Here is a 55043-nt window from a genome sequence, read left to right as displayed (position 1 = left end):
CGGTGTCTTGTCGGGCATGTGCTCTCTGCTTCTTCCCTGCTCCGTGCGGTCGGCTGGTGAGGCTGCGCCTCTAGTTGAGGGCCTTCTCCAGGGCCGCGAGGTTGGCCTCCATGACGCTGAAGTAGTCGTCTCCCGCGTCGAGGTCCTCGGCGGTGAGGGACTCGAGGGGGTTGAGGGTGGCGGTCTCTGCGCCCGACTCGCGGGCGACTGTCTCGGCGACGGCGGGGCTGGCGACGGTCTCGAAGAAGACGGTCGTGACGCCCTCTTCCTTGATGTAGTCGGAGATCTCGGCCATGCGCGCCGGGGCGGGCTCCTGGTCGGGGCTCAGTCCGGCGATGGCGATCTGGTCGAGGTCGTAGCGGTCGGCCAGGTAGCCGAAGGCCGCGTGGGAGGTGACGATGTCGTCGCGCTCGGAGCCTTCGACGGACTCGGTGAACTTCGCGTCGAGCTCGGCGAGGTCGTCGCCGAAGGCCTCGGCGTTGGCGCGGTAGTCGTCGGCGTTGTCCGCGTCGATCTCGGCGAGGCGGTCGGCGATGGCGTCGCCGAGTTTCGCGTAGCGGGTCGGGTCGAGCCAGAGGTGCGGGTCGACCGAGCCGTGATCGTGGTCGTGGCCTTCCTCGGCCTCGTGTCCCTCCTCTTCGCCGTGGTCGTCGTGGCCCTCCTCGCCCTCGTGGCCGTGGTCGTCGTGGCCCTCTTCTCCCCCGTGGTCGTCGTGGGAGTCGATCTCGCCGTCGAAGGTGAGGAGGTCCTGGCCCTCGGCGGCGTCGAGGGCGTTGTCGGAGGCGTACTCCTCCACGGCCTTGTCGAGCGAGGGGATGAAGTCGTCGAGGTGCACGACCAGGTCGGCGTCGACGACCTCGGCCATCTGGTCGGGTTTGAGCTCCAGTTCGTGGGCCTCTTCCCCGGGCGGGGTGAGGTCGGTGACGGCGACGTGGTCGCCGCCCACCTGTTCGGCGGCGAAGGCCAGCGGGTAGAAGCCGGCGACGACGGACAGCTTGCCGTCGTCGGCGCCGGAGCCCTCGTTGCCGCAGGCGGCGAGGCTTCCGGCGGCCAGGGCGAGGGCCGGGACGGTGAGGAAGAGATTCTTGCGCATGTCCCCAGGGTGGCCGAAATCGGAAATCATTGTCAACAACTTATGCTTCCGAACTATTGGCGAATCCCCAGGTCGTCCTGGAGTCCTGTACGAAGCCCGCCGCCGTGTCGGTAATGGATTTCACTAGCGATTCAGGCCTTGCCGTAGCGGCGCTCCCGCGTCACGAACTCCTCCACGGCGCGCCACAGGTGGCGGCGGTCGAAGTCCGGCCAGAGCACGTCCTGGAAGACGAACTCGGCGTAGGCCGCCTGCCAGACCAGGTAGTTCGAGGTGCGCTGCTCGCCCGAGGAGCGCAGGAGGAGGTCCACGTCCGGCAGGTCGGGGTTGTAGAGGTAGCGCTGGAAGGTGCGCTCGGTGATCCGGTCGGGGTTGACCTTCCCGTCGCGCGCGTCCCTGGCCAGGGCCGCCGCCGCGTCGGCTATCTCGGCGCGCCCGCCGTAGTTGACGCAGAACTGCAGGGTGAGCTTGTCGTTGCGCTTGCTCATCTCCTCGGCCACCTGGAGCTCGTCGATGACGCTCTTCCACAGCTTCGGGCGCCGCCCGGCCCAGCGGATGCGCACCCCCATGGCGTTGAGCTCGTCGCGGCGGCGGTGGATGACGTCGCGGTTGAAGCCCATCAGCCAGCGGACCTCGTCGGGGCTGCGGCGCCAGTTCTCCGTGGAGAAGGCGTAGGCCGACAGGGTGGTGACCCCCATCTCGATGGCGCCCTCGATGACGTCGAACAGGGAGGACTCCCCCGCCGCGTGCCCCTCGGTGCGCTTGAGGCCGCGCTGCTTCGCCCAGCGGCCGTTGCCGTCCATCACCAGGGCCACGTGCCGGGGGATCTTGTTGGCCGGCAGTTCGGGGGGCCGGGCTCCGGAAGGGTGGGGTTTCGGCGGTTCGTAGGTGCGCGCCACAGGTCCGTCCTTGTCGGTTCGATGGTTCGGGTCGGCCGGGACGCCGCCCCGGCAACCAGATCATGGTAGTCGACGGTTCTCCGCCGTCCTCGACAGCGGGCCGCGCGGTGGCCTCCGGCGCGGTTCCGGGCTAATCGACTTCGACGGTGACGGTGTGCCACCCCGTTGCGCCGTCGGGGATCACGCCGCGTTCTTCTCCCGTCTGCACCTCCCCGTCGGTGTCGGTGGCCCTGACCGTCAGCGTGTGCGACCCCGGTTCGGCGTTCCAGGCCCACTTCCAGAGGCGCCAGGTGTCGCCGGACGGGGTCTCGGCCAGCTCGGCGGTGTTCCATTCTCCGCCGTCGACCCGCACTTCGACCTTCGCTATGCCGCGCCGCTGCGCCCAGGCCACTCCCGCGACGGCGACCGTCCCGGACTTCGCGGTCCGGCGCGGGGTGTCGATGCGCGAGGAGGTCTTGACCGGCGCGGGCAGGCCCCAGTCCCTCTCGATCCAGTAGGCGTCGAACTTCGCGAACGTGGTCAGTTCGATCTCGGTGAGCCACTTGGTCGCCGATACGTAGCCGTACAGGCCCGGGACCACAATGCGCACCGGCCAGCCGTGCTCCAACGGGAGCGGTTCGCCGTTCATCCCCACCGCCAGCATGGCGTCGCGGCCGTCCATGACGGCCTCGGTCGGGGTTCCGGCCGTCCAGCCGTCCTTCGATCGCGAGACCATCTGGTCGGCGCCGGGCCGCACGCCGGCCTCGTCGAGGATCTCCGACAGGGGGACGCCGAGCCAGCGGGCGTTGCCGACCAGGTCGCCGCCCACCTCGTTGGAGACGCAGCACAGGGTGATGTCCCGTTCGATGAGTTTGCGGGACAGGAGGTCCTCGAAGTCCAAGGTCAGTTCCCGGTCGACCATGCCGCGGACGGTCAGAGTCCAGTCGGAGGCCTCGATGACCGGTACCCGTATGGCCGTGTCGATCCGGTAGAAGTCGTCGTTCGGCGTCCTATAGGAAGAGAGGCCGGGGACGTCGCCGAAGTCCGTTCCCTCCACGGCCGGGGCCGGATCGGACGGTGCGGGTAGGTCGAGTTCCTCCCTGGCCGCGTCGACCTGTCTCTTGCCTGCCTCGCCCCGTGCCCACAGCGCGCCGCCCGCCGAGGCGAGCCCCACGGCGATGGCGGCGAACAGGAAGGTGCGTCGGTCGTCGCCGAGGCGTTTCGCTTCCGCGTCCTTCACCGCCGACCGGATCAGGAAGGCCAGGAAGAGAACGGTGGCGGCTCCTCCGGCCAGTGAGGGGACGGCGTAGAGCGCGGTGGCGCCGGACTGCGACAGGGCGGCCGCCGCCGCGATCGCCGTGAAGGCCGCGACCACGGTCGCCCCCTGCCAGGGACGGCGGCGCCAGGCCAGGCCGGCGAGAGTTCCCGCCGCCAAGAGCACCACGACGATCGCTACTTGCAGGATCGTCTTGTTCGCCGTTCCGAAGGCGTCTATGGCCCAGCGGGTGAGGCCGCCGGGGCTCAGGCGCACGACGGCGTCCGCCGTCGCCGTGAGCGGCGCGCCCTCGGGGACGGCGAGCGCGGCCAGCTCGCTCACGGCGAATCCGGCCAGGGCGGCCGCGGTTCCGGCGACGGCGTTCACGACGGGTGACGGGCGACGGTCTTCCATACAGTGCAGTGTCCCAGATCGAGACGGACGACGCCGTCAGGTCGCCGCGCGCGCATCGGCCGCCTGCCGCGTTTTCGGCGCTTCCTCCGGATCCCTCTGTTCCGGCGGGCGATTCCGCTGTTTCAAGGGCACCGGATCCCCGTGTTCTGTCGCGGAATTCCGCCGCCTCAGGGGCACGGGCACTTGGGCCACGCGCTCTCCCTCGTCAGCCACCAGGGGCGGGGCTTTCCCGGGGCCTGCCAGAGTAGGACGGGGTCCTTGCGGCGCATGAGCAGCTGGAAGAGGAACTCGTCGAAGTCCCCTCCGCGCTCGAACACCCACCAGAGAGCGTGTCCGTAGACCCGTCCCGACGCTCCCATCAGGACCAGTTCCAGTCCGTCGACCGAGCCCAGGGGGAATACGGGCTCCTCGACCAGTTTCTCGACGTAGTCGCGGACGTTCTCGTACTGCCCGTCGGCACGGCAGGGGCGGAACTCCATTCTGCTGGCGCCCTGCCGGCAGCCCGGCACGGACCTTCTTCCCTTTATCTCCAGTCCCAGGAAGGACTTCAGTACATCGACGGCTGCGGGCTGGGGGAGGTAACCCTGTTTCGCCAGTGCGTCGACCTGCGGGGTCGTCTCGACGCGTCGGTCTGGGCTCCAGCCGCACGCCCGGAGGGCGTCTGCGGCGGGCGGCGAATCCAAGGTGCGTTCTAGATACAACACCATGGGTACACCGTAGAAGGTGGATACAACATCCGTCTACGCCCGGACCCGTGTCGTTCACATCCGAAATCGCCTGTTCGCCAGGAAAACGCCCAAGCTGCGGCACTCGGCGGTCGTCACCTTTGCCGCCGTCTCGACGCTCTCCCCCCACCCGAGACGGCTCTGTCACCGTCGCGACGCACTCCCGGACTTGAGAATCCTCTACGATTCGGCGTCGGAGACCTCCTGCGGGCATACTCTTCCCGAGGGCGGCGCATCCCCTGTGCGGAAAAGGGATTCCCTCCTTCGCCGCTGCCCGGCGCCCGTCGCCCTCCTTCCGACGAGCGTTCCGGACCGCCTTGCCGCGCGGGGAACCGCCGTCCCGGCACCGGGGACGGCGGTCTGTCGCTCAGCCTGTCCCTCAGGTCAACACGCTCCCAGGCCGTCCCAGACGCCCCACTCTCCGGTGGATCCGGGCTCTTCGCCGCGGGTCCACCACTTGGCGGCGTAGAGGTTTCCGCCGTGGACTACTTCGTCGCCGCCGAGGTAGGCGGTGTCGGGGCTCCAGTCGGCGACGCCGTCGCAGGCCCCCGGATCACCCGGGTCGCCGGGGTCCCCCGGGTCTCCGGGATCGCCGTTGCCGTCGAAGTCGATGTCGATGCAGGCGTAGAAGGCGTTGCCGGTGTCGGCGATCTCCCAGTAGGCGAGGATCATCTGCCGGCCGCTCATGGCGGGGATGTCGACGTTGTGCGTCTCGATCTTGGAGGGCATGCCTCCGCCGAAGTCCTCGTTGTAGATCGGGTCGAGGTTCAGCTCCGACCGTTTGAGCGGCGTGGTCGGGTCGTAGGAGCCGTTGGTGATCCAGTAGGTGTACTTGGTCGTGGCGTGGGTGACCTTGTGGTCCCACGTGAAGGTCCGGGTGCCGGCCTGGACGTTGGACGCGGGCCAGTTCCCCCCGCGCGGGTCGTCCAGTTCGGAGAACCGGCCGACGCCCCCGGAGCAGATCTGGCCGTCCGGGGCCCCGGCGCTGGGGAAGCCCTTGGGGCCTTCGACGCTGTAGGGCTCCCATTTGATCTGGCCGCAGTCGGGGAGGGTCCCCGTGCTCGCGGAGCAGAACTCCTGCCGGCTGGGCAGGTCGGTGACGTGTGCGTGGGACTGTGCGGGTGACGCGGTGAGCGCGAGGCTGAGCACCAGGACGGCGATGCCCGTCAGCGCCTGCAGCGCCCTCTTGACGGAACACATGACTCCTCCATTGATAGATATGAATATCTACTTTAAAGGATAGTTTATTAAAGAGGAAGAGTCAACGTCCGGCCCCGAGCGACGGTACTGCCTCCTGAATGACTCCCCCCCAGGCGAGGACGGGGGTCGGTCATCGGGCAGGCCCGTTGCCGCGTGTTCAGGGGCACCGCGCGTGCGAGGAAGACGGATGGTATCCGCCCGCGCCTCACAGGGCCTGTTCGAACTCGATGGCGCTGATGAAGCAGTCCCGCGGCTGCCCTACGGCGAAGAACACCGTCTCCAGCACCGACTGCGTCGTGAGATTCCGGTGCGGGTGCCGCTCCGTCGAGTCCCACTCCCCGCCGTCGATGTCCACGGCGTCGAAGTCCGGCGGGTACAGGCCGATCACCCGGATCCCCTCGCCGCGCAGACGATGCGAGAGCGTTCGACTGAACCCGCCCTGCCCCGCCTTCGCCGCGTAGAAGGCCTCGTGCGCCCCGCTGCGGAAGTGCCCGGGCGTCCCCGCCGTCGACACGAGGTTGACTATGTCCGGCCGGTCGGACCGGCGCAGCATCGGCAGGAAGGCCTTGGCCGTCAGGACGGTCCCGGTCACGGCCGCGCCGACCGTCGCGGCGACGTCCTCGTCGGAGGCCGCCAGGAAGTCCCCCGCCTCCAGGTACATGGCGCCGGTGTTGCACAGGACGTCAACCCGGTCGGTCCGCTCCCCGACGGCAGCGGCGAACGCGCGGACGCTCGCGGGGTCGGTGAGGTCGCAGCGGTGGGCGAAGGCCCTGCCCGAGCCCTGACGGCGTTGGATCGCGTCGGCCGTCGCGCGGGCCTTGGCCTCGTCCCGAGCGGCGAGGTGCACGACGGCGCCCTCGTCGGCGAAGGCGATGGCGGCGGTCCGCCCGAAGCCCCGTCCGGCGGCGTTGACGACTACGTGGAGATCTTGGAAACGCATGGCGCCATGCTAAAGAGACCGCACGGCCCCGGCCCGTACAGCTCGGAGACCGTACTGGGAGCTGGGAACCGCGCGCCCAGAAGGTGGTATCCGCGGCTAACCCGGCGCGGGCTGCACGTACCGGAGTGTGCTCAGCTGCCTCTGCGAGTGCCACTGGAAGTGCGCCGCCACCAGTCCGGCCACCTCGCGCCGTTCGGAGGGGGTCGAGCGGTGGGCCGTGCGCCAGTCGCCGTCGTCGAGCGAGCGCATGAGCACATGCGCGCCGGGCGTGGGGATGACGGCCTGGCCGGGGCGGCAGTCGTCGCAGACCGAACCGCCGGCGGCGACCGCGAAGGCCCGGTGGTCGCCCTCCAGGCCGCAGACGGCGCACTCGCCGAGCGACGGCGCCCAGCCGGCCGCGCGCATGCCGCGCAGCAGGTAGGAGTCGCGGATCAGGGGCGGGTGGATGTCCGTCTCCGACAGGGCCCGCACCGCCCCGACGGCGAGCTGGAAGACGTCCAGGTCGGCCTGGCCGTCCTCGGGGACGAGCCGCTCGGTCGCCTCGGAGACCACGCAGGCGACGGTGTAGCCCTCCCAGCGCTCGCTGATGGCACCGCTGTTGAGCCGCACCCCGACGGCCTGGCTGACGGTGTGGAGGTCGCCGCGGCCCTCGATGAGCTGGAGGTCCACGTGGTTGAAGGGCGCCAGCCGCGAGCCGAACTTGGAGCTGGTCCGGCGCAGGCCCTTGGCCACGGCCCGGAACCGGCCCATCTCGCGGCCGAAGAACGACACGATCATGTCGGCCTCGCCCAGTTTGTAGGAGCGGAGCACGAGAGCGTCGTCGCGGAGCAGTCGGCGGGAACCCAGGGCCATGCCTCCAGTCTAATGCGCGCTCGGACATGTGTCCGCGCCGAGCGCGACGACCGCGGCCCGGTCCGCTCGAAAGCCGGACCGAGCGGTCCCTGAGTCCGGCCCGCGCCATAGCCCGGTCCCAGACGCGCTCCGGGCTGCGGGCGCTCCGGCGCCCGCGGCCCGGAGGTCGCTTGGAGAGAGGGCTCAGCCCGTGTTCTTCAGGCCCGCCGCGATGCCGTTGACGGTGATGAGCAGGGCCCGCTTGAGCTGCGGGTCGGCCCCGTCGTCGCCGCCCTCCGCACGGTAGCGGCTGAGCAGGGAGATCTGCAGGTAGTGCAGCGGCGCCAGATAGAGGTCGCGGACTTCGAGGGTCCGCGCGAGCCCCGGCTGGGAGGCGAGGATCCTCTCCTCGCCGGTGATCTCGAGGACCTCGTGCACGGTCTTGGCGTGCTCGCGCTTGATCTGGTCGAAGATGCCGTGCAGGTTCTCCGGCACCAGCTCGTCGACGTAGTCCGAGGCGATGGTGAGGTCGGTCTTCGCCAGGGTCATCTCGACGTTGGAGATGAAGTTGGAGAAGAAGTGCCAGTTGCGGTGCATCTCGCGCAGCTCGTCGCCCAGGCCGGCCTTGCGGGCGGCCTCGAGCCCGGAGCCGACGCCGAACCAGCCGGGGACGATCTGGCGGGACTGGGTCCAGCCGAAGACCCACGGGATCGCGCGCAGGCCGTCGAGTCCGGCCTCCTGGTTGGGACGCTTGGACGGGCGCGACCCGATGTTGAGCGCGCCGAGCAGCTCGGTGGGGCTGACGGCCCAGAAGTAGTCGGACAGTCCGGGCGTGCCGGTGAGCTTGCGGTAGGTCTCCTTGGCGGCGCCCGAGACGGAGTCCATGTGCCCGAAGTAGCGCTCCAGCACGTCGGCCTCGTGCCGCGGCTCGGTGTGCAGGAGGGTCGCCTTGAGGGAGGCGGCTACGGACAGTTCGAGGTTCTCCCGCGCCAGGGTCGGCAGGGTGTACTTGTCGGACAGGACCTCACCCTGCTCGGTGATCTTGATCTCGCCGTCCAGAGTTCCGGAGGGCTGGGCGAGGATCGCCTCGTGGCTGGGGCCGCCGCCCCGGCCGACGGTGCCGCCGCGTCCGTGGAAGAGCCGCAGGTGGATGCCGTGCTTGTGCGCGACGTCGCGGAGGCGGCGCTGGGCGACCTGGATGCTCCACTGGGAGGCGGCGATGCCGGACTCCTTGTTGGAGTCGGAGTAGCCGAGCATGACCTCCTGGACGCCGCCGCGGGCGTCCACGATGGCGCGGTAGGCCGGCAGGGAGAGCAGCTCGTCCAGCAGCGTGTCGGCTCCGGAGAGCTCCTCGACGCCTTCCAGGAGCGGCACGAAGCCGATGGCGGCCTTGCCGCGGTCGATGTCCACCAGGCCGGCCTCGCGGGCCAGGATGACCGGGGCGAGGATGTCGGCGGCCGTGTGGGTCATGGAGACGATGTAGGACTCGATGATCTGCGGGCCGTACTTGGCCTGGGTCTCGGCGATGGTCGAGAAGACGCCGAAGGTCTTCTTGTTGCGGGCCGTCAGCTCGACGTTGCGGGGCGCGAGCGGCCGGTGCCCGGAGAGCTCCTCGGCCAGCCGGGCGCCGCGCTCGGCGTCGTCCAGCTCGGCGTAGGGCCGCTCCAGTTCACCGGTGGTGTCGTAGAGCTCGGCGAGCACGTCGTGGTGCGCCGCGGAGTGCTCGCGGATGTCCATCTTGGCCAGTTCGAGGCCGAAGGCCTCGACGGTGCGGATGGTGCGGTCGACGGCGCCCTTGGCGGCCAGCTGGCCGCGCTGGCGGGCCAGGGAGTCGCGGATGAGCTTCAGGTCGGCGACCAGCTCTCCGGCGTGGGAGTAGTCCCAGCCGGGCCGGTGGGCCAGGTCGCCGGCGAGGCGCTCCCGGGTGTTCTGCAGCTTGGCCTCGATGGCGCGCAGCTTGAGCCGGTAGGGCTCCTCCGAGTGGACGCGGCGGAAGCGCTGGGGGATCGCGACGGTCTCGAGGTCCTTCTCGGCGGAGGCGACCAGGTCGCGCGAGGCGGGGCGGACGGTCTCGGACACCGAGACCTCGCGGACCAGCTCGGAGACGGCGCCCTCGGCGGCGGCGATGCCGTGCTCGTGCTGGATGAGCAGGACCTGTTCGGTGACCTCGGGGGTCACGAACGGGTTGCCGTCGCGGTCGCCGCCGATCCAGGTGCCGAACTTCATCGGCGAGCCGTTCGACCGGGGGTGCGCCCCCAGGGCCGTCAGGGTCGCCGACAGGTCGGTGAGGACCCGGGAGGCGGCCTCGCGGTAGAGGTCGGTGAGGTAGTAGACGGCGTTGCGGGCCTCGTCGGTCGGCTCGGGCTTCTCCACGCGCAGTTCGTCGGTCTGCCAGAGCATGTCGATGATCTCGGCGAGGCGGTCGTTGACGGCGTCGACGTCGGCCGAGCCGATGACGGCCTTCTCCGCGGTCTCCTCTTCGAGGAGGTCGGCCACGTTGCGCAGCTTGGTGAGGATGGAGCGGCGGGAGGCCTCGGTGGGGTGGGCGGTGAAGACGGGGCGGACCTCGAGACGGTCGGCTCCGGAGGAGATGGCCTTGGAGGAGAGGCCGGCGGACTCGATGTCGGCGCGGGCCTGGGCGAGCCACCCGCCGGTGTCGGCGCGCCGACGGCGCATGTCGCGGGCGCGGTGGACCTGCTCGGTGATGTTCGCCAGCTGGAAGTACATGGAGAAGGCCCGGGCGAGGTCCACCTCCTCGGTCGCGTCGAGGCGGGAGAGGCGGCCCTGGACGGCGTCGGGGTCGGCGCGCACGAGAGTGCGGACCTCCTCGACCAGTTCCAGGAGCTGCGGGCCCTCCTGGCGGACCAGGGTCTGGCCCAGGAGGTTGCCCAGGCGGCGGATGTCAGCCCTCATCTGCTTGTCGTCTTCGGCCGATTGATTTTCGTAGAATTCCATGGCTTACTCCGGTAGAGGACGTTGGGCCTGTACTGCTTGGTGTCCGTCCATGGGTTCAGCCCGGCTGGGGCCACCGTGGAACGCGGAACACGGGGGAACACTCGCCGACGACGTTGTGGGCTGGTTATACGTTGTTTCCGAACACACTGTAACGCATGCCTCGGACTCCGGGCGGCCAACCTGTTCCGCATGCTGGAACCACGGGCCCCGGACGGTCCGCGCGCCCAGGGCACGGGCGCGAAGATCCGTCTCGTTCCCGCCGGTCAGCTGCGGTGACGTCTTTGTGCCGTTTGCCCTATCCTGTAGACAGCACACCACTAGACGCCCCGCCAGAAAGGGACCCAGATGCCAGAGTGGCCCGACAGCGCCGAGGACTACGCCGACGCTCCCGCCCATACCCCGGGCGCGGACGAGCTGGCCGACATAGAGCTCCTCCTGACCGGTGCCTACGCCCCGTTGACCGGGTTCATGACCGCGGCGGAGGCCGAGGAGGTCACGAGGACCGGATTCCTTCCCGCCTCGCGCGCCTCCGGCTCCGAGGCCGTCTCCTGGCCCGTCCCCATCGTGCTGGACGTGCCCGGCGAGGTCGCCGACGAGCTGGAGGAGCAGCCCGAGGAGGCACGTTTCCTGCAGCTGGCCGACTCCGAGGGCGCGCCGGTGGCCGTCATGCGGGTCGAGGACGCCACTCCCGTCGCCGTCCCCGAGGGGGCCGCGGCCAAGGTGCGCCTGGGCGGGAGCCTGAGGCGCTTCGGCGACGGCGCCCACGGTGTGTTCATCGGCCTGCGCTCCACCCCCGAGCAGGCGAAGGAGACCTACACGTCCTCGCGCGTCCTGGCCGCCATCGCCGAGAAGCCGCTGCACCGGCCGGAACTGGCCCAGCTCTCGCGCGCCGCGCGCCAGCTCGGCGCCCACCTGCTGGTCATGATCCCCACCGCGTCGGAGACCTCCGGCAGCGGCGACATGTCCCTGCCGACCCCGTCCCTGGTGCGCAGCGTCCTGGCCGCCCGCGACCGCCTCCCTGCCGCCACGATCCTGTCGATCCCCCTCGCCCGGCGCGGCCACACCGTCCAGGACGGCCTCCTCGCCGCGCGCGTCGCACGCGCCTACGGCGCCACGCACATCATGACCGGGCCGGAGTTCGTCGGCGGGGGCGAGGGTATCCGCGCCGTCCTGCCGCGCGAGCTGGCCTACGACCAGCGCGACGGCCAGTGGCGGGCCGTCGAGGACATCGACCCGCCCTTCCGCAAGAAGGGACTGTCCGACGCCGAGGTCGCCGACACGCTCGCGCGCGGATTCGAGCTGCCGGAGTGGTTCACTCCCCCGGCCGTCGCCGCCGAGCTGCGCCGCGCCAAGCCGCCCCGGGCCGAGCGCGGCCTCGTCGTCATGTTCACCGGCCTGTCCGGCTCGGGCAAGTCGACGATCTCACGCGGCGTCCACGAGGTCCTCAGCGAGGACGGCGAACGCACCGTGACCCTGCTGGACGGCGACATAGTCCGCCGCCACCTCTCGGCCGGGCTGGGCTTCTCCAAGGCCGACCGGTCGATGAACATCCGCCGGATCGGGTTCGTGGCCTCCGAGATCGGGCGCCACGGCGGGATCGCGCTCGCGGCCCCGATCGCGCCCTACGAGGAGGACCGCGAGGCGGTGCGGGCGATGGCCGGCTCGGCCGGGGCGGACTTCCTCCTCGTCCACGTGAACACGCCGCTGGAGGTGTGCGAGGCGCGGGACCGCAAGGGGCTGTACGCGAAGGCGCGCGCCGGGAAGATCCGGGAGTTCACCGGGGTCTCCGACCCCTACGAGGTGCCGGGCAACGCCGACCTGCGGATCGACACGAGCGACATCACCATTGGCGAGGCCATCGAGCAGGTGCTGGAGTACCTCACCGACCGCGGTTGGATGGAGTCCTCCGGGTTCGCCCTGGAATGACGGTGAAAAGGACCGCCGGGCCGCGTCGCGTGACGCGGCCCGGCGGTCCTTTTCGAACGGTCGGGAGTTCGGGATTGAGGGCGCCGGTCGGGCGGCGCCGCCTAGAACTTGTCGGAGAAGGTCGCGAAGACCAGCACCGCCGGGATCAGGTAGAGGATCACCAGGCCGATCCAGTGGGCCTTGAGGAGGTCGTCCACGGCGCCGCGCCAGCCCTCTCCGATCGGGATCGCGCCCGAGCGGAGGCTGTGGACCGTGGAGAACCAGAAGACGGGGATGACGCCCGCCCAGACGACCATGCAGTAGGGGCAGAGGATGCCGATGTTGAAGGTGGTCTGGTAGATGAGCCAGCCGATGAAGACCAGGCCGCCGAGGGTGCCGAGGTTGAACAGGAGCACCACGAAGCGGGGGAGCCTCACCCTCGCGGCGAGCAGGACGCCCATGAGGACGACCATCGGGAAGGCCGCCATCCCGATGAACGGGTTGGGGAAGCCGAAGAGCGCCGCCTGCGGGGTCTCCATGACCGAGCCGCAGGAGATCCACGGGTTGATGTCGCAGCTGATGGTGTGGTTCGGGTCGCTGAGCTTGGCGAACTTCTCGTAGAGGAGGCTGAAGGAGCCGAAGAGCCCGAGGAGGCCGCCGAACAGGATCACCCAGCCGGCGGTGGCCTGGCCCTTGACGGGCCAGCGCATGCCGCGCCTGCCCGCGGTGTCCTTCGCGGTCATCGTCGTCCGGGGCGTTCGGTCGTCCTGGGGCGCGATGCGGTCGTGCTCGCCCTCGCTCTGCGTCACGGCGGTCATCCCTTCGCTGTCCATGGCCGACTCCCAGTGAGTCGGCGCCCGGCGGTCTCCCGGCATGCCGCGGTCGCCTGTCTGCGTGTCCATAACCGGAGAACGATCGGTTCGCGGCCCCGGTTATGGGCGCCCGCCGACGCGAGCGGCCGTCGGATCGACCCGCCGCCCCTTGGACTGGTCACGGGGCCGGGCGGTTTCCGCCTGTTGCGAACGTCACTGTAGCAAAGGAATCGGGGCGCTCAGCCGCGGACGGAGTTGCCGCCGTCGACCACGAGCGTCTGCCCGGTGACGTACGAGGCCCCGGGGCTGCAGAAGAACCCCACGGCCGCCGCGACTTCCTCAGGGGATCCGGGCCGCCCCATCGGCGAGTCCACGCTGCGACGCAGTTCCGGAACGGTGGACGAGCCGGTGCGCACCAGCCCCGGCGCGACGGCGTTGACCGTCACCCCGTCGGCCACGACCTCCGTCGCGAGCGCGCGGGTGAGCCCGGCCACTCCGGCCTTCGCCGCCGCGTAGGCGGCCTCGGCGGGTATGGCGCTGACGTTTCCGGCCGTGGCGGCGATGTTGACGATGCGCCCCCATCCGGCCTCGGTCATCGCTCCAGTGAAGAAGCGGCTCACCAGGAAGGCCGAGTGCAGATTCCGCGCGATCTCGCGCTCCCAGTCCTCGAAGGACAGCTGTGCCACCGGCCGGGTGACGGCCGGGGAGGTCTTGGAGGTCATGCCGGCGTTGTTGACGACGATGTCCACGTCGCCGAAGGTCTCGACGACCGCGTCGCCCAGGCCCTCCACCTCGGCCTCGTCGGTCAGGTCGGCGACGAATCCGACGGCGTCGATCTCGTCGGCGCGCTCGTGGATGCGCTTGGTGGTGGAGACGATCGCGATGCGCGCGCCGGCCAGGCGCAGGCGGGTGGCGACGGCCATGCCGATGCCGTCCTCGGCTCCAGCTCCCGTCACCAAGGCGGTCTTGCCTATCAGCGAGTCCAGCTCCAGCAGCCTCGCTCCGGCCTGGACGCCCTCGTCCGGCCCCCGATCGGCCGCGGCTCCTCCGACCGGGAGCGTGATGACCCCCGGAACCTCGCCGCCCTCGTTCCGTGACTGTGCCCGTGGACTGCTCATGCGCATCAGTCTGTCACACGCGGACGACAAACTAAACCACCGAGGGGGTGAATCGGGGCGGTTTCTGCGAAGATCGAAGTATGGGACGTGATTTCGGATTTCTGGTGGTTCGTCTGGCCCGCAGGGCGGTGGAGACGGGCTTCGACCCCCATCCCGCTCCCCCGGCGGAGCTGATCGCCTCGTGCGTGGACGAAGAGGACTACGGCGCGCTGACCGAACCGGGCGCGGTGTTCGTGACGGTGAAGGACCGCGACGGGAAGCTGCGGGGCTGCATCGGCTCGCTGTGGCCGCGGCGCCCGCTGGCGAACGACGTCGTGCACAACGCCCGCTCCGCCGCGCGCGACCCGCGCCTGCCGCCGGTAGAGGCCGGCGAGCTGGGCGACCTGAGGATCAGCGTCTCCGTGCTGTCGCCGCTCAAGCCCTCCGGGGCCGAGTCGTTCGGCGAGCTGGTGCCGATGCTGCGGCCCGGGGTGGACGGCGTGCTGCTGAGTTCCGACGGAAGGCGCTCCACGTTCCTGCCGTCGGTGTGGGGGAACCTGCCGGACCCGGCGCATTTCGTCCGTGCGCTGCTGGAGAAGGGCGGCTGGGAGCGGCCCGAGGGCATGGTCCCGGAGCGCTGGCCGTGGCCGGAGGGTCTGGTCGCCGAGCTGTACACCGCCGAGTCCTTCGCAGAGCCCGCGTAGCGGAGGCGTCGGTGCCCGCCATGCCCGCGGCCGGACGCGTCAACGTCTCGGGGCGGCGAGCCGGGCGGTACGGAACCGCGGTGTCCCGCCCCGCGCGCCGCCGCTGAACGCGCAATGCGCTCTGCCGGGACCCGCACGCCGCCCCGGACCGCGAACAGGCGGCGGGCCCCGCCTATTCCGCCGGTGAGGAGACGTCACTCCCGAATTCTCACAGCGGCCGCGTCGCGGTCCTGCGAGTTAGGATGGGAATCATGTCAGATACCGCCGATGTTATTGCTGCGATCCGCGCCGAGCTGGCGACGGTCGACGACCCCGAGATCCGCCGTCCTATCACTGAGCTGGGGATGGTGGAGTCCATCGACGTGGCCGGCTCCCAAGCCACCGTCAAGATCCTCCTGACCGTGGCCGCCTGTCCCCTGCGCGACACCCTGACGAAGGACGTGCGGGAGGCCGCCATGCGCGTCGGCGGTATCGAAGAGGCGACGGTCGAGTTCGGCGTCATGACCGACGAGCAGCGCCGCGAGCTGCAGCAGAACCTGCGCGGACCGGCCGCCCCCGAGCCGGTCATCCCGTTCAACGAGCCGACCAACCGGACCAAGGTCTTCGCGGTCGCCTCCGGCAAGGGCGGCGTCGGCAAGTCCTCCCTGACGGTCAACCTGGCCGCCGCGCTGTCGGCCAAGGGCCTGACCGTGGGCGTCGCCGACTGCGACATCTACGGCCACTCCATCCCCCGCATGATGGGCGCCGACCAGGCCCCCACGCAGGTCGAGGACATGATCATGCCCCCGACCGCGCACGGCATGAAGGTCATCTCCATCGGCATGTTCACGCCCGGCAACACCGCCGTGGTCTGGCGCGGACCCATGCTGCACCGCGCGCTGCAGCAGTTCCTCGCCGACGTCTACTGGGGCGAGCTGGACGTTCTCCTGCTGGACCTGCCCCCGGGGACCGGCGACATCGCCATCTCCGTCGCGCAGCTGCTGCCGAGCGCCGAGCTGGTCCTCGCGACCACGCCGCAGCAGGCCGCCGCCGAGGTGGCCGAGCGCGCCGGCGCGATCGTCTCGCAGACCCACCAGAAGATCGCCGGCGTCATCGAGAACATGTCCTGGATGCGCCTGCCCGACGGATCGACCATGGAGCCCTTCGGCTCCGGCGGCGGCGAGCAGGTCTCCAAGACCCTGACGCGCGACCTCGGCGCCGAGGTGCCCGTGCTCGGACAGATTCCGCTGGACCCGGCCGTCCGCGAGGGCGGCGACGCGGGCGTCCCGCTGGTCGTCAGCGACCCCGACTGCGAGACCTCCCAGGCCATCATGGCCGTGGCCGACCAGCTGGCGGTGAAGAAGGTGTCCCTGGCGGGCAAGCAGCTCGGCCTGACGCCGACCGGCGGCTGAGACAACTTACGGCCGGCGCCTCGGGCGCACCGGACCGAACACGACGAGAGGGGCGGGTGAGAACCCGCCCCTCTCGTCGTCATGACTGCTTTCGCTGTGGCTACTTCGGCGTGGCGCTCACCGCCGTCCCGTAGGCGCAGACCTCGGTGCCGATGTCGCGCGCGTCGGTGACGTCGAAACGCATCATGACCACGGCGTTGGCACCCAGGTCCCGGGCCTTGTCGATCATGCGCTCGGTGGCCTGCTCGCGCGAGGCCACCAGGGCCTTGGTCAGGCCCTTCAGCTCGCCGCCGAAGATGGACTTCACCCCCGCGCCGAAGTCGGAGACGAAGTTCCTGGAACGGACCGTCACCCCGAAGACCTCGCCGTACACCCGGTCTATCGAGTGGCCGGGGACGTTCTCGGTGGTCGTCACGATGATGTCCTGGGCGGGCATCGCGCCGCCCTGGTCGTCGATGATCGTCATACCGAGAAGTCTAGGACGGATCGGCCCGCGGCGCATCGTACCCGGGAAGGCACTCCCCTCGTCCGGGCTCCTACCCGGGTACCACGAGGGCCGTCACGCCGCGGTGCTACTGCCCGACGTGGAGCATCTCGTTGAGCTCTCCCCAGCTGCCGCTGCGCGGGCGCACTTCCAGGCGCCCGGTCTGCGTGTTCGTCCAGAACTGCAGGTTGTCCTTGCCCGAGAGGGCGGCGGCCTTGACGACCTCGCCGTCGGGCAGGGTCACCTTGGAGCCGGCGGTCACGTAGCAGCCGGCGGCCACGACGCAGTTGTCGCCCAGGGAGATGCCGATGCCGGCGTTGGCGCCCAGCAGGCAGCGCTCGCCGATCGAGACGACCTCCTTGCCGCCGCCGGAGAGGGTGCCCATGATGGAGGCGCCGCCGCCGATGTCCGAGCCGTCCCCGACGACGACGCCCGCGGAGATGCGGCCCTCGACCATCGAGTTGCCCAGGGTGCCGGCGTTGAAGTTCACGAAGCCCTCGTGCATGACCGTCGTGCCGCTCGACAGGTGCGCTCCCAGCCGCACGCGGGAGGTGTCCGCGATGCGGACCCCCGCGGGCATGACGTAGTCCGCCAGCTGCGGGAACTTGTCGATCGACTTGACCTCCAGCAGAAGGCCCTCGCCGCGCAGCCGCAGGCGGGCGTCGTCGATCATGTCGCCGGGGACCGGGCCGAAGTTGGTCCAGGCGTTGTTCGGCAGGAGCCCGAAGATCCCCGCCAGGTTGATCGAGTGCGGAATCGCGTGCCGGTGGCTGATCAGGTGCAGGCGCAGGTAGACGTCCTCGGTGGTCTCCGGCTCCTCGGCCAGGGACTCGATGGACACGAGCACGCCCTTGGAGACCGTGCCGGTCGGGTTCTCGGCGGCCACGTTCGGCGCCTTCGCGTCGGCGGGTACGGGCCCGAGCCCGAGGTCCTTGTACCACACGTCGAGGACGGTGCCGTCGCTCGCGATGGTCGCCACCCCGGCACCCCAGGCGGCTTCAGTTCGGTATTCACTCACCCCCAAAGCCTAACCACCGGCGCGCTAGAGTCTTTAGTCGTGGAGAAAATTAGTGAAGCCGTCCTCGCCGACCCCGTCGAACTCACGCGTGCGCTGTGCGATGTGGAGTCGGTCTCGGGCGATGAGAAGCACCTGTGCGACCTCGTCGAGCGGGCCCTGCGCGAGCGGGACCACCTGACCGTCCACCGCCACGGGAACACCCTCGTGGCCCGCACCCAGAGCTCGGGCGGACGCGACGCGGCCTCCCAACGCGTCATGCTCGCCGGACACCTGGACACGGTGCCGGTCAACCAGAACTTCCCCACCCGCACCGAGAACGGCGTCATGCACGGCCTGGGCACCTCCGACATGAAGTCGGGGACCGCCCTGGCCCTGTGGATCGCCACCCAGGTGAAGGAACCGGCCTTCGACCTGTCCTTCGCCTTCTACGAGTGCGAGGAGGTCGAGTCGGAGCGCAACGGCCTCAACGTCGTCTCCCGGGCCCACCCCGAATGGCTGGAGGCGCACTTCGCGATCCTCCTGGAGCCCTCTTACGGGAAGATCGAGGCCGGCTGCCAGGGCACCATGCGCGCCCTCGTCAAGACCGAGGGGAAGCGCTCGCACTCGGCGCGTTCCTGGTTGGGGGACAACGCGCTCCACAAGCTCGCCGACGTGCTCGGCCGGTTGAACTCGTACACCGCCCGCGAGGTGCCCATCGACGGGATGCTCTACCGGGAGGGCCTCAACGCCGTGCGCATCGGCGGCGGCGTGGCGGGGAACGTCATCCCCGACGAGGGCTGGGTCGAGGTCAACTACCGCTTCGCCCCCGACCGCGACGAGGAGGCCGCCGCCGACCACGTCCGCGAGGTCTTCGAGGGCTACGCCGTCGAGGTCACCGACTCCGCCCCCTCGTGCCCGCCCGGGCTGGACCGCCCGTCCGCCGCCGCATTCCTCGCCGCCGCCGGCGGTGAGGCCCAAGCGAAGCTCGGCTGGACCGACGTGGCGCGGTTCGCCGCGCTCGGTGTGCCGGCGGTGAACTTCGGTCCCGGGGACCCGAATCTCGCCCATACTCGGGAAGAACATGTTGAGATCGAGCGCATCGAGAACTGCGCCGCCGTTTTGAGGTCCTTTGTGACCGGGAAAGAGTGAGCATGAGCCGACGTGTGACCGCCGACGAGCGTCTGCTGTCGTCCGTTCTGGACGAGCAGTGGAAGAGGGACGCCGCGTGGCGGGTCCTCAAGATCCAGTCGGAGTTCGTCGAGGGCTTCGAGACTCTGGAGAGCCGCAAGATCGGCCAGGCGATCGGCGTGTACGGGTCGGCCCGCACGCCGGAGGGTTCGCGGGAGTACGGGCAGGGTGTCACCTTGGGGCGCAAACTGGTCGAGGCCGGGTACGGCGTCGTGACCGGCGGCGGCCCGGGCACCATGGAGGCCGCCAACAGGGGCGCCTTCGACGCCGGGGGCTGCTCGGTGGGGCTCGGCATCGAGCTGCCGTTCGAGCAGGGCACCAATCCGTATGTGAACGTGGAGTTGAACTTCCACTACTTCTTCGCGCGCAAGGTCATGTTCCTGAAGTACTCGCAGGGTTTCTGCGCCCTGCCGGGCGGTTACGGGACCATGGACGAGCTGTTCGAGTCGCTGACGCTGGTGCAGACCGAGAAGGTCGGCCACTTCCCCATCGCGCTGATCGGGTCGGCCTACTGGGGCGGGCTCGTCGACTGGCTGCGCGACACGATGGCCGCCGACGGGAAGATCGACCAGAAGGACGTCGACCTGCTGCTGGTGACCGACGACCTCGACGAGGCCGTGGCGCACATGAAGGCCGGCCAGGAGTAGGCCGGACGCGGTTTCGGGCAGGGCCGGAGTCTTCCGGCCCTGCCTCACCAGGGGGATGTCAGGCTCAATTCATGGCGACAGGTTCACAGTCGTCGAATTCCAATTCGGTCCAGGCCACAAGTACTCTCGCGTATCTGAGCGAGTCACTTTCCGAGGTCCGATGGATTTCGATAACCAGGTTCATTTCCTCACCGCCTGAACGATCTTCCGGGCGAACGCTGATTCCCACGGAAGGTTTATCGCTGTTGTCCGACCCATTGTCTTCCAAATCCGATAGATCTGTGATGGTGTCGGGCGAGCCGAACCAGTTCGAACAGTATTCACCAGGGGCGGTGACCGCGATTTTTGCCGAGACCCCCAGTTCGTTCAGTTCCTTCTCAAGGTCTTTGGCAGCATCGACATCGTAGAGCGCAATATTTATCACGCCGTCTTCCACCAGTTCCACAGCGTACGCCGGTTCGCTTTCGACCAGGGGCGGTACGACCGCGACGCCGACGCCCACCACAGCGGCCGCTAGTGCGCCCGCCAGTGAGTACCTTCGGAATCCGGTGAAACGTCGCGCCGGGGTCCGGTTGTTCTCCCGGACGGTGTTCTTCAGTTCGCGCAGCAGTCGGTCTTCGAAACCGCGCTTGTTCATTTCAGTCATCAGAGTGCCTCCGATGGTGCGGTTACTAGTGCGGGGGACGGCGGAGCCAGGTCGCTCCGCATTTTTGTCCTGGCCCGGTGCAGGCGAACGCGCGCCGCCGCGGGCTTGATACGCAGGACGGCCGCCGCGTCGGCGACGGCGAGCCCGTCGAGGGCGACGAGCTCAAGAACGGCCCGTTCGGACGCCGAGAGCCGGTCCATGGCCTCGTACAGGCGGCGGGACCGCGCCTCGGCGTCGATGCGGTCCTCCAGCAGGGCCAGGTCGTCCGGTTCGGCGAGCGCCCGGCCGGAGATCCGCCGCCCGGCCTTGGCCGCCCGCCACCGGCGCCTTCCGTCGTTCGCGACGACGTTCCGGGCTATGCCGTAGATCCAGCCGAGCGGCGTTCCACGGCCGGGCCGGTACTTGTGGGCCGAGTCGATGGCCGCGAGGAAGACATCGGCGGTCAGGTCGGCGGCCCGGTGGGGGTCGGCGACGCGGCGCGCCACGAAGTCCTGGACGGCCTCGACGTGCTCCCGGTAGAAGTCCTCCAGGGCGTCGGGATCGGTTCCTATGAGCGGCACCGTCTCCGAGGTCATCGGCTCACCTCCTTTTCCTTGTCGGGGTTCACGAGTACTTGGCTCGGGAGCCCCGAGGCGTTACATCGCCTGGAATCGGTTGGTGTCCCGGTGGTGTCAGAGGCTGCGGTGCGGAGCTTTCGGCTCCTTGTCCCCCTTGATCGCCGCGACCATGTCGAGGACCTCCCTGGTCGCCCGCACGTCGTGGGCGCGGAAGACGCGGGCGCCCTTCCATGCCGAGACGGCCGTGGCGGCCAGGGTCCCGTTGAGCCGCTCGTCGGTGGGGAGGTTCAGCGTCTCGCCCACAAAGTCCTTGCGGGACAGGGCGACCAGGACGGGCCATTCGCTCTCGGTGAGCACGTCGAGGTGGCGGGTGAGGTCGAGGGAGTGGTAGGTGGTCTTGCCGAAGTCGTGGGTGGGGTCGATGAGGATACCGTCGCGGCGGACTCCCTGGGCGACGGCGTTCTCGGCCTGGGAGACCAGGTCGTCGTGGACCTCCTTGACCACGTCCTCGTAGACGGCCTTCTTCGCGACCGTGCGCGGTTCGAGACCTCCGGTGTGGCTGATGACGAGGCCGGCGCCGGTGTCGCGGGCGACGGCGGTGACCTCTTGGTCCCAGCCGGCCCAGGTGTCGTTGATCAGGTCCGCCCCGGCCGCGACGGCCTCGCGGGCGACCTCGGCTCGGTAGGTGTCCACCGAGATCACCAGCTCGGGGTGGCGCCGTGAGACCTCGTCGATGAAGGGCACCACCCGGTCGATCTCCTCCGCGACGGGCACCTCCGGGCCTTCGCCGGCCTTAACGCCCCCGACGTCGAGGATGTCCGCCCCTTCCCGGACGGCCTTCTCGACAGCGGCCAGCGCCGCGTCGTAGGCGAAAGTGGCACCCGCGTCGTAGAAGGAGTCGGGGGTGCGGTTGACGATCGCCATGACGGCGTATTGTCCGTCGCTAAAATCGCGACGCCCTAGTCTGAGCTCCGGCATGCTCTCTATCCTGACAGGTGGGAAACGCCAGTACTAGACGAACCGGAGGGCATTGTGGCCGTATTCGATGTCGCACACACCAAGGACCTGGCGGAGTTCATCCACGCTTCGCCTTCTCCCTACCACGCCTGCGCCAACGCCGCCGATCGGCTCGAGGCCGCCGGTTACCGCGAGCTCGACGAGGCCGCCGCCTGGCCGCACGAGCCGGGCGCGTACTACGTGGTCAAGGACGGGTCCATCATCGCCTGGCGCGTCGACGACCCCGCCCAGTTCCAGAACGGCTTCCGCATCTTCGGCGCCCACACCGACTCGCCGATTCTGAAGGTCAAGCCGCAGCCCGACACGGGCGTGGCGGGGTGGAAGCAGGTGGCGGTCGAGACCTACGGCGGGATTCCCTACGACACTTGGCTCGACGTCGACCTCGGCGTCGCCGGGCGCCTGGCGCTGCGCGACGGCTCGATCAAGCTGGTGCACGTGGACCGGCCGCTGCTGCGGGTCCCCCGCCTGGCCATCCACTTGGACCGCGAGGTGAACAAGGGCATGAAGCTCAACGCCCAGCAGCACCTGACGCCGGTCTGGGGCCTGGGACCGGTCGAGCAGGGCGAGTTCCTGGAGTTCGTCGCCAAGGAGGCGGGCGTGACCGCCGGCGACGTGCTCGGTTTCGACCTGGTGCTGCCGGGTACGCAGAAGCCGAGCTTCCTGGGGCGCGAGAACGAGTTCCTGGCCGCGCCGCGCCTGGACAACCTCATGTCCACCCACGCCGGACTCTCCGCCCTGCTCAAGGTGGAGTCCAGCGAGAAGATCCCGGTGTTCGTGTCGTTCAACCACGAGGAGAGCGGGTCGATGACCTCCTCCGGGGCCCAGTCGCCGTTCCTCGAGCGGACGCTGCGGCGCATCCTCGCTGCCGACGAGGAGACCGTGGCGCAGCGCTTCGCCGCCTCCACCGTCATGTCCTCCGACACCGGGCAGGCCGTGCACCCCAACTTCTCCGAGCGGCACGAGCCGGGCCACCACCCGCTTCCCAACGGCGGTCCGATGCTCAAGACCAGCGCCAACGAGCGCTACGCGACCGGTGCCGAGGAGCAGGCCCTGTTCGTGCGCGCCTGTGAGGCGGCGGATATCCCGTGGCAGTTCTACGTCAACCGCAACGACATTCCCGGCGGGACGACGATCGGGCCGCTCTCGGCGACCCAGCTGTCCATGCTGACCGTCGACGTCGGCCCGGGAATCCTGTCGATGCACTCCTCGCGGGAGCTGTGCGGCACGGCGGACGCGCACCACCTGGCGGACTTGGCGCTGAGCTACTTCCAGCTGTAGGAGTCCTGTTTCCGGCCGCCGCGTCCTTCGGGGCGCGGCGGCTTTACTGTCCGAGGCGGAGGACCACCGGTCGCCCGTCGAGGTCGAGCGTCCCGACGCCCTGTTCGGACGAGATCTCCCGGTATTCGCCGTTCTCCAGCCGGGACACGGAGATCCACGGATTTCCCGTTTCGTCGCGCCAGACCCTCACGTACCACTCGATCCCGCCCATGGCGTAGACGCCCGGTTTGATGTTCCGGTCCACATCGGCCGTGGCGGGGGACTCGACTTCAACGACGACCGTGACGTCCTCGGCTTTGAAGTCCGCGATGTTCAGGTCTTCGTACTCTGGTCGATCGCGGATCACCAGTAGGTCGGGCTCTGGTCGATTGCGCTTATTGACCGTCGCCGTCATCTCGGCCTCGACGATGAAGCCCGCGCCTGTCTGCCTTTCGAGTTGGTGCAGCAGTTCGTGTATATAGAGGCGGTGATAGCGACGTTGGGGCAGCAATGCCGCAAAGAGACGCCCTCTCAAGACCTCGGTGTGCGGAGGCACGTTGATGACGTCCAGATCGGCGGATTCCCAACCCGTTTCGCGCGGGGGCCTCACCACCTCCCACGACGGATCCATCACAACGCTCGCTTTCTGAATGGCCGTCCATCGCACCGTGAGCCATTCTACTCAGGAGCCTCGGCCGCGAAACCCTCTCCGTCGAGAAAGCCCGTCCCCAAAGCTTCCCGATCTAACATCAGTTTCCCTGCCGCACTTGGAATGTGGGGTTGTGCCCTCTTCGGCCATGGCATACATTGCGGACTCCGTAAGTGATTATCCCTCACGATTGGAGCTTCGATGACAAACTCTCTTCGCCGCATGTCCGCAGGGCTCTCCGCCGTAGTCGGTGCCACGGCGTTCGCCGCCATGGCCGTCCCGACACCCGCGATGGCGGCCGACACCTGCGACCCCGGGGAGTACTGCGTCTACCAGGGCAGCACCGTCGTCTACAGCAGCACGACCGCCGACGGGGCCGATCTCGGGCACTTCGACTCGAACGGGTACGTCAAGAACCGCGGTTCCGACAACCTGGAGTTCACCGTCGAGCTGTCGGGAGGAGCCGACTACACGGCTTGCCTCCAGGCCGCGGGCCAAGGCCAGACCACCTGGGGTTTCCCGGCCGGATCCGAACTGAAGAACGTCCGGTGGGCCGGCGGCTGTTAACCGCCTCTGAGCGACCGCGCCGGCATGGTGGCGGGATCGCCAGAGAACGTTTGCCCGGAACCTCGACGCCCGTCCCGCCGCGACGGGTGGACCCGGCGAACGCGGAGAGCCCGGCCGAACGAGGCCGGGCTCTCCGACGGCCGACTCAGCTCTTCGCCGCCCGCCCCGTCCGGACCGCTCCCGCGCTCGCCACGATGACCAGGCCGATCGCCAGGCACTGCAGCAGTGTCAAGGTCTGGCCGAGGACGAGGAAGCCCGCGAGCGCCGCGATCGCCGGGGCCAGGCTCATCAGGATGGAGAACGTCGACTTCGGCAACCGGCGCAGGGCCAGCAGCTCCAGCGCGTAGGGCAGGCCGGACGACAGTATCGCCACGGCCGCGCCGAGGCCGAGGACGACCGGGTCGAGCAGGGCCGTGCCGGCCGAACCGATGCCCAGCGGAAGACTCACCAGCATGGACACCACCATCGCCAGGGCCAGTCCGTCGAGTCGGGGGAAGCGCTCGCCGGCCTTGGAGCTGAGGACGATATAGGCAGCCCACATGGAGGCGGCGCAGAGGGCGAACGCCGCGCCGGCCAGGTTGATCTCCTCCAGGCCTCCCCGGCCCAGCAGGAACACTCCCGCGAGGGCCAGCCCGGCCCACAGCAGGCTCAGCGCCCGTCGGGCGATGACCACCGACAGCACGAGCGGGCCGAGGACTTCCAGCGTCACCGCCAGGCCCATGGGTATGCGTTCGATCGCCAGGTAGAAGAAGACGTTCATACCGCCGAGGGCGAGGCCGAAGGCCGCCGCCACGCCGAGGTCGGCTCTGCTGTAGTCGCGCAGGCGGGGACGGCAGACGGCCAACAGCAGCACGGCGGCGATGGAGATGCGCAGCGCCACCACGCCGAGGGCTCCGGCTAGGGGGAAGGCCAGTGCGGCGACGGCGGAGCCGAACTGCACGGAGAAGGCGCCGCCGAGGACCAGGGCGATGCCGGCGACTCCGCCGGAGGCGGGTCGGTTCGGGCTGTCGAGTGTCGGATCCGGTGCGGCGGAGGCGGATCCTGCGGCCGGGGTCTTGGTCAACGGGTCTGTCACGTCCTCCACATTAAGAAGCCTCCCCGATAATGTGAAATGCCGATCTCACGGTGGTTATGCTTGAGGAGCATGACCATCGAGCTTCGTCACCTGCGCGCGTTCCTCGCCATCGCCGAGGAGGGCGCCATCACCCGTGCCGCGACCAGGCTGCGCGTCGGCCAGCCGGCCCTGTCGCGAACGCTGCGTCAGCTCGAGGACCACTTCGACGTGCGCCTGGTCGACCGGTCGACGCACCATCTCGAGCTCACGGCCGCCGGGCGGCGGTTCCGGGATCAGGCCTCTGCGGCGGTGGCCGCAGTGGACACGGCGCTCGACCCCGGCTCGCTGGAGTCGCTGCCGCTGCGCCTCGGGCATTCGTGGGCGGCGTTCGGGGACCGCACGATCCCGCTGCTGCGGCGCTGGGACGAGGCGCATCCCGAAGTGCCGCTGGAGATCCGCCGCCTCGACGACCGGACGGGAGGGCTCACCACGGGGAAGGCCGACGTCGCGTTTCTGCGGGGGGATGTCGTGGCGACGGGCCTTGTCACCGAGCTTTTGGTGGAGGAGGACCGGCTTGCCGTGGTGCCGGCGGGCAGCGACCTGGCCGAGTCCGACGAGCTGTCGCTGAGCGACTTGGCCGAGTACCCCCTCGTCCTGAACACGGTGGCCGGGACGACGAGCCTGGACCTGTGGCCCTCGGACAGGCGGCCCGCGACGGTGATCGAGGTCGGCAACACGGACGAGTGGATGACCGCGATCGCCGCCGGGCGGGGCAACGGCATCACCACGGCCGCGACGCCGAGTCTCTTCCGGCATCCCCAGGTCGCCTTCCGGCCTTTGGCCGACGCGCCTCCGGTGCCGCTGGTCGTCGCCTGGCGCAGGGGGACTCCGACCCATCGGTCGATTCCGGACCTGGTCGACCTCGCCCACGAGATCGCCTCGGACGCCTGACTCGGGCGCTGTCGCCTCTCCGCGAGCAGGACCGCCGAGGTTGACGCCTTCGCCGGGGAACACCCCCGCGGCACCGGCCGTTTCGAATTGGAGCGGAATGCCACTGATCTCGATGCGCCTAGCGGACGCGGGGATTCCGCCGATCAGTTTCCGGATCGCGTCCCGTCGAGTCCGCTACGGTGGCCGGTATTCCGAACACGCGGAGAGGGGACGGGCGTTGAAGAAGTCCGCGGCGACCTCGATCATCCTGGTTCCGCTCTTGGCCTCCGCCTGCGGCGTCGACGCCCCGGAACGCTAGGAGCACGATCCCGGCGAAGGTGCCCTTTCTGTCCACGAGGACAAGGACGGGGGCATACTGCTATGCCTCGACGAAGAAGGTGTCTTCGCAGTCGAACTCGAGCAGATCCGGTGGAGCGGACCGGACGGCGCGGACTCTTCCGAGGTCACCACGAAACTCGACAACGACTTCAGGTTCAAGGCCGAGGCGGTGAGAGCGCCGGAACCCGTCCCCGGGATAGAAGGAGTGACCGTCACCAAGCCGACCTGCGAGATGCCGCACGGCTCCGAGTACGCCTACCGTGTGACGGTCTACTCCGAGGGCGGGCCGGTCGACCTCGACCGGAGGCCCCGTCGTTTACGGTGGGGAGGAATGCGCTCAGTTCATTGTCGTACCCGTGGATATCGTGGCAGACGTGAAGCAGGTGGTGACGGTCAAGCTCGTCCCGGACACGGCGCAGTTCGAGGCGCTGTCGGGGACGTTGTCCCTCTGCAACGAGCAGGCCAACCGGATCTCCCGGATAGCGTTTCGCCACCGCAACATCACGACCGGCCGTGTAGAACGAAAATTCGCCCTGCAAAAGCGCGTCTACCAGTCCCTCAAGGACGCTGGCTTGAGCGCGCAGCCGGCAATCCGCACGATCGGGAAAATCGTGGACTCCTACACGACCGTATACGGTCAGGTCAAAGCCGGAATCCTACGCGGGAAGCGGAAACGTTCTGCATTGAGCAAGCCGGTCGAGTTCCGTCCCGCTGCGGCGCAACCGTTCGATGACCGGTGCCTGTCGTGGGACCTGGAGGCCCGCACCGTGTCGATCTGGACCACCGCCGGGCGACTCAAAGGTGTATCGTTCGCCTGCTCGATCACCGACCTCAAGACCTTGGCCCAGTACCGGAAGGGCGAGTCGGACCTGTTCGAACGCGACGGGGTGCTCTACCTCGCCGCGACAGTCGATGTCCCCGAGCCCGCCCAGTATGAGCCGATCGATTTCATCGGCGTGGACCGGGGGATCGTCAACCTCGCCACCACCTCAGACGAGGTCAACTATCAAGGCAAGGGTCTGGATCGGTACCGGCGTCGCCAGGCACGGGTCCGCTCCGAACTGCAAGCGAAGCAGACCAAGGCCGCCAAGCGGAAGCTCAAGCAGCGCGCCCGCAGAGAATCGCGGCACGCTTCCCACGTCAACCACAAGATAAGCAAAGAGATTGTGTCCGAGGCCGAACGCACCGGACGCGGTGTCGCGCTCGAAGAACTCGAGGGCATCCGCGACCGGGTACGGCTCCCACGGTCCCAGCGGGGCAGAATCTCTCACTGGCCGTTCTACCAGCTCGCCCAGTACATCGCCTATAAGGCGGTCCGTGCGGGCGTGCCGGTGGTGGTCGTGGACGCGCACTACACGTCGCAGATGTGTCCGCTGTGCCACCACACCGAACGGGCCAACCGGAAGACCAGAGACGACTTCGAATGTCGGGGGTGCGGGCTCGCTGGCCCCGCCGACGTCATAGCCGCCGTGAACGTGCGAGCACGCGCACGTGTGGCTTGGGCCGTGAGTCAAGGGTCCGGAACGGCCGCATAGCGCGGCAGCGATCTATCCGCCACGCCGCACCCAGCGGCGGAGGACGAGGTACAAGCCACCGATCCCAATCGGAGGTCACTTGACGCTCGTGCGAGAGACCGACATCTCCCTCTGAGCCGAACCCGGCGGTGAGCCTTGGAAGAACCCCCTCTCGCGAAGAGGACCACGCTCCTCCAGGGCTTCCGGGCCGCTCGGTCCGTGGCCGGTCCCTGCCGATGCCCTCCGCAGTCAGCGGCACCGCGGAACCCCCGTGTCGCCGTCCACCCCTCGCGACCTGTGGCGATATCGCCATATGATTCCCATGTGAAATCGGCGGACAGGCTGTACCCGTAACCCGGTTCCCCTGGAACCAGGCGACGGGCACAGCACGCGAAAGGAGGCCGTCCGCCGATGCACGACGGTTCCGCCCCCGGCCGAGAGGATCGCCCCTCCCCCGCCGGCCCCGACAGGAGACCAGGCGACGACTTCGCCGCGGTGGCCGCCTATGCCGCCGACGCGACGGGAGAACCCGCTTTGGCGGGCGTCATAGGCCGCCCTCTGATGACGGCCTACGGACGCTGCGCCGAGAGCGCCCGAGCCACTATCGAGACCCTGCGGCAGGCCGGCGAGCCCCTTGACGGCCCCTCCGCGGAGGCACCGGGCGCGCGTCCGTGAAAGGGCGGAGAGCGGTGAGCGGCATCCACGGGATCACGCGCTGCCTCGTCGACTTGGCCGGAGACGCCATGGAGGCCTTCACGGTCGAGGACGGAGTGGGAAGGCCGGACATCGGCCTCCTCGCGCGGCCGCTGGCCGGACTCCGCCTCGAACCGCTCGCCGCCCTCATCGGCCGCATGGAGGACCTGTACGGCTACGCGGAGGGCAATCCTCCCCGCCTCATGGCCTTGGGCGCCATGTGGAAGGCGGTGGCCACATCCCTGGACGGCCTGGTCCTGAACGGCCTGGCCGGGGCCCGCCGGGCCAAGGCCTTCGCCCCGGAGAGCGGTCCTCACGACCCGAGCGCGCCCGGCGGACACCGGAGCTTTCCGGACGCGGTGGCCCTGACCCGAGACGTCGCCGTCCACCTGGGACTCTTGGCCGAGGTGTACGCGGAGTTCTCCGAAAGGCTCTCACGCCACTTCGACGCGATCCTGGCCGACGCGGCCGCCGAGACCGCCCGAGCCCTGCCCGGAACCGCCGACGAGAACCGAGCCCGCGCCACCCTGGCCGCCGTCAGGCTGGAATACGTTCTGACCGATGCCCTCCTCTGCATGGTCGACGCCTATCTGCGCGCGGCCGAGGTGTTCCGCGTCGGAGAGGGTCTCGTCCTGAGGCTGGAGGAGACCCTGGAGACATGCCGCGAACTGGCGGACCCGCCGTCCGGAACCGACGGCCGGCAGAGGAGCGAGAGGACATGACAGTGGACGAATCCCTCGACACGGCCGCCGCACGGGCAGTCGCCGACGCGATAGAGGTGGAGGCCTCCTCCCCCGACCGCGCGGTCACCGTAAGAGTCGGCCCCGGCCACCGGGTCACCGGCATCGCGCTGGCCCCGAACGCGGTCGACCTGGGTGCCGAGGCGCTGGCCGCGCTCACGCTGAAACTGATCGGCGAAGCGGCCGCGAAGGCCGACGAGAGGCACGCGCGCGGCCTCGAGGACGTGGTCGGCGCATGGACCGAGAAGATCGACGAGGAGCGGAAATGACCGACAGGGCGAAACCGGTCCCCATAGACCCCGTGAGCCTCCTGGAGCGCATGCAGGAGACGCAGCGCAACCTGACCGAGCGTTTGGAGGCGCTGGAGATCGTCAAAGGCGGCCTGGAACGCCTCGAGACCACCGTCACCGACGATGGGGGAGCTTTGTCGGTGACGGTGTCGGGCGGCGGCGAGATCCGCTCGCTCGACATCGAACCCTCCGCCCTCGACATGCGCGAAGCGCTCGGTCCGCTGATGGTGGCGACCATCGCCCGGGCGCAGGATCGGCATCACAGGCGCATGCGCGACATGGGCGGAGGGTTCGGTTTCAACGAAGGCGGCGAGTAGGCGAGCGTCCTTCACGGGGAGGGCGCTCGCGCCGCTGTCGGCGATCCGCTAGGAGGAGAGCGCGATCGCGGTCGGCGTCGGCGGACGGCCGACCGCGGCTCGCACCTCCTCCCGCTCTTCCGAGGTGAGATGGCCGCGGTGGAAGAGGATCTCGGCCGCGCGATTCCAGTGGCTGCGCGCCGCGCCCCGATTCCCGGTGGCGTAGTAGGCTTCCCCCGTTCCCCAGAGGACCTCGGCGTAGTTGACCGTCGCCTCGTCGCCGCTCTCCCGCAACCGTTCCTGGCGGTCGGTGAACACCTCCAGAGCCTCCTCGGCCCTGCCGCTGCGGACGAGGCGGAAGGCCAGATTGTCCAGGGCGTCGTTCCGGTACAGCTCGGCGTCGAACCCGTCGGCGAACGACACCAGCCGCCGCGCCTCCCGCACGGCCCGCTCGGTCTCGCCGAGGCGTTCGCTGATGCGCGACCCGTACAGGCCCGCCAGGTAGCGGATCCGCGGATGGCCCTCCTCGCGGGCCACGGCCCCGGCCTCGTCGGCCAGGCGCCGAGCCGTCTCCAGGTCCCCGCGCCGGTAGCGGACCGAGGCCAGCCGCACCCGGCAGTCGGCCCGGTAGCGGCGGTCGCCGAGCTCGTCGGCCATCGCGGCGGCCGAGGCGAGGAACGCCTCCGCCCGGTCGAACTCCGCGCGTTCGGTGTGCGCCACGGCCGCCATCATCGTGGCCGCGTACTTCTGCCTGCTGGTCGGCAGCCGCTCGGCCGACTCCATCCCGAGGCGCACCAGCGCCATGGTGTCGTTCACGTCGGCCAGCGCCCGCAGCAGCGCCATGTACGCCGTCCGGGAGTACTCCAGGAACAGCTCGTCGTAGCCCGCCTCGTCCTCGCTCACCGCGAGCGCGACGCGCTCGATGTTGTCGGCCTCGGCCCTGATCCAGGAGCGCCAGGCGGAACCGTCGCGGGCGGGGAGGTCGTCCGGAGGCGTGTAGGGCTCCTCCGGCACGGCCAGCGGGGGCATCGCGGTTCCGACCTCCGGGTCGGTGAACAGCTTGAGTTGTGCGAAGTAGTAGGCGAACAGGCGGCGGCGCGTCTCGGCCCCCTCGCCGGCGGTCTCGGCGGCGTAGAGGCGGATCAGGTCGAGCATGCGGAAGCGCCCGTCGTCCAGGGGGACGACGAGTTGGAACTCGACGAGGATCTCGGCGACCCGTTCGGCGGTGGTGTAGTCGCTCTCGGCCAGGAGTGCGAGCAGCCGGGTGTCGAAGTCCGCGCCGGGGTGGGAGCCGAGGCGGGCGAACGTGCGGGCGGCGAGGGCGTGGTCGCCTCCGCGTTCGCGCAGGTCGTCGTAGCCGGTGGAGAGGCAGGCTCGGACGGCGAGGTCGTCGATCTGCAGCTGGGAGAGGCGGTTCCGCTCGTTCGAGAGTCGCCGGGCGAAGGCCGCCATGGAGAGGTCGGGGCGGGTCCGGCAGCGGGCGGCGGCGATCGTGAGGGCGAGGGGCATTCCCTCGCAGGAGGCGACGATGGCGTCGGCGGCCGATCCGTCGGAGGCGGTCGCGGGGAGTCCGTGCGTGACCAGGTCGCGGGCGTCTCCGTCCCGCAGCGGGCCGAGGGCGATCGAGGTGGAGGCTCCGGCGAGCGCGAGGGGGCGGCGGCTGGTGATGACGGCGGCCGCTCCGGCGCTTCCGGGGAGGAGGGGGCGGACCTGGGCGGTGTCGCGGGTGTTGTCGAGGATGAGGAGGACGCGCCGGTCGCCGAGGACGGTGCGGAGTCGGGCGGCCGTCTCGTCCTCGGTCTCGGTGCCTCCGGGGTCGACGCCGAGGGAGCGCAGCATGCGCCGCAGCGCTTCGGTCGGGGTCAGCGGGGCGTGTCCCGGGGTGTGGCCGTGGAGGTTGAGGTAGACCTGGCCGTCGGGGAAGCGGTCGGCGAGCCGGTGTCCCGCGGCGAGGGCGAGTGCGGACTTCCCCATTCCCCCGGGGCCGTGGACGGTGGCGACGCGGAGGTGTCCTCCGGTTCCTTCGAGGGCTTCGACGATCGCGGCGGTCTCCTTCTCGCGCCCGACGAACGGGTGGGGCGCGGCGGGGAGCTCGCGCGGGACGGCCGCCTCGGCCCGCCGGGTCGTCCGGCGCGGCAGGCGGTCGCGGAGGATCGCGGTGTGGAGGGCGCTGGTCTCCTCGGCGGGGTCGAGTCCGGAGCGGTCGGCCAGGCGTTCGCGGAACTCGGTGTAGACGCGGCTGGCCTCGGCCGGTTCGCCGAGGTGGTGGTGTGCGGTCATGAGGGCGCGGGCGAGGATGTCGGAGTAGGGGTGGGCGGGGAGCTGCGCCTGTCCGGCGGCGACGGTGGCGGTCCACTCCTCCAGTTCGGCGAGGAGTTCGACGCGTTCGAGCTCGGCGCGGGCGGCCTGGCGCAGGAGTCGGGTGGCCTCGCGGTCGAAGACGTCGCCGTCGAGGTCGGGGTAGGGTTCGGGCGGTACGAGGGCGAGGGCCGCGTCGATGTCGGCCAGGGCCTGTTCGGTGCGTCCGTCGGCTCTGGCGGAGCGCGCGGAGGCGAGGGTGCGGTCGAAGAGGGCGGCGTCGGTGTCGACGTCGGTGAGGAGGGTGGCCCTGTTGCGGTTGACCATGCCGTCGAAGCCGGCGTCGCGGAGGGTCTTGCGTATGGAGGAGAGGATGTTGCCGACTTGGCGGGCGGCGGTGTCGGGCGGGTCGCCGTCCCAGAGGACGCTCAGCAGTTTCCGTTGGGTGACGACGCGCCCGGCGTTGAGGGCCAGGTAGGCGGTGGCCTTGACGATTTGGACGCCCTCCAGGCCCGCCGGCCTTCCCTCTACTGTGGCCTTGAAGGTGTTCATGACGGTGACGTGCAGGGTCGCGGCCATGGAGTCCTCCCTCTCCGGTTTGCGTTCTCCAGGCTAGTGGACGGCGGCCAGGGTCCGGAGTGATAGAGCGGTCACCTCGGTCGGGTCCCGGTGGTCTCGGTACAGTGTTAGGTGTCCGAGCGGGACCGATCCGAAGGAGCGACATGGGTTGGCGTAAGAGGATCCGCGCGGCCGCGGAGAGGCTCAGCCGGGCCGAGACCGCCGCCGACCAAGTCGCGGGCCGCCTCGAACTGGTCGAGGCCGGCCGGCGGCCCGAGGACGCCGAGGGCGAGCGCAGGCGGCTGCGCCGTTCCATCGCCGCGCGGGCGGAGAGCCTGTGCGATCCGTGGCTGGCGGAGAACGGCGCCGATCCGGCCGTGCCCTCCGAGTCCCGGCCCCGCTCCGGAGCCGTCTGCATCGGACGGTCGGGCGACGGGGACGAGGCCTTCCCCGTTCTGGTGGACCTCCTGGGGGCGGGCCACCTCTCGGCCGACGGCGACGCGGCCGACCCGCGCGTGGCGGGGTTCCTGCAGTCCCTCCTGGTCCGGCTCGTGGGCGCCTATCCCAAGGTGGAGTTCGGCTTCGTCGACGGCGTGACGCTCGGCCAGGTCTTCTCCCCGCTGAGTCCGCTGGTGGAGGCGGAGCTCGCGCAGCCGGTCGCCACGGACGCTATGGGGCTGGCCAGGCTCTTGGGAGACTGGGAGAAGCACGTCTCGGAGACGAGCGAGGCCGCCGGACGGGGAGTGAGCCTCGAGGAGTACCCCTATAAGGTGCTGGTGGTCGCCGGGATGCCACCTCAAGTCGGCAAGGCGCACCGCGAACGCCTGGCCGCCCTGGCCCACGCGGGCCGCCGCAGCCGCACGCACCTGGTCCTCTGCGGCTGGCGCCCCTCCTATAAGGGCGATTCGCTGCCGCCGTTGGAGAACACGGTCCACCTCACCGTCGGGGAGAGGGTCGCGGCGGCCGGACTGGCCGAGGACGTCGTCCTGGCCAAGCCCCTGGCTCCCGGCACGGCCCAGGCCGTCGTCGCGCAGCGGGCCGCCAAGCAGCGCGACCTGGCGACCGTGCGCCCCGAGGACGTCGTCTCCCCCGAGTGGAGCGAGTCGTCGGTGAAGGGGCTGTCGACAGTGGCCGGAAGGGACACCGCCGGACAGGTGTCGCTGTCGTTCGACGACGCGACCCCGCACTGGATGGTGGGCGGCCGCACCGGTTCGGGCAAGACGGTCTTCCTCCTGGACGTCCTCTACGGGCTGTCCTCGCGCTACTCGCCCCGCGAACTCGAACTGTACCTATTGGACTTCAAGGAGGGCGTCTCCTTCAACGAGTTCACGCCCTCGCCCGGCGACCCGACATGGATTCCCCAGGTGAAGGCGGTCGGAGTCGAGTCCGACCGGCAGTACGGCCTGGCGGTCCTGACCCGCCTGCGCAAGGAGCTGTCGCGCCGCGCGGGAATGATGAAGCGCGCCGGGGTCACCAGCCTCGCCAAGCTGCGCGAGGCCCGCCCGGAGGCGGAGCTCCCCCGGATCCTCGCGGTGATCGACGAGTTCCACGTCCTCCTGGCCGGCAACGACACCGTCGCACGGGAAGCGGTCTCGCACCTCGAGGAGCTGGCCCGCAAGGGCCGCTCCTACGGCGTGCACATGATCCTGGCCTCCCAGACCATCAGCGGCGTCGAGGCCCTGTACGCCAAGAAGGACTCCATCTTCGGCCAGTTCCCCATGCGCGTGGCCCTGCCCGGCGCCAAGCACCTCCTCGAAGAGGACAACGACGCGGCGGCGGACCTGGCGGTGGGCCAGGCGGTCGTCAACGAGGCGGCCGGCATCCGCGGCCACAACCGGCTGATCGCCTTCCCCGACATGACCGCCGACGAGGAACGGCTCGCGGGCCTGCGCCGCGAGTGGTGGGAGCGGCGCGGCGACGACACCGAACCGCTGGTGTTCCGCGGCTTCGACGAACGGCATCTGGACGACGATCCGCGCTACACCGCTCTGCGGCCGGACATGCCGCCGCGCGCGCTCATAGGGCGCGCGGTCGATGTCGAGCTGTCGACGGTGTCGTTCCCCTTCGGGCCCACCCCGGGCCGCCACCTCGCGGTGGTCGGGACGCAGCGGATCGGGTCGGACCTCCTCGTCGCGGCGGCCGAGTCTCTCGCGAAGACGTACCGGGGCGGCGAGGCCGAGTTCCACATCGGCTCGCACGCCGTGGGCACCGAGGATGCCGCCGGCGCGCTGAAGGAGTCCCTGGCCGCACAGGGGCACACCGTCGCCGACCTCGACGTGAAGGCGCTCGCCGAGCCGGGTCCGCGGCCTCGCTACGCGATCTGGTTCGGAGCCGACGGCGGCGCCGGCGACACGGCGGCCCTGCGGAAGGTCCTGGAGGAGGGCCCCTCGTCCCGCACCCACCTCATCGGGTGGTGGCGCGGTGCCCGGCGGTTCCTCGACGACATCGGCGGCTCCGGCAAACGCGAGAGCTGCGCCGGCCTGGTGCTGCTCAACGTCTCCCCCGCCGACGCGGACGCCGTCACCGGCTCCCAGGCCGGGTGGAACCCCCGCACCAACCGCTGCCTCTTCGTCGACCGGCACGAGGGCGCCCAGACGCTGACCGTCCCGTTCGTCCAGGCGGGCCGTCTCGACGAATTCGAGGAGTGAGGATGTCCTACACCGACTACACCGACGCGGTGCACGAGCTCCGCCAGTGGGAGCAGTCCCAGGACGAGGAGCTGCGCCGCCTCCAGGACGACCTGGGGGCGCAGAAGTCGTCCCTGAGGGAGCTGCGCCGCGCCATCGACCGCGAGCGCGACCAGCTGGCCGACGCCTGCTCGAAGCTGCGCACCGAGGTGCCGCGGGGGACCGATATCGAGGCGGTCGAGGGCGACACCAAGACGCTGCTGCGCGACGGGAAGGTGGCCGTGCGCGAGGCCGGCGACGAGCGGATGGCGGCGCTGCGGCAGGGCGAGCTGCCGTCCTTCCTTCCCAAAGCGCCCCATGTGATCCGAGAAGGCGTGGTCTACGGCCTGGCCATGCTCGGGTCCTTCCTGTTCCAGAACGTCGCTCTGGCGCAGACGGGCGGGAGGGACTACGACGGCGTCCTGTGGATCATCATGCTGCCGCCGGTGGCGGCGGCCATGGTCGGGTGGGCCGTCATGAGCAACGTGAACCGGCCGCGGCTGGCCGGGTACCATCGGGGCGGCCGCCGGACCAAGGGGGCCGAGAAGCGTAACCCACGTCTAGGAGTCGCGATGGCCCTGATCACGATCGGTTCGATGTTCTATATTGTCTACGGCGGGTAGGGGCGCTATGTCGTGGTTGTTGACCGCCGTCTCGGTCGTTCTGGCCGCGGGCGTCGCCTGGTTCATCGTCCTGTGGGCCACCGAGGGCTCTCCTCTCCGGTCGCGGTCGGAGGCCGTCCCGGTCGGGCTCGAGCCCGACCAGCCGGTCACCGAGGAGTCCCTGGCCGCGCTGCGTTTCGACACGCGGGCGCGCGGCTACGACATGGCCCAGGTGGACGCCCTGGTCCGCCGCCTCGCGTGGGAGATCCACCGGAGGGACGAGAAGCTGGCCGAGCGAGAGGGCGAGGCCGCAGCAGGAGAAACAGAGGTCGATTTATGCCGTATGTCCTTAGGGTCGACGAAGACATGTTCAAGGAGCACGTCTCGTTCGAGGTCTCCGCCGTGCCGTGGGACGGCGTCCCCGACGGGGCGGAGGTCGCCCTGGCAGGCCCCGAGGGAGTGTACGCGCTGGGCAAGGGCGCGGGCGGGGAGGTCGTCGTGGACGAGCGGATCGACTCCCCCGTCGCCGTCGAGGCCCCGTGCGAGCCGGGCCTGCACGAGGTCGACGAGGCCTGGTGGAAGGCCGTCGAGGCCGGGGTGGAGGGACACGGTCCCGTCGAGGACTACATCGTGAACCTGTCGCTGCCCATCGAGGCGCGCTCCGAGGCCGAGGCCGCGCGACTGTTCTGGTCGTACGTGCGCCTGCTGGGTCCGGAGAACCTGCCGCTGTTCATCGCCCCCTACGGCAATGAGCTGGAGGGCCAGGCCTACCTGCAGGGCGTCCCGCACGAGGGCGACCCCGAGGAGGAGTAGGGAGCTCCCCGAGCGGGAACAGCGGCCCGGCCGCCGCGCTGCTCCGGTGTTCCCCCGAACGGGACTCGGGACCCTTCGCGGGGGTCCCGCCGAAGACGAGAGAAGGGCCCCGAGGCGCAGCCTCGGAGCCCTTCTCGTCAAGACCGTGTGCCGGCTCTTATTCGGCGAGCCGCTCCGGGACGGCCGCCGCCTGCGCGTCGGTCGTCGTCAGGGCGATGCGCACGTGTTCGCGCCCGCCTTCGCCGTAGAACTCGCCCGGGGCCGCCAGGATGCCGCGCTCCGCGAGCCACCGCACCGTGTCCCAGCAGTCCTCCCCGCGGGTCGTCCACAGGTACAGGCCGGCGTGCGAGTGGTCGATCCGGAAGCCCGCCTCCGTGAACGCGGCGGCGAGGACCTCGCGTCGGCGGCGGTAGCGCTCCTTCTGCTCGTCGGCGTGCGCCTCGTCGTTCAGCGCCGCGATCGTGGCGTACTGGACCGGCCAGGGCATGATGAGGCCGCCGTGGCGGCGGATCTCCAGCAGGTCCCCGACCAGGTCGGGGTCCCCGGCGAGGAAGGCCGACCGGTAGCCGGCCAGGTTGGAGCGCTTGGACAGCGAGTGGGCCGCCAAGAGCCCCTCGGTCGACCCCCCGTTGACTCGCGGGTCGAGGACCGACACCGGCGGGTGCTCCTCGTCCCAGCCGAGCGTCAGGTAGCACTCGTCGCTCACCAGCACCACCCCGGACTGGCGCGCCCAGTCGACGATCGCCCGGAGGCGGTCGACGGAGGCCGTCTCGCCGGTCGGGTTGGTCGGGAAGTTGATCCAGGCCATGCGCAGCCGCGACCCGGCCGCCTCCCGCGGATCGGGCACCGGTACCGGGTCCGCCCCGGCCAGCAGTGCCCCGATCTCGTAGGTGGGGTAGGCGATCGACGGGTAGGCGACGGACTCGCCGCGCACGATGCCCAGCTGCCACGGCAGGTTCGCGACCAGCTCCTTGGAGCCGACCGTCGGCAGGACGGCGAAGGAGTCCCCGGCGGCGCCGGTGTGCCGGGAGAGCCAGGAGGCGGCGGCCTCCCGCAGTTCCGGGCTGCCGGTCGTCGCCGGATAGCCGGGGATCGCGGCCCCGTCGGCCAGGGCCTTCCGGATCGGCTCCGCCACCGGGTCGACCGGTGCCCCCACCGAGAGGTCCACCAGTCCCCCGGGATGCTCGGCGGCACGCCGTTTGTGCGGCGCGACGCGGTCCCACGGGAACGCGGGCAGTCGACGGGCCGGGCTGGCGGTCCTCAGACGGCGGTAGGGCACTCGGCTAGTCCTTCTTGTTGATGTCCTTGGGCTGGTTCTTCACGAACTCGTGGTCGTTGTCGATCTTGCCCACGTTGGAGGCGCCGCCGGGAGAGCCCAACTCCTCGAAGAAGTCGTAGTTCGCCTTGGTGTAGCCGGCCCATTCCTCCGGAACGTCGTCCTCGTAGAAGATCGCCTCGACGGGGCACACCGGTTCGCAGGCACCGCAGTCCACGCACTCGTCAGGGTGGATGTAGAGCATGCGGTTACCCTCGTAGATGCAGTCCACGGGGCATTCCTCGATGCACGCCTTGTCGAGCAGGTCCACACACGGCTCAGCGATGATATAGGTCACGAGTCGTCCTTTCTGGGTTGCGCGCACCGGGACAGTCGCGCTCATATTCAAGCTTAGTCGCCATAAGAGCGCGGATAAGGAAAGGTAAGCCTAATGTTGGGACCGGAACACGTCGGGGAGAGGGTCGTGGTGCGCGTTCGCGCCGCCACCGCCGGAGGACGGGCGAAATTCACCGACCGCAAGGGCATCCTCAAGGCCGTGACCAGCAATGACATTGTCATTTCTTTTGAGTCCGGGACCTCGGAGACCATCCCGCTCCGTGAGATCGCGGCGTCCCGCGTGATACCGCCCCGGCCGACCCGGTTCAGCGAGATCCTAGACCTTGAGAAGGCCCTTGCCGAGAACTGGATCGCGAGGGACAATGAGCGCTTCTCAGGGTGGCTCCTGCGCGCCGCGGACGGATGCACCTACCGCGCGAACTCCGTCCTCGCGTTGAGCGAACCGGACGTCGCCCTGGACGAGGCCCTCGCCTACACGGAGAAGTGGTACGGCGAGCGCGGGCTTCCCCCCATCATCACCATCAGCGGGCCTCCCGCCAAGCGGCTGGACGACGAACTGGCCGCGCGCGGCTGGGAGCGGCGCAGCGAGTCCGTCGTCATGGCCGGGCCGATCCGCGCCCGCGCCGCGGGCTCCTCCGTCGTCATCGCCGACTCCCCGTGCGAGCGCTATTTCGAGAGCGTCGACGAGCGGCACAGGGAGACCCTGCGCGCCATCCTCACCGGCTCCGAGACGGCCGGCTTCGCCGAGCTCCGCGAGGGCGGCGAGATCGTCGCGTGGGGCCGCGGCGTCGTCCACCGGGACGCCCTCATGCTGTCGCGGGTCGAGGTCGACCCGCGACACCGCCGCCGCGGGCTCGCCACGCGGATCATCGACGCCCTGGAGGACTGGGGCGCTTCGCAGGGGGCGTCGCGCACCGCCCTCCAGGTCTTCCACGAGAACGAGGCCGCGATCGCGCTGTACGCGGCCCGCGGCCTCGAAAAGAAGTACTCCTACTGGTACCGGACCAGGGTCTGAGCTATTTTGCCAGCCCCGCCTTGCGGGCGAAGGTCTTCTCGGTCTTCCGCAGCTCGCGGCCGTGGCGGTCGAAGCCGGAGGCGACCATGACCAGGTAGCCGACGTAGGCGCCGACCGACCAGGTCGCGAAGGTGACCACGAAGCTGGAGAGGATCGCGTTGAGGTCCAGGAAGGAACCGCCCGGGGTGATGACCGGGTTGACCAGCACCGACCAGAGGCAGGCGGCCAGGATGGTCGGCAGCACGTCGGGGACGATCTCCCGCTGCGGGTAGTGGTAGGCCCAGTGCGCTCCGGCGAGGACGGGGACGAGCACCAGGATCGCCGTGACCACTAGTAGCGCCGTGATGCCGGACTCCGAGGTCGCCCAGTCGGGGAGGTCGCTGTTCTGGAACCAGCGCGCCGCGTAGTTCGCCGCCGCCAGACCGAGGAACAGCAGCAGGATGGAGACCCAGTGGCGGGGCAGCCAGGCGGGCCTGGTGTCGTTGTCGGACACTATCTTTTCTCCTTTAGAAGCTTGGCGGGCCTGAGGTGCTTGAAGATGGCGACGACCGCTCCGGCGGTCCCCGCCAGCAGGAAGAGGTAGCCGTTGAGCGTGGCGAGCACGAGCACGCTCCCGGCCGCCGTCGGCATGGTCGCCCCCACCGAGAGCGTGAACCACAGTCCGGTCGTCAGCACCAGGGACCAGGGGTTGCGCGTCCACCACACGATCAGTTCGGCCAGGAGCCAGTTGCCCGCGAAGGCGAGCACGGCGGCAGCGGGGATCTGCGTAGCCCCCGCCCTGAGCGGGACTAGGAAGATCTCCACTAGGGCCAGGAGCGCCGCCGCGGCGACGGCCACGACCACTCCTCCGATGCGCACGGCTCGCTCCCGAGCCGGGATTCTACTGGCGGACACGAGCTCGATCGTACCGGGGCAGGTCTCGCCGGGACCCTCCCGGGGCCCGTTCGAGAGGCATCGCGACGCCGCTACCTGGGAATCTCAGATTTCGCTGAGACGGACGGTGCGAGGTTCTGTTACCGATCGCGACCCTGTAGGCTTTTAATCCGCGATATGCTTTCGCGTTTCACCCCGTACGCTGGAAGATTGAGGTGCCTACCCGGTTATGTCCGCCAAGTCCCGAAACAAGAAAGTCCAGGTCGAACAGCCCAAGCCGTGGGGTCTCATCATCACCTTCTCGGTGATCGGCGTCGTGGCCCTGGGAATCGTGGGCGGCACGCTCTGGGCGGTCAACGACTCGAAGCAGCCGCCGGAAGGCATCGAGAGCTTCCTCGAAGACTACGAGTACTCCACCGAGCTGCGCCTCGCCCTCGAAGACGGCGACGTCGAGCCCGAGGACCTGGAGCACCAGCAGGTCGCCGAGCGCACGCACATCGAGGAGGGCGCCTACGTCGACTACGGCACCGAGCCCCCCGTCGGCGGAGACCACTACGGCGCCTGGCAGAACTGCCAGGGCCGCGTCTACGACGGCGCGGTGGACAACCGCAACGCCGTCCACGCCCTCGAGCACGGCGCCGCCTGGATCGCCTACGACCCCGAGCAGCTCGACCAGGACCAGGTCAACAAGCTCGCCTCCTACGTCCAGGGCCGCGACTACTCCTTCATGAGCCAGTACCCGGGCATGGACTCCCCGATCTCGGTGCAGGCCTGGGGCCTGCGCATGCCCGTCGACTCCGCCGACGACGAGCGCATCGAGCAGTTCATCGACCGCTTCTCACAGGCCAAGGACAACACCATGGAGCTCAACGCCACCTGCTCCGGCGGCGTCGAGACGACCGTCGAGGACCCGCAGCCCGAGCCGCCCGCCGAAGAGGACGAGGGCGGACAGGCCGCCGAGGACGAGGCCTCCAAGGAAGACGAGGCGGAGAAGGAGGACGGCCAGTGAGCGACGAGGACACCGGGGCCGCCGCGGCCCCCGAGGTCCGCACTCGGGCCTCCATTCCGCTGATCGTCATCGCCGCCGTGCTCTCGGCCGCCATCGGCGCCGGGGCGATGTTCCTGTGGAACACCGCCTCCACGCCCGGCGAGGACTCGGCCGAGGCGGGCTTCCTGCGCGACATGAGCACCCACCACGCCCAGGCCGTGGAGATGTCGATATACGAGTACCAGTACGGCGAGAACGAGAACATGCGCGCCATCGCCTACGACATCCTCACCGCCCAGCAGGGCGAGATCGGCGCCATGCGCTCGCTTCTCAACCAGTGGGACCTCGACGTCACCCACTCCGACCCCATGGAGTGGACCGACATGGACATGGACATGGGCGAGAACGGCCTCATGGGCGGCATGGCCACCCCCGAGCAGATGGCCGAGTTCAAGACCCTGACCGGCGCCGAGGCCGACCTCCGCTTCGCCGAGCTGATGACCGCCCACCACGAGGGCGGCATCCACATGGCGCAGATGGCCGTCGACCTGGCCGAGGAGGACGTCGTGGTGGACATGGCCCGGCGCATGGTGGCCGTCCAGAAGCAAGAGGTCAAGGACATGAAGGTTCACGTCGACGCCATCGAGGCCGGCGGCGCCTGAGCCTTTCCGGGGCGGAGAGGGGGTCCTCTCCGCCCCGATTCGCATCCACGAGGAGGACTGATGGCGGTTCCCGGCGGGCAGGGCCCCGACGAGCCGACGGTCGCGCACCCGACCGTGCAGGGCGGCCTCGGCATGGAGTTCCGTGCGCCGTCCGAACCTCACGCCGACCCTTCCCGGCCGCAGGGCCTCTCGACGCCCGCCCCGGACGACACGGCGCAGATCCCCCGCGTCGGAGACGGGGTCACCGAGACCGGGGAACGGAACCTGGTGTCGGTGGACTCCTCGCCGAGGGTCCCGGAAAGTCCCGAGACGTCCGCCCGGCCGTCCAACGCCGCTTCGCCGCGCGGTGGTACCGGGCTGGCGCACAGTGCCACCGGCGTCCCGCACAAGGCCGCCTCCCGGTCGCGCATGGCGCCGGACTGGACGCACATGCCGCTGCGCATGGTCGCGGCCGCCGCCATCGTGGCCCTCTGTCTCTCGGCCGCCGTCGCCTCGCTGCAGTCCGTGGCCGAATGGATCAATCCCTGACGGCGGACGGGCAGAACCGCCGCTGCACTCCCGTTACCCCCGTTGCTTCACCGTAGGCCGCGGACGAATTGATCATCTCCGATCGCCGCGTCGACGGGCCTGCCGCCACCGTCCACTCAGTCTCTAGAACGGACCCGGCTTCCAGCGCGCCTCCCCCGCGACGAGGGACTTCGGCCCTAGACTGTCGCCGTGAGCATCGCCGACACCAAAGCGCAACTGCAGCAGGCCATCGAAGAGGGCGAGAACGCCACGTCCCTCACCCATGAGGTCAAGGACAAGGCGGAGAACGCGGCCCAGGCCGTCACCTCCGCCACGGCGGACTCCTCCGTCAACCGCCCCGAAGAAGCCGTGGGGCTCTACCGCCAGGCTCTCGATCGCGCCGAAGAGGCGCAAGCCGCTCTGGCGGCGGCCAACGATGCCGTGCGGGAGTACATGACCACGATCTGACGGGCGCCGATTCTGTCCGCCTTCCGACAATCGCATAACGGCCAGCGGACCGTCTCGTTCTTCCTATTGTCAATCCCCGACTAGGAGGAAGAATGCCCGGAGACTTCCACGAGACTCTCGTCGGCGTCGTCCACGACTGCCCGAGTCTCGGTTTCGATCTGCTGCGAGCGTCGGTCGCGGACCGGTACAAAGGCACCTGCGTCAAGGCGGAGGCGGTGACGGAGTCCGTCAACCACCGCAACACCGCCGAACGGCGGGCCGACAACGTCCTGAAGTACACCTTCGAGAACGGCGCCGAACTGGTGACGATCCTCGAGATCCAGAACCGGTGGGACGAGGACAAGTACTACCGTCTGCCGGCCTACGTGGCCAACGCGTTCGAGAACCACAAGTGCGCGATCGAGTTGGTCGTGGTCTGCCCCAACGACGCCCTCGCCATGCGGTACCGGGGCGGCGTCTCGATCAATCCCGAGTTCTACATGCCCATCCACGGTATCGGACCGGCGGACATACCGCTGTTCACCGACCCGGAGGATCCCTGCGCGCGCCCCGAGACGGCGGTCTTCGCCGCTCTGGCGCACCGCAAACGGGACCTCGACCAGGTGCACATCTCGACAATCGACTCCCTGCTCCGTAAAATCGAGCCTGTCCGCAGTCGCGACTATGCGCAGGCTCTGCTCTCTTTCCTGACCCAGCCATCATGCGACCTACTGGAGGCGATAATGAAGACTATGACAGCGCCGTACCACAGTGAATGGAGCGACAGCCTCCGCCAAGAGGGCCAGGTAAGCGAAGCCCGGGGTAGCATCCTCCAAATCCTCGAGCTACGTCGGGTATCACTCACCGAAGCACAGCAGCGCGCGATCGAAGCCTGTGACGACATCTCTGCCCTCAGGCAATGGCTCAAAAACGCGCTAACGGCAGCGTCGGCCGACGAACTCTTCGCCGAACACACTAACGAAACCGGGACGCCTTGAGGATCCAGTACCACAGTGAATGGAGCGACAGCCTCCGACAAGAGGGCCAGATTAGCGGTGCCCGGGGCAAGATACTCCGCGCCCTGGAAATCCGCGGAATCTCCCTCACCGAAACACAACGCCGCGCCGTCGAGGCCTGTGAGGACCTCACCGTCCTCGACCTATGGTTCGACAATGCCTTCAAGGCCTCATCGACCGACGACGTTTTCGCCGAAACCGAATAGCGGATAGACGCGAAAGGGGCCGGGGCATCGCTGCATCGGCAGCGCGCCCCGGCCCCTTCTTCCGCGTCTTCTCAGCGCTTGTCGCAGCCGACGATGATGCCGGCGCCGACGGTCCGGTTGTCGGCCTCGTCGATGATGATGAAACCGCCCGTGGAGCGGTTGCGCCGGTACTCGTCGGCCAGCAGGGGCTTGGTCGTCCGCAGCGTCACGCGGCCGATCTCGTTGAGCCCCAGGCTCGCCGCCTCCTCATTGCGGTGCAGCGTGTTGACGTCCAGCTGGTACTGCACGTCCTTCACGATCGCCCGCACCTCAGAGGTCGTGTGCTTGATGGCGTACTTGCCCCGCACCGCCAGCGGCCTGGTCTCGTCCATCCAGCAGACCATCGCCTCGACGTCCTGCGAGGAGTTGGGCTGGTTGTTGGGCCGCGCCAGCATGTCCCCGCGCGAGATGTCGATCTCGTCGGTCAGCCGCACGGTCACCGACATGGGCGGGTAGGCCTCCTCGAGCGGCCCGTCCGCGGTCTCGATCGACTCGATCTTCGAGGTGAACCCCGAGGGCAGCGCGATGACGTCGTCGCCGGGCTTCATGACGCCCGAGGCGACCTGGCCGGCGTAGCCGCGGTAGTCGTGGTTCGAGTTCGAGTGCGGCCGGATGACGTACTGCACCGGGAAGCGCACGTCCGTCAGGTTCCGGTCGGAGGCGATGTGGACCGTCTCCAGGTGGTGCAGCAGGCTCGTGCCCTCGTACCACGGCATCTTGTCCGACCGGGAGACGACGTTGTCGCCCTCCAGAGCCGAGATCGGGACGACCGTCAGGTCGGGGATCTCCAGCTTGGTGGCGAAGGCCTTGAACTCGGCCTCGATCCGCTCGAAGACCTCCTGGTCGTAGTCGACGAGGTCCATCTTGTTGACGCACAGGACCATGTGCGGGACCCGCAGCAGCGAGCAGAGGAACGCGTGGCGGCGCGACTGCTCGACCAGCCCCTTGCGGGCGTCGACCAGGATCAGCGCCAGGTCGGCGGTGGAGGCGCCGGTGACCATGTTGCGCGTGTACTGGATGTGCCCGGGCGTGTCGGCGATGACGAACTTCCGCTTCGGACTGGCGAAGTAGCGGTAGGCCACGTCGATCGTGATGCCCTGCTCGCGCTCGGAGCGCAGTCCGTCGGTCAGCAGGGCCAGGTCGGTGTACTCGTCGCCGCGCTGCTGGGAGACGCGCTCGACGGACTCCCACTGGTCGGAGAAGAGGCTCTTGGTGTCGAACAGCAGCCGGCCGATGAGGGTCGACTTGCCGTCGTCGACGCTTCCGGCGGTCGCGAAGCGCAGCATCTCGGCGGAGTCGCGCTCGACGGGTGTCTCGATGGTGTCGGTCATGCTCGTCTCCTTAGAAGTAGCCTTCGCGCTTGCGGTCTTCCATGGCGGCCTCGGAGGTCTTGTCGTCGCCGCGGGTCGCGCCGCGCTCGGTGACGCGCGTGGCGGCGACCTCCTCGATGATCTTCTCGACGTCGTCGGCGTCGGAGGGCACGGCGGCGGTGCACGAGGCGTCGCCGACGGTGCGGTAGCGGACCCGGCGGACCTCGCTCTCCTCGCCCTCGCGGAGACGGATGAACTCGTTGACGGCGTAGAGCATGCCGTCGCGTTCGACGACTTCGCGGTCGTGGGCGAAGTAGATGGGCGGCAGAGGGATCTCCTGCGCCGCGATGTAATTCCAGATGTCCAGCTCGGTCCAGTTCGACAGCGGGAAGACGCGGATCTGCTCCCCGGGGTGGACCCGCCCGTTGTAGAGGTTCCACAGCTCCGGGCGCTGGTTCTTGGGGTCCCACTGGCCGAAGTCGTCGCGGAATGAGAAGATGCGCTCCTTGGCGCGGGCCTTCTCCTCGTCGCGGCGGGCTCCGCCGAAGAGCGCGTCGAAGTTGTTCTTCTCGGCCGCGTCCAGCAGCACGGGCGTCTGGATCCGGTTGCGCATCCCGTTCGGCGGCTCGACGACCATGCCGCGGTCGATGGCCTCCTGCACGGAGGCGACGATCAGCTGCACGCCGGTCGCGGCGACCCGCTCGTCCCGGTAGTCGATGACCTCGGCGAAGTTGTGGCCGGTGTCGACGTGCATGACCGGGAACGGGATGGGCGCCGGCGCGAAGGCCTTCCGCGCCAGGTGCAGCATGACGATGGAGTCCTTGCCGCCGGAGAAGAGGAGCGCGGGGCGCTGACAGCCGGCGACCACCTCGCGGATGATGTAGACCGCCTCGGCCTCCAGGGCGTCCAGATGACTGACTCGGTAGTCGCTCACCGTTTCTTTCACTCCTTCATCAAGAGAGTCGTAGGTCCTTGCCGGGCAACGGGTATGACGCCTCGGCGGTGGGGAACATTCCCCCTGTCGCGCCGTGGCGTCTACTTCACGGCGGCCAAGAGGTCGGCGGACATGTCGGGTCGACAGACCACCAGGTCGGGAAGACCGGGGTCCTCCCTGTTGTAGCGCAGCGGGGTCCCGTCGACGCGCGAGGCGAACCAGCCGGCCGCCAGGGCCACCGCCACCGGGGCGGCGGAGTCCCACTCCCACTGGCCTCCGGCGTGGACGTAGGCGTCCACCCGGCCGGTGACGACGGCGGCGATCTTCGCGCCGGCCGAGCCCATGGGCACCAGTTCGGCCCCGAGCTTCGCCGCGGCCCGCTCGGCCTCGGCCGGGGGCCGGGTGCGGGAGACGGCTATCCGCGGCTCGGCGGGGCGGTCCCCGGAGGGGACCAGCGTCTCGACGTTCCCGGTCGAGAGGACGAGGTTCTGCGCCGGCAGGGCGATCGCCCCGGCGGTGAGACCCTTGCCCTTCTCCCAGAGCGCGACGTGGACGGCCCAGTCGTCGCGGCCCTCCTCGGAGAACTCGCGGGTGCCGTCGAGCGGGTCGATGATCCAGACGCGGTCGGCTTCGAGGCGCGCGGTCCCGTCGCGGCCCTCTTCTCCCACGGCCTCCTCGGAGAGGATGGCGTCGGCGGGGTACTCCTCGCGGATGAGCCCGAGGATGAGCTCGTCGGCCAGGCGGTCTCCGGCGTCCTTGAGGGCGCGCGGGTCCTCGAAACCCATCTCGTCGCGCAGGTCGAGCAGGCGTTGGCCGGCCTTGTGCGCGGTCGAGGTGGCGAAAGCGGTGTCTGCCGCCGACGGGCTGGTTGAGGCGGAGGTCATGCGGGCCATATTACGTGTCATCGGCGTATTCTCCCACTCGGCGGCCACCGTTCCCGGATGGTGGACGGGTCAGTTCACGATGTAATACCATCGTCGCAGGTAGCCCCGGGTTCGGGTGTCGTGAGCTCATGCTCGGCGTATGTGTCCGTGAACGCACTGATGGCGGGGTCGCCCGGGTCGTCTGTGAAAAGCTGCATACCCCAGACCGTGGCGATGACGGCGCTGGTCTGCCCCGGATAGGGGCTGAGCATGGCGTGGTGGCGGCCCTCCATGTCGCTCGCGAGCGCTTTGACCTGGGCGTCGGTCAGCTGGTCGGGGTTGTAGGTGACCCACACGGCGCCGTGCTCCAGGGAGTGGATGGCGTGGCCGTTCTCGATCGGCTCGTCGTAGACGGTGCCCATGCACGTCTGCCACTTGTCGTAGTGCGCTCCCCCGGCCGGGGGGTTCTCGGTCCGCTCGCCGATGTCGTCGACATGGCGGAAGTCCCCGATCCAGGGGTGCTCGAAGTCGGCGAGCATGTTCTGCTCGGCGCCGGCCTTGACGCCCTCGATGTCCTCCCACTGGCCGTAGTAGACGGTGATGTCGGCGGTCTCGAGCGGGTCGGGCTCGCCGCGGAGCTTGTCGAGGAGGCCCAGCGACTCGGGCGAGGAGGCTGCGGCGGCGGCCAGCATGGGCGCCAGGAGGAAGGCGCGGCGGCGACCGGGTTCGGACATGGCGGTTCCTTTCGTGTCGTGCGGAACCGTCAGGCTATAGGCGCGCCGTTCAGGAGACGGCGACGTCGTAGGTGAGTTTCGCCATGAGGACGGTCACAATCACCAGGAGCATGACGCGGACGAATCCGGTCCCCCGCTTCATGGCCGTGCGGGCGCCCAGGAACCCGCCGAGGGCGTTGCCGGCCATGAGGGCGAGCCCGAGGGTCCACCAGATGTGGCCGAAGTAGGCGAACACCGCCAGCGCCCCGAGGTTGGTGGCCGCGTTGACGACCTTGACGTGGGCGGCGGCGGTGACGTAGTCGAGGCCGAGGTACCCGGTGAAGCAGAGGGCCAGGAAGATGCCGGTTCCGGGCCCGAGGATGCCGTCGTAAAAGGCGACGGCGAGTCCCGCGCTGGCGACGAGCCCGCCCGCGCGGGCGGTGGTGAGCCTGACCGGCCGCGACTCGAGGCCGAAGCTCGGCTTGGTGAGGACGAAGACGGCGACCACTGCGAGGACTCCGATGATCAGGGGCCGTAGGACGTCGGACGATACGGCGCCGGCCAGTGCCGCGCCGAGGCCCGAGCCGACGAGGGCGGTCCCGGCCGTCGGCCAGAGGATCCGGTGGTCGAGCTGGACCTTGCGGGAGTAGGTGACGGCGGCGGTGACCGTTCCGGCCACGGAGCCGACCTTGTTGGTGCCCAGCAGGGTCGCCACGGGGGCGGCGGGATACGCGACCATGAGCGCGGGCAGTTGGAGGAGGCCTCCGCCTCCCACCACCGCGTCGATCCAGCCGGCGGCCACGGCGGCCAGAACGAGAAGGGCGAGCACCATATCGACATCCACGGGCCATGACCCTACCCACCACCTGCGATCGTTCCTCGCCTTACCGCCCGGCTAGTGACTCCCTGCACGTGCGTGCTAAAAATACTGGGCGTTTTTCATCCCGATTCCTATCCGCTCCCGAGGAGGAACCCGTGTCAACGACGACCGAGACCCCGGACGCCCCGGCGTCCGCTCCCCCGGCCCCGGCGGCGAAGAAGAGCAAGCTGATCCCCCTCCTCGCGGGGATCGCGGCCGCCGCCCTGGTCTTCTTCCTGCTGCCCGAGGACCTCAACACCCCCGCCAAGTTCGTGGCCGCCACGGCGATCCTCATGGCCGTCTGGTGGATGAGCGAGGCGCTGCCGCTCGCCGTCACCGCGCTGCTGCCCCTCGTCCTCTTCCCCTTCCTCCCCGCCGACGGGGGCTACGTCGGCTTCAAGGCCGCCGCGGCCCCCTTCGCCAACCCGATCGTCTTCCTCTACCTCGGCGGGTTCATCATCGCGCTGGCCATGCAGAAATGGGACCTGCACCGGCGCTTCGCCCTCTCGGTGCTCTCCCGGGTCGGATCAAAGTCCACGGCAATCATCGGCGGGTTCATGCTCGCCACCGGACTGCTGTCGATGTTCGTGAACAACACGGCGACGGCCGTCATGATGTTCCCGGTCGGACTGGCCGTCCTCAGCCTGGTGACCGTCGACGGCAAGGAGGACCGGAACTTCTCCGTCGCCCTCCTCCTCGGCATCGCCTACGCCTCCTCGATCGGTTCGGTCGCCACCGTCATCGGCAACGTGCCCAACGCGTTCATCAAGGCCTACATGGAGGAGAACCACGGCGTCACCATCGGTTTCGCGCAGTGGATGGCCGCCGGACTGCCCGTCGCCGTCGTCTTCGGCGTCATCGCCTGGCTCCTGCTCACGCGGGTGGCCTTCCGGCCCGCCGTCAAGGAGGTCGCCGGCGGACGCGAGTACTTCCGCCAACAGCTGGCCGAGCTCGGGCCCATGCGCCGGGCCGACTGGATGATCACCGCCGTCTTCGCCGGCACGTCGCTGACCTGGATCAGCCTGGGATTCCTGACCCTCAGCGACACGGTCATGGAGGCCGCCCCCTGGATCACCGCGATCAACGACTCCGGCGTCGTCATGGCCGCCGCGATCCTGCTGTTCCTGCTCCCCGCCGACAGGGCGGGCAACCGCATCCTGGTCTGGGACGACACCAGGGAGCTGCCGTGGGGACTGCTGCTGCTGTTCGGCGGAGGGCTCTCGCTGTCCACACAGATCACCGACACCGGGCTGAGCGCCTGGATCGGCGGGCGCCTCGAGTTCCTCGGCGGCGTCCCCGTCTGGGTGGCCGTGCTCGCGATCGCCGTGATCATCCTCCTGATCACCGAGATCTGCTCCAACACCGCCACGACCGTGACGTTCCTGCCGCTGGCCGCCGGGCTGGCCGCCGGCTTCGACATGAACGTGCTCATACTGCTCATCCCCGCGGGCCTGGCCGCCAACTTCGCGTTCATGCTGCCGGTGGCGACGCCGCCGAACGCCATCGTGTTCGGCTCCGGCCGCATCCGCGTGGCCGACATGGTCCGCGGCGGGGCGCTGCTCAACGCCGTGGCCGTCCTGCTGGTCACCCTGTCGGTCTTCACCGTCTTCTCCTGGGCCCTCATGTAGGGCTTCCCGGCCTCTCCTCCCCGTTCATCCTGCGATAATGAGGGCACACGGGGAGGGGAGGTGAAGGGGAGATGACGACCGCAGCCATCCACTGGGATGTCGATGTCGACATCGAGGAGAACCAGGACAGCACCGTCGCGACGGCGACTCTGCACCAGGGCGAGGCGACGGTGCTCAAGCGCCGGGGGCGCGCCCGGAGAAATCCGGACGACCGGCCCATGCCGGAGATAGGCGAAGAGCTCGCCTGCGCCCGCGCGCTGTCGGACCTCGGCCACGCGCTCATGAGCGAGGCGTCCAAGGACGTCGAGTTCAACGTCCGCCGCGGGGACCCCGAAGAGGGTTTAAACCGCAGCGTGTACCTGGAGCCGTGATCAGTAGGCCCCCCGCGACCGCAGCACGGCGGTCACGGTGCGCAGCATGATCACGAAGTCGAGCGACAGCGTCCAGTTCTCCACATAGCGCAGGTCAAGTCGGACCGCCTCGTCCCAAGAGAGGTCGGAGCGGCCCGACACCTGCCACAGCCCCGTCATCCCCGGCTTGACCACCAGGCGGCGCCGCACGTCCGGCGCGTAGGCCGCGACCTCGGTCGGCAGCGGGGGTCTCGGGCCCACCAGGCTCATGTCGCCCCGCAGCACGTTGAACAGCTGCGGCAGCTCGTCGATCGAGAAGCGCCGCAAGTACTTGCCCACCTTGGTGACACGCGGGTCGTCCTTCATCTTGAACAGGACATCGCCGCCCTCGTTCCACTGCTGGAGCATCGCCAGTCGCCGCGCCGCGTCGGTGTACATGGTGCGGAACTTCCAGATCGTGAAGGGCCTGCCGTCCTTGCCGATGCGCTCCTGCGAGTAGAAGGCCGGCCCCGGCGAGGTTAGCCTGATCATCACCACGGTCGTGGCGATGAGCGGGAACAGCATGACCAGCAGGAGGGCCGCGCCGATCCGGTCGGTGAAGTCTTTGAGCCACCGGCGCACGCCGGTCAGGCGGACGTGGTCCAGGTGGAGCATTGGCAGTCCGTCGACGGGCCGGATGGAGGTGCGCTCGCCCCCGATGTCGACCATCGCCGAGGTGACGACCAGTTCCGTGTCGCAGCGCTCCAGGTCCCACGAGAGTCGCCTCAGGCGGGTCCCGTCGAACTCGGGCGAGGCCAGCACCAGCACGACGTCGGCGCGCTCCGCCTCGACGGCCTCGGCGATCCGGTCGAAGCCGCCGCGCACCCTGGTGTGGAACTCCATGAGCGCGCCGGACCGCTTGCCGCCGGGAATGCAGGCCGCGACGACCTTGAAGCCGTGGTAGCGCTCGCGCGACAGCTGCGCGACCAGCTCCGCGCAGGGCAGCTCGTGGCCGACGACGAGGACGCGTTTCAGGCAGCGGCCCTCCGCCCGCAGGCGGTACAGGCGCTTGCGGCAGGCGAACCGCAGCAGGATCGTGCTCACGGCCATCACCGGCAGCGACACGAGCACGAAGATCCGCGATGTGGGAAGCTCCAGCGCGTAGGAGACGCCGGCGACCGACGCGACCGAGGCCAGGAAGGCGCGGACGACCCGCTGGTACTCCTCGGTGCCCATGAACAGGTAGCGCATCTCGTAGGCGCGGGACATGCCCAGGATCGCCACCCACAGCAGCGGCAGCGCGGCCAGGGACCACGCGTAGACGCGGCTGTGGTCGCTGACGGAGCCGAACCTCGCCAGGAATCCGGCCGCCGCTCCCAGCGCGGCGGCGAGCACGTCGGTGGCGAGGATCGCCCACAGGTAGTGGCGGTGCCACCTGGTGGGGCGAGCCTGGCGCGGAGCGGCCGAGGCGAAGGTGTTGACCGAGTAGACGCGGCCCCTGGTCTTCATAGGGATATCGCTGGTGCTCACACCTGCTTTAACGACGGGCAAGCGGCGAAGTAACGGCCGGGCCGCAAAAAAGTCACCCTGAGTGATCAAATTGGGACAAAACGCTAATTGAAGCTGTTCTGGGCCTCGACGAGGCCCTTCTCCACGATCGCCTCCACGGCGTCGGCGGCCAGCTCCACGTTGAGGTCCAGCTCCTTCTTCTCCGCGGCGCCGAAGTCCTTCAGGACGTAGTCCACGACCTCCATGCGGCCCGGAGGGCGGCCGATCCCGAACCTGACGCGCGCGTACTCCTTGGTGCCCAGCGACCTGGTCAGGGACTTCAGGCCGTTGTGCCCGCCCTCGCCCCCGCCGCGCTTGAGCTTCAGGCGGCCGTAGTCGATGTCCAGCTCGTCGTGCACCGCCACCACGTTCTCCGCCGGCACCGAGAAGTACTTGGCCAGGGGGGCCACGGCGTCTCCCGACAGGTTCATGAACGTCAGCGGCTTGACCAGGATCAGCTTCGGACCTCCCGGGCGCAGGCGGGCCTCGGCGGCCTCGGCGCGGACGCCCTTGGCCCGGCCGAACCTCCCCCCGTAGCGCCCCGCCAGGGCGTCGGCGACCATGAAGCCCACATTGTGCCTGTTGCCGGCGTACTTCCGGCCGGGATTGCCCAGCCCGGCAATGAGAAAGGGAGTGTCGGACATGCCCCTCATCCTAACGGTCAAAAGAAAGGCGGTGCGGGACGCCTGGCGTCCCGCACCGCCGCACGGTCTGATCCCGCGGATCCGCTACTCGGCGGACTCCTCGGACTCGCCCTCTTCGCCCTCGGTCGCCTCGACGGCGGCGCGCGGGGCGGAGACGGAGGCGAGAACCTGCTCGGCATCGGTCACCAGCTCGACGCCCTTGGGCAGCACGATGTCCCCGACGGAGACGTGGCCGCCGACGGCGACGCCCTCGACCGAGACCTCGAGGGACTCGGGAACGGTGGAGGCCGGGGCCTCGACGGTGACGGAGTCGGCCTCGTAGACCACGATGCCGCCCTTCTCCTGCTCGCCGGTGAAGGTCAGCGGAACGTCCGTCTGGATCTTCTCCGAGCGGCTCACGATGAGCAGGTCGGCGTGGACGATGTCGTCCTTGAGCGGGTCGGTCTGGATGTCCTTGGGCATGACCAGCTCCTGGCCCCCGCCCTCGATCTCTACCTGGATGAGCTGGTTGAGGCCGCCATTGCGCAGCACGGCGGCGAACTCCAGCGTCGGCAGGGAAATGTGGCGCGGCTCCGAGCCGTGGCCGTAGATCACGGCCGGGACCTTGCCGGCGCGACGGGTACGGCGGGCGGCGCCCTTACCGAAATCGGTGCGGACCTCGCCGGCGATCTTGACTTCAGACATGGAAAGCTCCCTCGGGTAAGGTGTGAAAGTTAAAAGGCGCTCGACAAACGACGTCTGACACAGGGAACCCTGAGAACCTAACGCCCATTGCGTCGATTACGGCACCGCCTCGCGGTGCCCTCGCCGATGGCAACTAATCCAGCGTACTACATCCGCCAGCCGGAACGGTTTCTACCGTCGGCCCTGTGATGTAGACAAATCACCCGCATAAACGCGTCTATGGACGCGAGAGGGCGCCCGCGGACGGTGTCCGCGGGCGCCCTCTCGCCGTTCTTAAGACAGTCCGCCGAACAGCGTGGTCACCGAACCGTCGTTGAAGACCTCCCAGATCGCCTTCGCCACCAGGGGCGCGATCGACAGGGTCGTGATCTTCTCCAGCTCCTTCGCCTGCTCGGGCAGCGGCAGCGTGTTGGTCACGATGACCTCGCTAGCCGGGGAGTCGGCCAGTCGCTTCGCGGCCGGGTCGGACAGGATGGGGTGGGTGGTCGCGATGACGACGTCGGAGGCGCCCGCCTCCATGAGCATCTCGGCGGCCGAGGTGATCGTGCCGCCGGTGTCGATCATGTCGTCGACCAGCACACAGGTGCGGCCCTCGACCTCGCCGACGACCTTGTTCGCGACGACCTCGTTGGGACGCAGCGGGTCGCGGGTCTTGTGGATGAACGCGATCGGGCAGCCGCCCAGGCGGTCGGACCAGCGCTCGACCAGGCGCACACGGCCCGAGTCGGGCGAGACGATCGCCAGGTCGCGGTCGCCGTACTTCTCCTCGACGTGCTTGGCGAGGGTCCCCATGGCGAAGAGGTGGTCCACCGGGCCGTCGAAGAAGCCCTGGATCTGGGCGGTGTGCAGGTCGACCGTCAGGATGCGGTCGGCGCCGGCGGCCTTGAGCAGGTCCGCCATGAGGCGGGCCGAGATGGGCTCGCGGCCGCGGTGCTTCTTGTCCTGGCGCGAGTAGGGGTAGAACGGCACGACCACGGTGATCCGCTTCGCCGATCCCCGCTTCAGCGCGTCGAGCATGATGAGCGTTTCCATGACCCACTCGTTGATCTGCGTGGCCATGGACTGGACTACGAACGCGTCGCAGCCGCGCACCGATTCCTCGAAACGGACGAAGAGCTCTCCGTTCGCGAATGTGTAGGAGGAGGTGGGCGTCGGCGCCACCCCGAG

58 protein-coding genes and 1 pseudogene (2 of these 59 only partly in view) are annotated in these 55043 nt (G+C 69.5%); 27 read left to right on the top strand and 32 right to left on the bottom strand.

Annotation, left to right across the window (positions count from 1 at the left end; all coding sequences use genetic code 11):
- From ACFTE1_RS04040 to ppc, 9 genes are all read right to left on the bottom strand, one after another.
- Positions 1-18, bottom strand: partial view of a metal ABC transporter ATP-binding protein gene (locus tag ACFTE1_RS04040; RefSeq protein WP_380617362.1) — the 5' end (the start) only. 786 nt of this gene lie to the left of the window's left edge; the window shows 18 of its 804 coding nt (coding positions 1-18); its start codon is at positions 16-18; the stop codon falls past the left edge of the window.
- A 52-nt stretch (positions 19-70) separates the two neighbouring features.
- Positions 71-1093: a metal ABC transporter solute-binding protein, Zn/Mn family gene (locus ACFTE1_RS04035; protein ID WP_380617363.1), complete on the bottom strand. Its 1023-nt coding sequence runs from the start codon at positions 1091-1093 to the stop codon at positions 71-73.
- Between the two features lie 131 nt (positions 1094-1224).
- Positions 1225-1989 carry an isoprenyl transferase gene (locus ACFTE1_RS04030; RefSeq protein WP_380617364.1) on the bottom strand — a complete coding sequence of 255 codons (765 nt, stop codon included), beginning with the start codon at positions 1987-1989 and terminating at the stop codon, positions 1225-1227.
- A 130-nt stretch (positions 1990-2119) separates the two neighbouring features.
- Positions 2120-3637: a molybdopterin-dependent oxidoreductase gene (locus ACFTE1_RS04025; RefSeq protein ID WP_380617365.1), complete on the bottom strand. Its 1518-nt coding sequence runs from the start codon at positions 3635-3637 to the stop codon at positions 2120-2122.
- 167 nt (positions 3638-3804) lie between these two features.
- The gene (locus tag ACFTE1_RS04020; RefSeq protein ID WP_380617366.1) at positions 3805-4344 is read right to left on the bottom strand and encodes an SUKH-3 domain-containing protein; all 540 of its coding nucleotides are present in this window, start codon (positions 4342-4344) and stop codon (positions 3805-3807) included.
- Positions 4345-4746: 402 nt separating this feature from the next.
- A complete protein-coding gene (locus ACFTE1_RS04015) occupies positions 4747-5562 on the bottom strand; it encodes a lytic polysaccharide monooxygenase (RefSeq protein ID WP_380617367.1) in 816 nt (271 codons plus the stop codon).
- Positions 5563-5767: 205 nt separating this feature from the next.
- Entirely contained in the window at positions 5768-6502 is a 735-nt protein-coding gene (locus ACFTE1_RS04010; protein ID WP_380617368.1) for an SDR family oxidoreductase, read from the bottom strand.
- Positions 6503-6598: 96 nt separating this feature from the next.
- On the bottom strand, positions 6599-7354 hold the full coding sequence (gene recO / locus ACFTE1_RS04005; protein WP_380617369.1) for a DNA repair protein RecO: 756 nt from the start codon (positions 7352-7354) through the stop codon (positions 6599-6601).
- A gap of 183 nt (positions 7355-7537) precedes the next feature.
- Positions 7538-10288 carry a phosphoenolpyruvate carboxylase gene (gene ppc / locus ACFTE1_RS04000; RefSeq protein WP_380617370.1) on the bottom strand — a complete coding sequence of 917 codons (2751 nt, stop codon included), beginning with the start codon at positions 10286-10288 and terminating at the stop codon, positions 7538-7540.
- A gap of 345 nt (positions 10289-10633) precedes the next feature.
- On the opposite strand from ppc, the gene cysC reads away from it, so the two are divergent.
- Complete coding sequence (cysC, locus tag ACFTE1_RS03995; RefSeq protein ID WP_380617371.1) at positions 10634-12214, top strand: adenylyl-sulfate kinase; 1581 nt, start codon at positions 10634-10636, stop codon at positions 12212-12214.
- Between the two features lie 101 nt (positions 12215-12315).
- On the opposite strand, the gene ACFTE1_RS03990 is transcribed toward cysC, so the two are convergent.
- Positions 12316-13095, bottom strand: coding sequence for a vitamin K epoxide reductase family protein (locus tag ACFTE1_RS03990; protein ID WP_380617372.1), 780 nt, complete (start codon positions 13093-13095; stop codon positions 12316-12318).
- Positions 13096-13244: 149 nt separating this feature from the next.
- Entirely contained in the window at positions 13245-14123 is an 879-nt protein-coding gene (locus ACFTE1_RS03985; protein WP_380617373.1) for an SDR family NAD(P)-dependent oxidoreductase, read from the bottom strand.
- Positions 14124-14203: 80 nt separating this feature from the next.
- Between ACFTE1_RS03985 and amrA the strand changes: the two genes are divergently transcribed.
- Entirely contained in the window at positions 14204-14806 is a 603-nt protein-coding gene (gene amrA, locus ACFTE1_RS03980; RefSeq protein ID WP_380617374.1) for an AmmeMemoRadiSam system protein A, read from the top strand.
- Positions 14807-15057: 251 nt separating this feature from the next.
- Entirely contained in the window at positions 15058-16197 is a 1140-nt protein-coding gene (locus ACFTE1_RS03975; protein ID WP_380617375.1) for an Mrp/NBP35 family ATP-binding protein, read from the top strand.
- Between the two features lie 100 nt (positions 16198-16297).
- On the opposite strand, the gene ACFTE1_RS03970 is transcribed toward ACFTE1_RS03975, so the two are convergent.
- Together ACFTE1_RS03970 and ACFTE1_RS03965 are read right to left on the bottom strand one after the other, a co-directional pair.
- The gene (locus ACFTE1_RS03970) at positions 16298-16663 is read right to left on the bottom strand and encodes a YbjQ family protein (RefSeq protein ID WP_380617376.1); all 366 of its coding nucleotides are present in this window, start codon (positions 16661-16663) and stop codon (positions 16298-16300) included.
- A gap of 106 nt (positions 16664-16769) precedes the next feature.
- Entirely contained in the window at positions 16770-17699 is a 930-nt protein-coding gene (locus ACFTE1_RS03965; protein WP_380617377.1) for a DapH/DapD/GlmU-related protein, read from the bottom strand.
- 39 nt (positions 17700-17738) lie between these two features.
- Here ACFTE1_RS03965 and dapE point away from each other — a divergent pair, with 39 nt between their 5' ends.
- Both dapE and ACFTE1_RS03955 read left to right on the top strand, forming a co-directional pair.
- A complete protein-coding gene (dapE, locus tag ACFTE1_RS03960; protein ID WP_380617378.1) occupies positions 17739-18827 on the top strand; it encodes a succinyl-diaminopimelate desuccinylase in 1089 nt (362 codons plus the stop codon).
- Positions 18828-18829: 2 nt separating this feature from the next.
- A complete protein-coding gene (locus tag ACFTE1_RS03955) occupies positions 18830-19513 on the top strand; it encodes an LOG family protein (RefSeq protein ID WP_380617379.1) in 684 nt (227 codons plus the stop codon).
- Positions 19514-19577: 64 nt separating this feature from the next.
- On the opposite strand, the gene ACFTE1_RS03950 is transcribed toward ACFTE1_RS03955, so the two are convergent.
- The 3 genes from ACFTE1_RS03950 to folP all read right to left on the bottom strand — a co-directional run bounded on the left by ACFTE1_RS03950 (position 19578) and on the right by folP (position 21694).
- Positions 19578-20159, bottom strand: coding sequence for a hypothetical protein (locus tag ACFTE1_RS03950; RefSeq protein ID WP_380617380.1), 582 nt, complete (start codon positions 20157-20159; stop codon positions 19578-19580).
- Positions 20159-20734 carry an RNA polymerase sigma factor gene (locus tag ACFTE1_RS03945; RefSeq protein ID WP_380617381.1) on the bottom strand — a complete coding sequence of 192 codons (576 nt, stop codon included), beginning with the start codon at positions 20732-20734 and terminating at the stop codon, positions 20159-20161. The genes ACFTE1_RS03950 and ACFTE1_RS03945 overlap by 1 nt, the downstream gene beginning before the upstream one ends.
- A gap of 96 nt (positions 20735-20830) precedes the next feature.
- Complete coding sequence (gene folP / locus ACFTE1_RS03940) at positions 20831-21694, bottom strand: dihydropteroate synthase (RefSeq protein ID WP_380617382.1); 864 nt, start codon at positions 21692-21694, stop codon at positions 20831-20833.
- Between the two features lie 54 nt (positions 21695-21748).
- Here folP and ACFTE1_RS03935 point away from each other — a divergent pair, with 54 nt between their 5' ends.
- Positions 21749-23011 (top strand): M18 family aminopeptidase, encoded by a 1263-nt coding sequence (locus tag ACFTE1_RS03935; RefSeq protein ID WP_380617383.1) that lies wholly within the window; start codon positions 21749-21751, stop codon positions 23009-23011.
- 43 nt (positions 23012-23054) lie between these two features.
- On the opposite strand, the gene ACFTE1_RS03930 is transcribed toward ACFTE1_RS03935, so the two are convergent.
- Positions 23055-23621 carry a Uma2 family endonuclease gene (locus ACFTE1_RS03930; protein ID WP_380617559.1) on the bottom strand — a complete coding sequence of 189 codons (567 nt, stop codon included), beginning with the start codon at positions 23619-23621 and terminating at the stop codon, positions 23055-23057.
- A 219-nt stretch (positions 23622-23840) separates the two neighbouring features.
- Here ACFTE1_RS03930 and ACFTE1_RS03925 point away from each other — a divergent pair, with 219 nt between their 5' ends.
- Positions 23841-24206, top strand: coding sequence for a hypothetical protein (locus ACFTE1_RS03925; protein WP_380617384.1), 366 nt, complete (start codon positions 23841-23843; stop codon positions 24204-24206).
- 145 nt (positions 24207-24351) lie between these two features.
- On the opposite strand, the gene ACFTE1_RS03920 is transcribed toward ACFTE1_RS03925, so the two are convergent.
- Positions 24352-25281 (bottom strand): EamA family transporter, encoded by a 930-nt coding sequence (locus ACFTE1_RS03920; RefSeq protein ID WP_380617385.1) that lies wholly within the window; start codon positions 25279-25281, stop codon positions 24352-24354.
- 69 nt (positions 25282-25350) lie between these two features.
- Between ACFTE1_RS03920 and ACFTE1_RS03915 the strand changes: the two genes are divergently transcribed.
- From ACFTE1_RS03915 to ACFTE1_RS03885, 7 genes are all read left to right on the top strand, one after another.
- The gene (locus tag ACFTE1_RS03915; RefSeq protein ID WP_380617386.1) at positions 25351-26211 is read left to right on the top strand and encodes a LysR family transcriptional regulator; all 861 of its coding nucleotides are present in this window, start codon (positions 25351-25353) and stop codon (positions 26209-26211) included.
- A 97-nt stretch (positions 26212-26308) separates the two neighbouring features.
- Positions 26309-26509: a hypothetical protein gene (locus tag ACFTE1_RS03910; RefSeq protein ID WP_380617387.1), complete on the top strand. Its 201-nt coding sequence runs from the start codon at positions 26309-26311 to the stop codon at positions 26507-26509.
- Positions 26510-26885: 376 nt separating this feature from the next.
- Complete coding sequence (locus tag ACFTE1_RS03905) at positions 26886-28064, top strand: RNA-guided endonuclease InsQ/TnpB family protein (RefSeq protein ID WP_380617388.1); 1179 nt, start codon at positions 26886-26888, stop codon at positions 28062-28064.
- 390 nt (positions 28065-28454) lie between these two features.
- Positions 28455-28718: a hypothetical protein gene (locus tag ACFTE1_RS03900; protein ID WP_380617389.1), complete on the top strand. Its 264-nt coding sequence runs from the start codon at positions 28455-28457 to the stop codon at positions 28716-28718.
- A 14-nt stretch (positions 28719-28732) separates the two neighbouring features.
- A complete protein-coding gene (locus ACFTE1_RS03895; protein WP_380617390.1) occupies positions 28733-29458 on the top strand; it encodes a hypothetical protein in 726 nt (241 codons plus the stop codon).
- Positions 29455-29745, top strand: coding sequence for a YbaB/EbfC family nucleoid-associated protein (locus tag ACFTE1_RS03890; protein WP_380617391.1), 291 nt, complete (start codon positions 29455-29457; stop codon positions 29743-29745). Before ACFTE1_RS03895 ends, ACFTE1_RS03890 begins: the two co-directional genes overlap by 4 nt.
- Positions 29742-30083 carry a YbaB/EbfC family nucleoid-associated protein gene (locus ACFTE1_RS03885; RefSeq protein ID WP_380617392.1) on the top strand — a complete coding sequence of 114 codons (342 nt, stop codon included), beginning with the start codon at positions 29742-29744 and terminating at the stop codon, positions 30081-30083. Before ACFTE1_RS03890 ends, ACFTE1_RS03885 begins: the two co-directional genes overlap by 4 nt.
- A gap of 48 nt (positions 30084-30131) precedes the next feature.
- Here ACFTE1_RS03885 and ACFTE1_RS03880 read toward each other — a convergent pair whose 3' ends face one another.
- Entirely contained in the window at positions 30132-32939 is a 2808-nt protein-coding gene (locus ACFTE1_RS03880) for an AfsR/SARP family transcriptional regulator (protein ID WP_380617393.1), read from the bottom strand.
- Between the two features lie 143 nt (positions 32940-33082).
- On the opposite strand from ACFTE1_RS03880, the gene ACFTE1_RS03875 reads away from it, so the two are divergent.
- The 4 genes and pseudogenes from ACFTE1_RS03875 (at position 33083) to ACFTE1_RS03860 (ending at position 36999) form a co-directional block, all read left to right on the top strand.
- Positions 33083-35566, top strand: a complete 2484-nt coding sequence (locus tag ACFTE1_RS03875) for an FtsK/SpoIIIE domain-containing protein (RefSeq protein ID WP_380617394.1) — start codon at positions 33083-33085, stop codon at positions 35564-35566.
- Positions 35567-35568: 2 nt separating this feature from the next.
- On the top strand, positions 35569-36207 hold the full coding sequence (locus ACFTE1_RS03870) for a hypothetical protein (RefSeq protein WP_380617395.1): 639 nt from the start codon (positions 35569-35571) through the stop codon (positions 36205-36207).
- Between the two features lie 7 nt (positions 36208-36214).
- Positions 36215-36439: pseudogene (locus ACFTE1_RS03865) on the top strand (DivIVA domain-containing protein); the annotation flags it as partial.
- An 83-nt stretch (positions 36440-36522) separates the two neighbouring features.
- Entirely contained in the window at positions 36523-36999 is a 477-nt protein-coding gene (locus ACFTE1_RS03860) for a hypothetical protein (protein WP_380617567.1), read from the top strand.
- 157 nt (positions 37000-37156) lie between these two features.
- Here ACFTE1_RS03860 and dapC read toward each other — a convergent pair whose 3' ends face one another.
- Complete coding sequence (gene dapC, locus ACFTE1_RS03855) at positions 37157-38278, bottom strand: succinyldiaminopimelate transaminase (RefSeq protein ID WP_380617396.1); 1122 nt, start codon at positions 38276-38278, stop codon at positions 37157-37159.
- A gap of 4 nt (positions 38279-38282) precedes the next feature.
- The gene (gene fdxA, locus ACFTE1_RS03850; protein WP_380617397.1) at positions 38283-38612 is read right to left on the bottom strand and encodes a ferredoxin; all 330 of its coding nucleotides are present in this window, start codon (positions 38610-38612) and stop codon (positions 38283-38285) included.
- A gap of 93 nt (positions 38613-38705) precedes the next feature.
- Between fdxA and ACFTE1_RS03845 the strand changes: the two genes are divergently transcribed.
- A complete protein-coding gene (locus ACFTE1_RS03845) occupies positions 38706-39626 on the top strand; it encodes a GNAT family N-acetyltransferase (protein WP_380617398.1) in 921 nt (306 codons plus the stop codon).
- Position 39627: 1 nt separating this feature from the next.
- On the opposite strand, the gene ACFTE1_RS03840 is transcribed toward ACFTE1_RS03845, so the two are convergent.
- Both ACFTE1_RS03840 and ACFTE1_RS03835 read right to left on the bottom strand, forming a co-directional pair.
- Positions 39628-40119, bottom strand: coding sequence for a hypothetical protein (locus ACFTE1_RS03840; RefSeq protein WP_380617399.1), 492 nt, complete (start codon positions 40117-40119; stop codon positions 39628-39630).
- Entirely contained in the window at positions 40119-40520 is a 402-nt protein-coding gene (locus ACFTE1_RS03835; protein ID WP_380617400.1) for a hypothetical protein, read from the bottom strand. Before ACFTE1_RS03835 ends, ACFTE1_RS03840 begins: the two co-directional genes overlap by 1 nt.
- Positions 40521-40728: 208 nt before the next feature.
- Between ACFTE1_RS03835 and ACFTE1_RS03830 the strand changes: the two genes are divergently transcribed.
- The 6 genes from ACFTE1_RS03830 to ACFTE1_RS03805 all read left to right on the top strand — a co-directional run bounded on the left by ACFTE1_RS03830 (position 40729) and on the right by ACFTE1_RS03805 (position 44325).
- Positions 40729-41508 (top strand): DUF3105 domain-containing protein, encoded by a 780-nt coding sequence (locus ACFTE1_RS03830; protein WP_380617401.1) that lies wholly within the window; start codon positions 40729-40731, stop codon positions 41506-41508.
- Entirely contained in the window at positions 41505-42149 is a 645-nt protein-coding gene (locus ACFTE1_RS03825; protein ID WP_380617402.1) for a DUF305 domain-containing protein, read from the top strand. The genes ACFTE1_RS03830 and ACFTE1_RS03825 overlap by 4 nt, the downstream gene beginning before the upstream one ends.
- Positions 42150-42209: 60 nt before the next feature.
- Entirely contained in the window at positions 42210-42677 is a 468-nt protein-coding gene (locus ACFTE1_RS03820; RefSeq protein WP_380617403.1) for a hypothetical protein, read from the top strand.
- Between the two features lie 189 nt (positions 42678-42866).
- Positions 42867-43124: a hypothetical protein gene (locus ACFTE1_RS03815; protein WP_380617404.1), complete on the top strand. Its 258-nt coding sequence runs from the start codon at positions 42867-42869 to the stop codon at positions 43122-43124.
- 92 nt (positions 43125-43216) lie between these two features.
- The gene (locus ACFTE1_RS03810; RefSeq protein ID WP_380617405.1) at positions 43217-44101 is read left to right on the top strand and encodes a hypothetical protein; all 885 of its coding nucleotides are present in this window, start codon (positions 43217-43219) and stop codon (positions 44099-44101) included.
- Complete coding sequence (locus tag ACFTE1_RS03805) at positions 44098-44325, top strand: hypothetical protein (RefSeq protein ID WP_380617406.1); 228 nt, start codon at positions 44098-44100, stop codon at positions 44323-44325. The genes ACFTE1_RS03810 and ACFTE1_RS03805 overlap by 4 nt, the downstream gene beginning before the upstream one ends.
- 71 nt (positions 44326-44396) lie before the next feature.
- On the opposite strand, the gene cysN is transcribed toward ACFTE1_RS03805, so the two are convergent.
- The 5 genes from cysN to ACFTE1_RS03780 all read right to left on the bottom strand — a co-directional run bounded on the left by cysN (position 44397) and on the right by ACFTE1_RS03780 (position 49016).
- Complete coding sequence (gene cysN, locus ACFTE1_RS03800; RefSeq protein ID WP_380617407.1) at positions 44397-45695, bottom strand: sulfate adenylyltransferase subunit CysN; 1299 nt, start codon at positions 45693-45695, stop codon at positions 44397-44399.
- Between the two features lie 10 nt (positions 45696-45705).
- Positions 45706-46620 carry a sulfate adenylyltransferase subunit CysD gene (gene cysD / locus ACFTE1_RS03795; protein ID WP_380617408.1) on the bottom strand — a complete coding sequence of 305 codons (915 nt, stop codon included), beginning with the start codon at positions 46618-46620 and terminating at the stop codon, positions 45706-45708.
- Positions 46621-46709: 89 nt separating this feature from the next.
- On the bottom strand, positions 46710-47492 hold the full coding sequence (locus ACFTE1_RS03790; protein WP_380617409.1) for a 3'(2'),5'-bisphosphate nucleotidase CysQ: 783 nt from the start codon (positions 47490-47492) through the stop codon (positions 46710-46712).
- 74 nt (positions 47493-47566) lie between these two features.
- Positions 47567-48205 carry a DUF3105 domain-containing protein gene (locus ACFTE1_RS03785; protein WP_380617410.1) on the bottom strand — a complete coding sequence of 213 codons (639 nt, stop codon included), beginning with the start codon at positions 48203-48205 and terminating at the stop codon, positions 47567-47569.
- A gap of 49 nt (positions 48206-48254) precedes the next feature.
- Entirely contained in the window at positions 48255-49016 is a 762-nt protein-coding gene (locus ACFTE1_RS03780) for a TSUP family transporter (RefSeq protein ID WP_380617560.1), read from the bottom strand.
- 143 nt (positions 49017-49159) lie between these two features.
- Between ACFTE1_RS03780 and ACFTE1_RS03775 the strand changes: the two genes are divergently transcribed.
- Both ACFTE1_RS03775 and ACFTE1_RS03770 read left to right on the top strand, forming a co-directional pair.
- Positions 49160-50671, top strand: coding sequence for an SLC13 family permease (locus ACFTE1_RS03775; RefSeq protein WP_380617411.1), 1512 nt, complete (start codon positions 49160-49162; stop codon positions 50669-50671).
- A 71-nt stretch (positions 50672-50742) separates the two neighbouring features.
- Positions 50743-51042, top strand: coding sequence for a DUF1876 domain-containing protein (locus tag ACFTE1_RS03770; RefSeq protein ID WP_380617412.1), 300 nt, complete (start codon positions 50743-50745; stop codon positions 51040-51042).
- Here ACFTE1_RS03770 and ACFTE1_RS03765 read toward each other — a convergent pair whose 3' ends face one another.
- The 4 genes from ACFTE1_RS03765 to ACFTE1_RS03750 form a co-directional block, all read right to left on the bottom strand.
- A complete protein-coding gene (locus ACFTE1_RS03765; protein ID WP_380762588.1) occupies positions 51043-52530 on the bottom strand; it encodes a sugar transferase in 1488 nt (495 codons plus the stop codon).
- Positions 52531-52613: 83 nt separating this feature from the next.
- Positions 52614-53192, bottom strand: a complete 579-nt coding sequence (pth, locus tag ACFTE1_RS03760; RefSeq protein ID WP_380617414.1) for an aminoacyl-tRNA hydrolase — start codon at positions 53190-53192, stop codon at positions 52614-52616.
- An 84-nt stretch (positions 53193-53276) separates the two neighbouring features.
- The gene (locus ACFTE1_RS03755; protein ID WP_380617415.1) at positions 53277-53876 is read right to left on the bottom strand and encodes a 50S ribosomal protein L25/general stress protein Ctc; all 600 of its coding nucleotides are present in this window, start codon (positions 53874-53876) and stop codon (positions 53277-53279) included.
- A 273-nt stretch (positions 53877-54149) separates the two neighbouring features.
- Positions 54150-55043, bottom strand: partial view of a ribose-phosphate diphosphokinase gene (locus tag ACFTE1_RS03750; protein WP_380617416.1) — the 3' portion only. The gene runs 90 nt beyond the window's last position; only the last 894 of its 984 coding nucleotides appear in the window; its start codon lies beyond the right edge, outside the window; the stop codon is at positions 54150-54152.

The sequence above is a fragment of the Salininema proteolyticum genome (assembly GCF_042685645.1).
Classification (GTDB): domain Bacteria; phylum Actinomycetota; class Actinomycetes; order Mycobacteriales; family Micromonosporaceae; genus Salininema; species Salininema proteolyticum.
Note: the sequence above shows the minus strand (reverse complement) of the source record. Positions and strands in the feature narration are given on the sequence as shown.

Bases quoted from the DNA above. Each gene is read 5' to 3' on its own strand.
- recO (WP_380617369.1), bottom strand. From the start codon at position 7,354: ATGGCCCTGGGTTCCCGCCGACTGCTCCGCGACGACGCTCTCGTGCTC.
- ACFTE1_RS03925 (WP_380617384.1), top strand. From the start codon at position 23,841: ATGACAAACTCTCTTCGCCGCATGTCCGCAGGGCTCTCCGCCGTAGTC.
- ACFTE1_RS03985 (WP_380617373.1), bottom strand. From the start codon at position 14,123: ATGAGCAGTCCACGGGCACAGTCACGGAACGAGGGCGGCGAGGTTCCG.
- ACFTE1_RS04035 (WP_380617363.1), bottom strand. From the start codon at position 1,093: ATGCGCAAGAATCTCTTCCTCACCGTCCCGGCCCTCGCCCTGGCCGCC.
- ACFTE1_RS03790 (WP_380617409.1), bottom strand. From the start codon at position 47,492: ATGACCTCCGCCTCAACCAGCCCGTCGGCGGCAGACACCGCTTTCGCC.
- ACFTE1_RS04025 (WP_380617365.1), bottom strand. From the start codon at position 3,637: ATGGAAGACCGTCGCCCGTCACCCGTCGTGAACGCCGTCGCCGGAACC.
- ACFTE1_RS03930 (WP_380617559.1), bottom strand. From the start codon at position 23,621: ATGGATCCGTCGTGGGAGGTGGTGAGGCCCCCGCGCGAAACGGGTTGG.
- ACFTE1_RS03870 (WP_380617395.1), top strand. From the start codon at position 35,569: ATGTCCTACACCGACTACACCGACGCGGTGCACGAGCTCCGCCAGTGG.
- ACFTE1_RS03990 (WP_380617372.1), bottom strand. From the start codon at position 13,095: ATGGACACGCAGACAGGCGACCGCGGCATGCCGGGAGACCGCCGGGCG.
- ACFTE1_RS03945 (WP_380617381.1), bottom strand. From the start codon at position 20,734: ATGACCTCGGAGACGGTGCCGCTCATAGGAACCGATCCCGACGCCCTG.
- ACFTE1_RS03810 (WP_380617405.1), top strand. From the start codon at position 43,217: ATGCCCGGAGACTTCCACGAGACTCTCGTCGGCGTCGTCCACGACTGC.
- ACFTE1_RS03755 (WP_380617415.1), bottom strand. From the start codon at position 53,876: ATGTCTGAAGTCAAGATCGCCGGCGAGGTCCGCACCGATTTCGGTAAG.
- ACFTE1_RS03770 (WP_380617412.1), top strand. From the start codon at position 50,743: ATGACGACCGCAGCCATCCACTGGGATGTCGATGTCGACATCGAGGAG.
- ACFTE1_RS03955 (WP_380617379.1), top strand. From the start codon at position 18,830: ATGAGCCGACGTGTGACCGCCGACGAGCGTCTGCTGTCGTCCGTTCTG.
- ACFTE1_RS03875 (WP_380617394.1), top strand. From the start codon at position 33,083: ATGGGTTGGCGTAAGAGGATCCGCGCGGCCGCGGAGAGGCTCAGCCGG.
- ACFTE1_RS03890 (WP_380617391.1), top strand. From the start codon at position 29,455: ATGACAGTGGACGAATCCCTCGACACGGCCGCCGCACGGGCAGTCGCC.
- ACFTE1_RS03780 (WP_380617560.1), bottom strand. From the start codon at position 49,016: ATGGTGCTCGCCCTTCTCGTTCTGGCCGCCGTGGCCGCCGGCTGGATC.
- folP (WP_380617382.1), bottom strand. From the start codon at position 21,694: ATGCCGGAGCTCAGACTAGGGCGTCGCGATTTTAGCGACGGACAATAC.
- ACFTE1_RS03915 (WP_380617386.1), top strand. From the start codon at position 25,351: ATGACCATCGAGCTTCGTCACCTGCGCGCGTTCCTCGCCATCGCCGAG.
- ACFTE1_RS03885 (WP_380617392.1), top strand. From the start codon at position 29,742: ATGACCGACAGGGCGAAACCGGTCCCCATAGACCCCGTGAGCCTCCTG.
- cysC (WP_380617371.1), top strand. From the start codon at position 10,634: ATGCCAGAGTGGCCCGACAGCGCCGAGGACTACGCCGACGCTCCCGCC.
- ACFTE1_RS04015 (WP_380617367.1), bottom strand. From the start codon at position 5,562: ATGTGTTCCGTCAAGAGGGCGCTGCAGGCGCTGACGGGCATCGCCGTC.
- ACFTE1_RS04020 (WP_380617366.1), bottom strand. From the start codon at position 4,344: ATGGTGTTGTATCTAGAACGCACCTTGGATTCGCCGCCCGCCGCAGAC.
- ppc (WP_380617370.1), bottom strand. From the start codon at position 10,288: ATGGAATTCTACGAAAATCAATCGGCCGAAGACGACAAGCAGATGAGG.
- ACFTE1_RS03950 (WP_380617380.1), bottom strand. From the start codon at position 20,159: ATGACTGAAATGAACAAGCGCGGTTTCGAAGACCGACTGCTGCGCGAA.
- ACFTE1_RS03830 (WP_380617401.1), top strand. From the start codon at position 40,729: ATGTCCGCCAAGTCCCGAAACAAGAAAGTCCAGGTCGAACAGCCCAAG.
- ACFTE1_RS03880 (WP_380617393.1), bottom strand. From the start codon at position 32,939: ATGGCCGCGACCCTGCACGTCACCGTCATGAACACCTTCAAGGCCACA.
- amrA (WP_380617374.1), top strand. From the start codon at position 14,204: ATGGGACGTGATTTCGGATTTCTGGTGGTTCGTCTGGCCCGCAGGGCG.
- ACFTE1_RS04010 (WP_380617368.1), bottom strand. From the start codon at position 6,502: ATGCGTTTCCAAGATCTCCACGTAGTCGTCAACGCCGCCGGACGGGGC.
- ACFTE1_RS03820 (WP_380617403.1), top strand. From the start codon at position 42,210: ATGGCGGTTCCCGGCGGGCAGGGCCCCGACGAGCCGACGGTCGCGCAC.
- pth (WP_380617414.1), bottom strand. From the start codon at position 53,192: ATGTCCGACACTCCCTTTCTCATTGCCGGGCTGGGCAATCCCGGCCGG.
- ACFTE1_RS03785 (WP_380617410.1), bottom strand. From the start codon at position 48,205: ATGTCCGAACCCGGTCGCCGCCGCGCCTTCCTCCTGGCGCCCATGCTG.
- ACFTE1_RS03970 (WP_380617376.1), bottom strand. From the start codon at position 16,663: ATGACGATCATCGACGACCAGGGCGGCGCGATGCCCGCCCAGGACATC.
- ACFTE1_RS03910 (WP_380617387.1), top strand. From the start codon at position 26,309: ATGCCACTGATCTCGATGCGCCTAGCGGACGCGGGGATTCCGCCGATC.
- ACFTE1_RS03860 (WP_380617567.1), top strand. From the start codon at position 36,523: ATGCCGTATGTCCTTAGGGTCGACGAAGACATGTTCAAGGAGCACGTC.
- ACFTE1_RS03975 (WP_380617375.1), top strand. From the start codon at position 15,058: ATGTCAGATACCGCCGATGTTATTGCTGCGATCCGCGCCGAGCTGGCG.
- ACFTE1_RS03845 (WP_380617398.1), top strand. From the start codon at position 38,706: ATGTTGGGACCGGAACACGTCGGGGAGAGGGTCGTGGTGCGCGTTCGC.
- ACFTE1_RS03900 (WP_380617389.1), top strand. From the start codon at position 28,455: ATGCACGACGGTTCCGCCCCCGGCCGAGAGGATCGCCCCTCCCCCGCC.
- cysN (WP_380617407.1), bottom strand. From the start codon at position 45,695: ATGACCGACACCATCGAGACACCCGTCGAGCGCGACTCCGCCGAGATG.